This window comes from Streptomyces sp. Ag109_O5-1, from assembly GCF_003814875.1.
Classification (GTDB): domain Bacteria; phylum Actinomycetota; class Actinomycetes; order Streptomycetales; family Streptomycetaceae; genus Streptomyces; species Streptomyces sasae.
Map to the genome: position 1 here is coordinate 9,752,603 of NZ_RKQF01000001.1, position 55,626 is coordinate 9,808,228.

Sequence of the window (55,626 nt, forward strand, 5' to 3'; positions counted from 1 at the left end):
GGTCTTCTTCGGCCGCTTCATCGCCCTCCTCCGCATCTTCGCGGGCCCGCTGGCGGGCGTCCTGCACATGCCGTACTGGAAGTTCCTGACGGCGAACCTGCTGGGCGGCATCTGCTGGGCCGGCGGCACGACGGCGGTCGTCTACTACGTCGGGATCGTCGCCGAGGACTGGCTGAAGAGGTTCTCGTACGTGGGCTTGGCGGCGGCCGTACTGGTGGGCCTGGCATCGATGCTGATCGTGCAGCGCAGGGCGAAGAAGGTCCAGGTCACGGAGAAGGAAGCGGAACCGGTAAACGCCGGGGAGTAAATGTCTTTAGGGGCGCGGGGCGTAGTCGACGTGCGGCTCCGCCGCGTGGGCGCGACGAGCCCCCACGCACCCGCACCCGCCTCACGACCTACTCATGCACCCCGCGATGCGCCTTGGCCAACTCCGCATACAAGGTCCCGTTGAGGGTGACCCCCTGCCTTTCCTCCTCCGACAACACCCGCCGCACCTTGGCCGGCACCCCCGCCACCAACGACCCCGGCGGCACCTCCATCCCCTGCGGCACCAACGCCTGCGCGGCCACCAACGACCCCGCCCCGATCACCGCCCCGTTCAGCACGGTCGCCCCCATCCCGATGAGGCAGTCGTCCCCGACGGTCGCCCCGTGCACGACCGCGTTGTGCCCGATCGACACCCGCTCCCCGACACTCACCGGAAACCCCGGATCCGCATGGAGCGTGGCATTGTCCTGCACATTCGCCTGAGCCCCCACGGTGATCTTCTCGACGTCCCCCCGGACCACCGCGCCGTACCAGACACTGGCCCCGGCCTTCAGCGTCACGTCCCCGATCACCGAGGCCGTAGGGGCCACGAACACATCGCTCTCGATGCTCGGCTCCCGCCCCCCGATCCCCACGATCAGCGCCTTCTGGGTCATCACCGTCTCCCGTCGTCATCGATGTCCAGGGCAACCTAGCCCACCCCCTGGGGCGAAGATCACAGCAGCCCGCCCTCTTGCCGGCGGCCCCCGCTGAGTACCGTGACCCCGTGCCCAAGCCCAAGAACACGTTCTCATCCTGGCGCCGCCATCTCGGCCAACGCGCTGTCCACGCGGCCTGGGCCTGGGCGCAGCGCACCGGTTCCGTCAGCGCCGAGCACCCCGGCCGCTTCCGTTTCGGCGCGCTCGGCGAAGCCACCCGCCTCGCCTTCCCGCTCGGCACGGTCTTCGGTGAGCCGTGGATCCACCTCGGCTCGTACTGCATCGTCGCCGAACAGGTCACCCTCACCGCGGGCCTGATGCCCGACCTCGACCTCGGCCCGGACCCGATCCTGCGCATCGGCGACGGCGTGGTCCTCGGCCGCGGCAGCCATGTGATCGCCGACACGACGGTCACCATCGGCAGCGACTGCTACTTCGGTCCGTACGTCTACGTCACCTCCACCAACCACTCCTACGACGACCCGCACGAGCCCATCGGCAAGCAGTGGCCCCGTATGGAGCCCGTGGAGATCGGTCCGGGCTGCTGGATCGGCACCGGCGCGGTGATCCTGCCGGGCGCGCGGATCGGCCGGAACGTGGTGGTGGCGGCCGGCGCGGTGGTGCGGGGTACGGTGCCCGACCACGCCGTGGTGGCGGGCGCCCCGGCCCGGGTCGTACGACGCTGGACCCCCGAGACCGGCTGGCAGCCGCCGCTGCGCACACCTGCTCCGGTGCCGATCCCGGAGGGCATGACACCGGAGCAGTTGCGGGCGCTCGCGGAGCTGGACGACGAGGACGTGGCGAGGCTCGCCGAACTGGAGACGGAGGGCTGAGCCGCCCGCCGAGCCGACCGGCCCTGGTTCAGCCGGTGGCCAGCAGCAGCGTCCCCACCAGCGCCAGCCCCGCCCCCGCCGCCTGGACGGCCCGCAGGCGTTCGCTGAGGAAGCCGCGGGCCGCGAGCGCGGTGACCACCGGGTAGAGCGAGGCGAGCACCGCGGCGACGGTGACCGGGCCGTGCTGGGCGGCGACCGAGTAGGTGCCGTTCGCCGCGACGTCCGCGAGACCGACGAAGCCCAGCGCCGGGAGGGTGGACCAGGCGAAGCCGCCCTCGGGCAGCGCGGGCGAGCCCCTCCGCACGGACAGCCACAGGGCCGCGCCGCCCCCGGCGACGTTCGTCAGCCGCTGCACGAACAGGGCCAGGAACAGGCCGGTGACGTTGGTGGACGCCTCCGTGATCAGCGCGAACACCGTGCCGAAGCCGCCCGCCGCGACCAGGGTGAGCAGGATCGCCCGGCGCTGGACGGGCGCGCCGCGCAGCTGCGGGCCGCCCGCCAGGACGACGCCGGTGACGGCGACCGCGATGCCCGCGACCTGGACCAGGCCCGGACGCTCGCCGAGGAACAGCCCGACGCCGACCGGGACGGCGACGCTCAGTGTGGCCAACGGGGAGACGACGCCCATCGGGCCCAGGGCGAGCGCCTTGTAGAAGGAGAAGAGCGCGACCGGCCCGACCAGGCCCGCCGCGAACGCGAACCAGAGCCGGGGCCCGGCCTCGCTCCAGCCGCCCGTGGCGACCACGATCACACCGAGCACCGCCGCCGCGATGCCCTGTGAGACGACGATCACCGTGAGCGCCGGGGCGCGTCGAGTGAGCAGCCCGCCGCCGAAGTCGGCCAGTCCCCACAGGAGACTGGTGGTCAGGGCGAAGAATGCTGTCACGGCCCGCCTCGCAGTACAGTTCGGTGAACGATCAGGTACACCCCACCGTAGTTCATTCAGTTGAACTCTGTCATTCAGGATACTGGACCGCGATGATCTCGACGATGGACGGAACGTGTCGGACCTCGACCTGCTGACCCAGTCCCTGGCCCGCAACGTCAAGCACTGGCGCTCGGTGCGCGGCTTCACCCTCGACGTGCTCGCGGCCCGTGCCGCGGTCAGCCGCGGCATGCTCATCCAGATCGAGCAGGCCCGCACCAACCCGAGCATCGGCACGGTCGTCAAGATCGGTGACGCCCTCGGTGTGAGCATCACCACGCTGCTCGACTACGAACAGGGCCCGAAGGTCCGGCTCGTCCCCGCCGACAAGGCCGTGCGGCTGTGGCACACCGAGGGCGGCAGCTACAACCGCCTGCTCGCCGGCACCGAGGCGCCCGGACCGCTGGAGATGTGGGACTGGCATCTGATGCCGGGCGAGAGCAGCCCGTCGGAGCCGCACCCCGCCGGCACTGTGGAGATCGTCCATGTCACCGCCGGTGAACTGACCCTCACGGTCGACGGGGCCGAGTACCGCGTGCCGACGGGCGCGAGCGCCTCCTTCGAGGCGAACACGCCCCATGTGTACGGCAATACGGGGGACGTGCCGATGGACATGGTGATGACGGTCTCCGTCCCTCCGGTGCCCTGAGACCCGGCGGGCGGGCTGTTAGCGTGCGGGCATGCGTGCACCCATCGGAGACTTCGACACCGCCACCCCCGCCCCCGACTGTCTCGACGAGCTGACCGCCCCGGTCGCCGACGCCGTACGCCACTGGAGCGGTGCCGTACCCGCGGACCAGATCCTCTACGTCGAGACCGACCCGCAGTGGGCGGACACCGCCGTCTTCGTCGAGCACTACGGACGCGAACTGCTGGAGCAGTCGGCCAACTGCGTGGTCGTGGCGGGCAAGCGCGGCGGCGAGACGACGCTGGCGGCCTGCCTGGTCCCGTCCACCACCAAGGTCGACGTCAACGGCGTCGTGCGACGCCAACTCGGCGCCCGCAAGGCGTCGTTCGCCTCGATGGACACCGCGATCGGCGAGACCGGCATGGAGTACGGCGGCATCACCCCGATCGGACTCCCGTGCGACTGGCCCCTGTTGGTGGACTCGGCCGTCGCCGGCCTGCCCTGGGTCCTGGTCGGCAGCGGTCGCCGCCGCGGCAAACTCCTGGTCCCCGGCAAGGCGTTCGCCCAGATGCCGGGCGCGGTGGTGCTCGACGGGCTGGGCGTCTAGGACGGGGCGTGGGCGTGGTGTGCCAGTGCCAGGTGGGGGTCCGCCTCGCCCGGCGCAGGTGCCGGGTCCGCGTGCACCAGCGCCGCCGTCAGCCGCGGTACGGCGTGCAGCAGCGCGTGCTCGGCCCCGACCGCGATCGCGTGCGCCTGCCGTACGGTCGCCTCGCCGTCCACGACGACCGCGACCTCGGCGCGCAGCCGGTGCCCGATCCACCGCAACCGCAGCTCACCCACCTCGCGCACCCCCGGCACCGCGCGCAGCGCCCGCTCGGCCCGGTCCACCAGTTCCGGGTCCACGGCGTCCATCACGCGCCGGAACACCTCGCGCGCCGCGTCCCGCAGCACCAGCGCGATCGCGGCGGTGATCGTCAACCCCACGATCGGGTCGGCGAGTTGCCAGCCGAGCGCCGAACCGCCGGCCCCCAGCAGCACGGCCAGTGAGGTGAATCCGTCGGTGCGGGCGTGCAGCCCGTCGGCCACCAGCGCGGCCGAGCCGATGTCCCGGCCCACCCGGATCCGGTACCGGGCCACCCACTCGTTCCCGGCGAAGCCGGCCAGCGCGGCCACCGCGACCGCCGGGACATGGGTGACGGGCCGCGGATCCAGCAGCCGGTCCACCGCTGTCCACGCGGCGAACGCGGCCGACGCCGTGATCGTCAGTACGATCGCGATCCCCGCGAGATCCTCGGCCCGCCCGTAGCCGTAGGTGAAGCGGCGGTTCGCGGCGCGGCGCCCCAGCACGAAGGCGATGCCCAGCGGTACGGCGGTCAGCGCGTCGGCGGCGTTGTGCACCGTGTCGCCGAGCAGCGCGACGGAGCCGGACAGGATCACGACGACCGCCTGGACGAGCGCCGTCACGCCGAGCACGGCCAGCGAGACCCACAGCGCCCGCATGCCCCGCGCCGAGGACTCCAGGGCGGAGTCGAGCTTGTCGGCGGTCTCGTGGGAGTGCGGTGTGAGGAGGTGGGGGAGGCGGTGGCGGAGCCCACCGGCCGGGGAGCGGGTGTGGGAGTGACCATGGTCATGGCCGTGCGGGTGCTCGCCGTGCCGGCCGTCGGCGTGCGCGTGCTCGCCGCGCCGGTCGTCCGCGCGTGCGTGCTCATGACGGTGGTCGTCCGCGTGTGCGTGTTCATGGTGGTGGTGCCGGTCGCTCATGCGGCTCCCCTCTCCGGTGCGCGGGACGTGGACATGCGGCGCCCACGACGCCATTATGTGCGTATGAGCGCACGCATGCACCTATCAACTGCGCATCATGCGCATCCGCGCACCCCCGGCGAGGAACAGTTCGCGCTCGCGGCCGAACTCCTCGCCCTGCTCGGCGACCGCACGCGGCTCACCCTGCTGCACGCCCTGACGGCGGGGGAGGCCGATGTCACCACGCTCACCGAGGCGTGCGGCGCGGCGCGGCCCGCCGTCAGCCAGCACCTGGCCCGGCTGCGGCTCGCGGGTCTGGTGGGCACGCGCAAGGAGGGGCGCCGGGTGGTGTACTCGCTGCGCCACGGCCATCTGCGCCGACTGGTCGGCGAGGCGCTGAAGGTGGCCGACCACCGGCTCGCCGAGACCGCGGCCGACGGCGCTACCGCAGCAGAGAGCTGAGTCGCTCCAGCAGCGCGAGCGCCTCGTCCGGATCGGTGGTCGCCGCAGCGAGCGCCGGGCCCAGCGGGGCCTCCTGCGCCACCTTCATGCGGTCGGACGGCTCGGCGGACGGGCTCAGCAGCGTACGGCGGCCGTCGCGCGGGTCGGGTTCGGTCGTGACCGCCCCGGCGCTGCGCAGCCGGGCCACGCAGTTGGAGACCTGGCTCTGTGCCAGACCGGTGCGCCTGGCGATCTCCGTGACCGTGGTCCGGGGGTGGTCGCGCAGGTCGGCGGCCACGATGAGCACCGTGCCCGTACTGGTGGGGTGCTCGCCGATGCCGTCGGTGGGGACGGCGGACTCCGCGAGCTTCTGGAGGCGGTGGCCCAGCAGGTACTCCACCGAGGCGATGCGGCATGTGCCGGCACAGCTGGCCGGAGCGGCCTCCGGGGTCAACAACACGGTCCGGCAACTGGGTTCGGTCCTCGGTTCGGCCGCCGCCACCGCTCTGATGGCCGCGGGGGCCACCCCGCTGGCCGGCATCCACCTGGCCATGGCCCTCGCGGTCGTCCTGCTCACCCTCGCCGGTACCGCGCTGTTCGCGACCCGTGCGGGAAACCCGGCGGCCGTCCCAGCACAGCGCTCAGAACGCTGCGGCCGAACCGAGGTACTGCTCGGCGAAGGCCGTCGCCGCCGCGCGTGACGTGAACAGCCTGCGCATCCGGGCCAGCGTGGTGCCCGCGAGGAACGGATCACCGGAAGAGGTGCCGTGGTAGATGCCGGACAGGAACTGCGAGAACTCCTGGTAGTCCCAGACCCTGCGCAGACAGGCGTGCGAGTAGCCGTCCAGTCCGGAGTCGTCGCCCTCGACGACATGCGCGGTGAGCGCGTCGCCCAGCAGGAAGGCGTCGTGCAGCGCGAGGTTCATGCCCTTGGCGGCGATCGGCGCGGTCAGGTGACCGGCGTCGCCGGCCAGCAAGAGACGGCCGAACATCATCGGTTCGACGACGTAGTTGTGCATGTCCAGCACGCGCTTCTCGATCAGCCGCCCCTCGTTGAGCGGTGGCGCGCCGGCCGCGCCGAGGCGTTCGTGCAGCTCCGTCCAGACCCGGTCGTGAGTCCAGTTCTCCGGATCGTCGCCGGGCGGGCACTGGAGGTAGTAGCGGGTGACCTCGGGACTGCGGGCCATGTGCCCGGCGAACCCGTTCGGATGGACGCCGAACAGCACACAGTCCGAGGACGGCGGCGCCTCGGCGAGCAGCGCCAGCCACCCTACGCCGTAGTCCTGCCGCCCGATCCGCACCCGCCCGGCCGGAATCGCGTCCCGGCTCACCCCGCGTGCGCCGTCGCAGCCCGCGACGAACTCGCAGCGCAGGACGTGCCGCCGACCGCTCTCCGGGTCGGCGTACGACACGGCGGGCCGGTCGGTCTCCAGGTCGTGCAGCGTGACGTCGCGCACCCCGAACCTGATGTCCCCGCCGCGGACGTCGGCGTACTCCCGCACCAGGTCCGTCACCAGCAACGGCTGCGGGTAGACGTAATGGTGATGACCCGTCAGGTCGCCGTAGTCGAAGCGGAAGCGCTCGCCGGAGAAGCGGAACTCGCACTCGGAGTGCAACTGCGCCCGGTTGAGCAGGTTGTCGGCCAGCCCGCGTTGTCGCAGACCGCGTACCACCCATTCCTCGATGACCCCGGCCCGCGGCCGCGTTTCTATGAACTGTCTGCTCTCGGTCTCCAGGACCACACAGTCGATGCCGGCGGCCCGCAGGACGTTCCCGACGGTCAGGCCGGCGGGCCCGGCGCCCACGACGACGACCGTACGGCGTTCCTCGGGCCCGGAGTTGGAGTGGGGAGAGGGGTGAGTCACCCCCGCATTATGACGGTGTCCCGTCAGCCGAGACCGGCCGCCGGGGTCGGCGGCCGGCTTCGGGTGGTTCTGGAGGGCGACCCGCGTCAAGCGGGTACCCGCATCAGGAGTGGATCTTTATCGGGGTGGTGCACAGGCTCTTGGCGGCGATGTCGCCGACGACCTCGCTCAGGCAGATCCGCATCTTGGTCCCGTTGGCGTACTTCTTGTCGAACTTCGAGGGGAAGTAGACGCCGTAGTCGTCCGTGTTCGACGACGCCTTCTTGCTGGAGGCCAGCTTTCCGTTGATGTACAAGGTCACCTTGGGGCGACCCCAGATTCCCATGTAGTGCCCGTGGAGCGACTTCACCTTCAATCCGGAGCCCTGCACGTCGAGGCAGACCGTGTTCGACTCCTCGGTCGTCAGCTGGTGAGTCGCGCATTCCTGAGCCGAGGCGAACGCGGTGCCGGTGCCGGTGACCACGACGATCGTGGAGGTCAGTGGCACCAGCAGGGCGAGCGTTGCCGCCCGCAAGATCTTGTTGCGCATGTGAGCTGTTTCTCCCGTTGGTCATCGCAGAGTTGTTCGTCTGTTTTCCAGACCTTCCGCGATGGATGCCGTAGGGATTGATCACCGGTTGCGATCGAGCGATTACCGGTACTTGATCAAATCTGCGTGATCTTTGACATCGATTTGCATCGATTCGACCAACCGGCCACCTTCGATGGTGTGTTCGACGGCCGCTGTCCGTGCCTCTACGTGCCTGTGCCGCCTGCCACGGCTTGCGGGCCATGGCAGGCGGCACGGGTGGGTCGAGTGGACCGGACGTCAGTGCGCCGGGGCGTCGGTGACCGTCACCTCGTCGATGCTGCGTTCGATGTCCTCCGCCGTGGACGACGTCGCCTTCGCCCAGTAGTAGATGACCACCGAGAAGGCGGCGATGATCAGGATGTCCCACCACAGGCCGATGTGGCCCTGGCCGCCGAAGCCGCCCTGCCAGGAGATCACGCCCATGCCCAGCAGATAGACGGGCAGCCACTGGGCGGCCTTGAAGTCCAGCCGGGGTGCGTCCGGCAGGTTCTTGCTGTGGGCGTAGAAGGCGTAGCTGCCGAGCAGCAGGTAACCCAGCACGATCGCCAGGCCGAGCCGCCACAGGGTGCCCCATCCGGCCCAGTAGATGATCAGGTTGGCCACCACGAACGCCACCGGGGAGATCACCTTGCCGGCGGGCAGCCGGTACGGGCGCTCCAGGCCCGGCAGTTTGTCCGCGAAGACGCCGTACGCCAGCGGGGCGCCCGCGTACATCAGCACGCTCGCGGAGGTGATGAAGCCGACCAGCTGGTGCCAGCTCGGGAACGGCAGGAAGCAGATCACACCGGTCACGAAGGACATGACGAGCCCGAACCACGGCACACCCCGCGCGTCGGTCTTCGTGAAGATCTTCGGGGCGTAACCGTTCTTCGCCAGGCCGTAGGAGACCCGGGAGGTGGCGGTGGTGTAGATCAGGCCGGTGCCGCCGGGGGAGATGATCGCGTCCAGGTAGAGGACCCAGGCCAGCCAGCCGAGGCCCGCCAGGGTGGCGAGGCCGGCCCACGGACCGCTGTCGCCCTTGTACGCGAGGTGGGCCCAGCCGTGCGCGAAGGAGCTGTGCGGCAGCGCAGCGATGAACACGACCTGGAGCGCGACGTAGATGACGGCGCCGATTGCGACCGAGCCGAGCGTGGCGCGCGGCAGGTCCTTCTTCGGGTTGCGGCTCTCGCCCGCCAGCTGGATGGCCTGCTCGAAGCCGAGCAGCGCGAAGATGATGCCGCTGGTGCTGATCGCGGCGAGCACGCCCTTGGCGCCGAACGGCGCGAAGCCCTCCGAGTGGAAGTTGGCGGGGTGGAAGTTGCCGGCGGCGATGACGAAGATCGCGCCCAGCGGCACGGCGATCTTCCACCAGGTCGCGGCGCTGTTGGTGTGGGCGAGCGCCCGGACGCCGAAGAAGTTCACTCCGACGAAGACCGCCATCAGCACGATCGCCACCAGCAGGCCGCTGGTCGTCAGGGTCTTGTCGGCGTGCTGGAAGTGCTGTGCCCAGGACCAGTGACCGGCGTAGCCGATCATCGCCTCGACCTCGATCGGCGCCACGGTCGCCGCCTGGAGCCAGGAGAACCAGCCGAAGGACATGCCGGCCAGGCCGCCGAACGCGTAGTGGGGGTAACGGGCCGTGCCGCCGGCCACCGGGAACATGCCGCCGAGCTCGGCGTGCACCAGGGCCAGCAGTACGATCGCGACCGCGCCGATCACCCACGAGATGATCGCCGAGGGACCGGCCTGTATCACCGCGTCGTGCGCGCCGTACAGCCATCCGGAGCCGATGATCGAGCCCACAGAGGCCCACATCAGGCCGATCAGGCCGACGTCCCGCCTCAGGCCGCCGGAAGGCCTGGTGTCCTCCGGTGCGGCGTTCTCGACACTCACCATGTCAAGTGGCCTCTCATTTTCTGAACGCAGATTTAACGAGCAAGAGGGCACAACTTAAGGGCGGGTTCCGGAAGGACAGAAGACCCTTGCCAAAGATTTGACCCTCGATCTTGCCTGTCTTGGCCAAAGCTTTTGCGCAGGTGAGCAAGGGTCACGGAATGTCCGTATTCAGTTGTGATATGTGAGAAGAGGGTGAGACAGGCAAGCTCAGATCAAGCTCAAATCCGGGCTCAGATCCGGCTCAGTCGCGGAATTTCGATGGCCGGGCAGCGGTCCATGACCATGTCCGGACCCGCGGCCCGCACCCGCTCGTACGCGGCCTCGTCGATCACCCCGAGCTGGAACCACACCGCCTTCGCACCCTTCGCCAGCGCCTCGTCCGCGACCGGCCCGGCCAGGTCGCTGTTGACGAAGACGTCCACCACGTCGACGTCGAAGGGGATGTCCGCCAGTGACGCGTAGCCCTGCTCGCCGTGCACCGTCTCCGCCTTGGGGTGGACCGGCACGATCCGCTTGCCGAACCGCTGCAGTACCTGTGCCACTCCGTACGCCGCCCGCTCCCGGTTGGCGGACAGGCCCACCACCGCCCAGGTGTCGCCCGTCTCGGTCAGGATCCTGCGGATCGTCGCTTCGTCGCCGTACACCGTCGGCCTCCTCGGTTCAGGGGGAATACTCGCCGTCGGCAACAGCGTCCGCCGGATCCAGATTCCCCGGCCCGGGCCGGGCGTGGCGCAGTACAGGCGGCACAGTCCGCGCGGCAGGGGTTGTCCCATGTCCCGCATGTCCCGCCACGGTGACCTGAATCGTCGCAAGGTGCCTGCGTACGCCCCTCCGCACGCCTACGCTCAGGCCGTGCTGCGCATTCTCGACGCCAAGACCGGTGAGACCGTCCCCGCCGCCCCCGCCCGCCGTGCTCTGACCCGGGTCGAGGCACATGCCTCCGGGTACGACCTGACGGCGCTGCGGGTCCTGCTCACCACCGACCTGCTCCTGCGCGCCCTGGAGATCGGCGGCACCCCCGTCCTGCCCCTGCTCACCGCCGACCGCCACCAGGCCGAGCTGCACGCCGCCGCCACCACCCTGGGGATCCGCCCCTTCGAGGACGGCCGGGACCTGTCGTCGGGACTGGGTGAGGCCCAGGTCGTCCACGTCGCGGCGGAGGGCGTCACCGTGCCCGGCGCAGGAGCGTCCGGCGCAGGTGTGTCCGTCGCCGTCGCCTCCGCGAGTGGCCCGGACGCCGACGTACTCAACCAGCTCGCCGACCCCGCCGTGCTCCGGCTCGCCCTTCTCGACGCCCCGCGCGGCACGGCCGTCCACCTCGGTGCCGGTGCCCTCGACGAGGCCGGGCGGCGGCTCGGCCGGCTGCGGCAGTCGGTGGCCCACTGGGCGCGCAGCCCCTCGCGGCCGGTGCCGGAGAAAGTAAGGGGACGCCTGCGGGACGCCTGGGAGGACGACCTCGACGTCCCCGGGGTGCTCGCCGTCCTGCGCTGGATGGAGAACCAGCCCGAGATCCCGGACGGCGCCCGCTTCGAGACCTGCGCCTATGCCGACCGGCTGCTCGCCCTCGACCTCACCCGCGACCTGGGCAGGTTCGCGTGATCGCCCGGGCGGGTGCGGGCCCGCTGCGCCGCCTGGTCGTCCTGCGGCACGCCAAGTCCGCCTGGCCCGAGGGGGTCTCCGACCCGCTGCGTCCGCTCGCGGCCCGCGGCCGCCGCGACGGCCCCGCGGCGGGCCGCGCCCTCGCCGAGTCCGACTGCCTGCCCGACCTCGCGATCTGCTCCACCGCCGTACGCGCCCGGCAGACCTGGGAACTCGCCTCCGGGCAGTGGGGCACGCCACCCCCGGTCCGCTACGACCGGCGGATGTACGCGGCCGGCGTCCCCGAACTCCTGGAGGTCGTGCGCGAGGTCCCGGACGAGGTGGAGACCCTGCTGTTGGTCGGGCACAACCCGGGACTGGAGGAACTGGTCCTCGAACTCGCCGGCGACGGCCTGGACGACACGCTGGAGCAGGTGCGCATGAAGTTCCCGACGTCCGCGATCGCCGTACTGGCCTGGCACGGCACCGAGTGGGCGGCGCTGGGGCCGGGGACGGCCCTGCTGACGGAGGTGACGGTGGCGCGGGGGAGGAAGGAGTAGCCGCGCCTCGACGACCCCGGACCTGCGCATAGGGTGGGCGGATGCAGGACGAGTACCGCACAGTCGCCCACGCGGGCACGCACGAGACCGAGGTCAACCGCTCCCGCTTCCTGTGTGCCCTCGCCCCGGCGGCCACCGAACAGGAGGCCCAGGACTTCGTCGGGGCGATCCGCAAGGAGCACGCCGACGCCACCCACAACTGCTGGGCGTACGTCATCGGCGCCGACGCCTCCACCCAGAAGGCCAGCGACGACGGCGAACCGGGCGGCACCGCCGGCGTCCCCATGCTCCAGATGCTGCTGCGCCGCGACATGCGCTACGTCGTCGCCGTCGTCACCCGCTACTACGGAGGCGTCAAGCTCGGCGCGGGCGGACTCATCCGCGCGTACGGCGGCGCGGTCGGCGAGGCCCTCGACGTCCTCGGCACGATCACCCGCCGCCGCTTCCGGCTCGCCACGGTGACCGTCGACCACCAGCGCGCCGGCAAGGTCCAGAACGACCTGCGGGGCACCGGCCGCGAGGTCCGCGACGTCCGCTACGGCGAGGCGGTCACCATCGAGATCGGGCTGCCGGACGCCGACGTGGACACCTTCCGTTCCTGGCTGGCCGACACGACGGCGGGCACGGCGACCCTCGAACTGGGCGGCGAGGCCTACGGCGACGCGTGACGCCCCGCGCGACGACACGGAACCGCGAGACCCGGGCCTTGACGGGGCACGGGGACGCGGCGGGACCGCGGGGTCCGGGGATCAGCGCATGACCGGGGCCTGGCGGAGTTCGCTGACGAGCTGTGGGGTGAGGAGCACGCCGGCGCGGTCCGCGAGGACGGCCATCTCGTAGACGAGCTTCATGCAGCGGGAGCCGTGCGTCTGGGCGGCGTTCTGCGTGAGGGACACGATGCCGGAGATCACGCGGGCAGGTGGTCGGCGAGGTCGCGGGCCATCCCGTCCGAGGCGGCGATGAGCAGACCGTCGGACGAGACGGCGATCGCGCGGGTGACACCGTCCGTGGTGCGGACGAACTCCGGGACGAGCCGGCCGAGGTTCTGGTGTGCGGAGGTCACAGGGGGGGCCTATCGGGTCTCGGCGCGTGCGACGCCCGCACGGAAGCCGAGCGCGTTGCGTATGGACCGCGCCGAGCCTCGCGGGACCAAGGACCGCATCGGTGGCTTCCTCCCCGTTTGCCTCACCGGACTGTGACTATCTTCATGAATCAATCACATGTTTCATGTATATGTCCGTACATTTCAGGTGACTCGGCGTGTCGGTCAACCGACGATCCCGGTAAGGGGAATAGCCACTTCGAGTGTTGAAACGGAACAGATCAGGACAATCGGCTGCTTCGCGCGCAAGGGGAAGGGGATGCCCAATCCGTGCGGCGGATACCCCCCGCTGTTGCGAGCCTCCGGTCGGGGGTGGTTGCGTGCGCGTTGCGCGTGCGACTTACTCTTACAACTTGTAGGAGTCGCCGGGGAGGGTGTCAGCGCGTCCCGGTCAGGTCCCCTCATGGGGCACCCGGCGGGCGGTCTCGCGGCGATTGCGGGGCCGTGTCCTGGGCTGAGGAGTGGCGAGAATGAGCGAACACCGGCGCCGATCGTCGGGGAGGGCCGTACCGTCCGGCTCTGACGGCACGCCGGGCGGCGGCCGGGCCGCGGCGCGGAGGGCTGCCCAGGCCCAGGCCCAGTCCCCGGGCGGGCGTGCCCGCCGTGCCGGGGGCGCCCGACGTGCGAATGCTGGACGCTCCGGTCGTGGCCGACTGATCGACTACCCGCGGGCGGACAGACGCGGCCTCCGGCGGTGGCTGCCTTCGTGGAAGCTGGTGTCCGGCACCTTCCTGCTGTTCGTCGGCTGCCTGCTGGGCCTGTTCGGCTATGCCTACGCCACGACGACGATCCCCGGCGCGAACCCCAGTACGCAGGCGCAGAGCAACACCTACTACTGGTCGGACGGCTCGGTGATGGCCACCCAGGGGTCGACCAACCGGCAGAACGTCGATCTCGCCCAGGTCCCGAAGCTGGTGCAGTGGGACTTCCTCGCCGCGGAGAACGCCACCTTCTACACCGACCCGGGCGTCGACACGCAGGGCATGCTCCGTGCCGTCTACCACATGGCCACGGGCGGTGAGGTGCAGTCGGGGTCCACCATCACCCAGCAGTTCGTGAAGAACACCTACCTCAGCCAGGACCAGTCGGTCACCCGCAAGCTGAGGGAGATCATGATCTCCCTGAAGATCGGGGACCAGCTGTCCAAGCAGCAGATCCTCCAGGGCTACCTCAACAGCTGCTACTACGGCCGGGACGCGTACGGCATCGAGGCCGCGGCCCGCACCTACTACCACGTGCACGCCTTCCAGTTGAGCGTCAGCCAGGGCGCCTTCATCGCCGCCACGGTCAACGAGCCGAGCCTGCTGATGCATGCCGACACCGACCCTCAGGCCAAGGCCCAGGCCGAGGCGCGCTGGAAGTACGTGCTGGACCGCATGGTCAAGATCAACAAGATCACCGCCGCCCAGGAACAGCGGTACCTCGCCGCCGGGTTCCCCACGCCCAAGTCCTACGCGCCCTCCGCGGGGATGGCCGGGCAGACCGGTTACCTGGTGCAGGTCGCGACGAAGTACGTGGAGGCCCACGCCTCCCTCACGGACCAGCAGTTGGGGCGCGGCGGCTACCAGATCTACACGACCTTCGACAAGAAGAAGGTCAGCGCGCTGTCGGCGTCCGTCGCGGCGATGGAGCGCAAGCACCTCGACCCGCAGCACCGCTCGGCCGACAAGGACGTCCAGGTCGGCGCGGCGTCGATCGACCCGTCCACCGGCGCGATCGTGGCGCTGTACGGCGGGGCCGGCTGGAACAAGGGTCACTGGACGGACAACGCGGACGCGGCCGGCGTGCCGGTCGGCTCCACCTTCAAGCCCATCGACCTGGCCGCCGCTCTCGACCACGGCGCCGTCCTCTCTCCCGGGCAGCCGGCCGCACCGATCACCCCGGACTCGAAGTTCGACGGCGACGACGGCATCACCATAAAGAACCAGCAGGGCCAGGAGCTGCCGGACTCCAGCGACCCCACGGGGCTCCTGCACCAGCGCAACGACGTGACCACGAAGTGGGGTTACATCACGCTGCGCAAGGCGATGGAGCAGTCGGTCAACACCCCCTACGTCCAGCTCGGCGAGTACGTCGGCTACGACAACGTGGAGGGCGAGGCCCTGAAGGCGGGGCTCCTGCGCACAAGCCTGCAGTACGACACCCCGGGCTTCTACATCGGTACCTCCACACCGTCGGCGATCCGGATGGCGGACGCGTACGCCACCTTCGACGACAGCGGGGTCCAGCACGAGCCGTACTCGGTGACCAAGGTCGACGCCGACGGCCGACAGCTGACCGGCTTCGACAAGCCCAAGGGCACCCAGGCGATGCCCTCCTCGACCGCCGACACCGTCACCGACGTCCTGCGGGACGTGGTCAAGAACGGCACCGGAACCAACGCCCAGGCGCTGGGCCGCCCGGCGGCCGGAAAGACCGGTACGACCGACGACTACAAGTCCGCCTGGTTCATCGGCTACACCCCGCAACTGACCACGGCCGTGAGCATGTTCAAGGAGAACCCGAAGAACGCCGGCCTCCAGTCGATGCAGGGTGTCGGCGGCTACGCCAAGGTCTTCGGTGCCGACATGCCCACCGAGGTGTGGACCGGCTACATGACCGCCGCCCTCCAGGGACAGCCCGTCCAGCAGTTCCCGCCCGCGCCCCAGCTGGGCCAGGGCACGGACGAATACGGCGCACCCTCGCCCACACCCTCCGCCACCGTGACCCAGAGCACGCCCACGGCCACCCCGACCGCACCGTCCACCCCGAATCCCACCACCGGAACCTGCCACCGGCACCGGCACCGGGGGCAGTGCGTCAGCCCGAGTCCGACCGACACCACCGGCACCACCACCGGCACCACCGGCGGCGGGCTGCTCGGCGGTACGACCGGCGGCACGACCGGTGGTGGCACCTCACCCTCACCGACGACCGGCTCGCCGACTCCGGCCGGCGTCCGCGGAGGGCCTTGATCCGCGTCATGACGGCCGGTCGGGTGCCAGGACTGCAGAAGGCGGTCGGTGGAAGACGGACGGGTAGCCTGTCCGCAAAGACGGCGAAGGAAGGCGGACGGCGAGGTGGCGGGCCGAGGAGACGAGGAAGCCCAGGAGGCCCACGAGGCATCCGGCAGGCGGGCGCGCGGCGCACTCGAGAGCGACGTGCTCGCCGCGCTCTGGGCCGCGGACGGTCCGCAGACCGCGCGTGAGGTCAGGGAGCGGCTGCCGGGCGACCTCGCCTACACGACCGTGCTGACGATTCTGTCCCGGCTGCACGACAAGGGCATGCTCGTCCGGCACCGCGAGGGCCGCGGCTACGCCTACGAACCGGCCCGCGACGAGGCGTCGCACACCGCGCAGCGCATGCACTCCCTGCTGGAGGGCGGTTCCGACCGCGAGGCGGTGCTGGCCCGTTTCGTCTCGGAACTGTCCGCGCAGGACGAGCACCTGCTGCACCAGTTGCTCTCCGGGCACGGCGACGCACCCTCCGAGGTCAAGCGCTCGGACAGGAAGCGGTGAGCCGGTGCTGGTCAGCGTCTACATCCCGTTCCTCGTCACCGCGACACTCGCGGTGCTCGCACCGCCCGCGGCACGTCGGCTGCCCCCGCGCCCGGCCGCCTGGGCGTTGGCCTGTGCCGCGCTGGTGACGGCGGCCGGATGGGCGGGGTCGCTCGCTCTGCTGGCCTTCACCGGCCTGGCGCAGATTCCGCAGATCGCGGCGGAGGGCCGCTGGTCCGTGGCCGCCCTGCGCTCCGAGGATCCGGTCTATTTCGTGGTCGCGGCCGGCAGCACGCTGGCGCTGGCGGCAGGCCTCGTCGCGCTGGGCGTGGCCGCCGTCCGGCAGGGGCGCCACCTGGTCCGGGCCTGGCGGGAGTGCGCCGAGCTGCCCGGGCGGACGGAGCTGGCCGTGCTGGACGACGACGCCCCGCTGGCCTTCGCGCTGCCCGGGGCGCCGGGCCGGATCGTCGTCTCCCGGGGGATGCTGCGCTGCCTCGGCGCCGACGAGCGCGAGGCCCTGCTCGCCCACGAGCGGGCACATCTGCGCGGCCGTCACCATGTCTTCCAGAGCGTGTGGCGGCTCACGGCCGCTCTGAACCCGTTGCTGAGGCCGGTGGCTGTGGCCGGCAACTTCGTCCTGGAGCGCTGGGCCGACGAGGAGGCCGCGGAACGGGTCGGTGACCGCACGGTCGTCGCCCACGCCGTCGGGCGAGCGGCCCTGGCGTCCGCCGGTGCGCCCCGTTCAGCCGCACTGGCCGTGACCGGCGGGGCGGTGCCCCAGCGGGTACGGGCTCTGCTGGCCCCGCCGCCCGCCCGCCGGAGCCTGCCCCTGCTGGCCGGGGGCCTGCTGCTGGTGGTCTGCTGCGCGAGCCTGGCCAATGCGGCGTCCGACAGCGACCGGATGCTGGACAGTGCGCAGTGGGCGCTGTGCACGACACGGACCGGTACCGCCGCCCCTGCGCCGACCGGCCAAGACCAAGGCCAAGGCCAAGACCAAGGCCGTGACCATGGGCCGGACGGTTGTCGCGGCGGCCACGATCGACCGGAACTGCGGAGAGCAGCGCTTCTGACCGGTCGGAGCCCCGGCCCCTGAAGGGGCAGGACGAGTGGCCGCTTCCTCGCCGGTGTCAGCGGGCGGACCGCGCGGTCACGGCGGGTTCGGCCGTCAGCAACGGGCGCAGCGCCCCATGGCTCAGGGTGCCGACCAGCGGGGTGGCCCAGCGGCGTGCGGCGAGGCTGACCAGGAGGGCGACGGGCAGGGCGAGGACCGCGGAGCCGAGTACGTCGTGCGGGTAGTGGGCGCCGACGTACACCCGGCTGAAGCCCTCCACCACGGCGAACACGGCGGCGATGGCGCTCAGGCGGCGGTCCAGCAGGAACAGCGCGGCCACCGAGGCTGCGGCCACCGTGCTGTGCCCGCTGGGGAAGGCGTAGTCCGAGGGCGCGGGGCAGGCGTCGACGACATAGGCGTGGGGCATCGACCGGCAGGGCCGTACCTCGGCCACGATCCTCTTGACGACCTCGGCGGCGGCGAAGGCGGTCAGGACGGCCACCGGTGCGGTCAGCGCCAGGGTCATCGCCCGGGTGCCGCGGCGCCGGGCGTGCCACCAGCCCGTGATCATGAGGATCGCGAAGACGCCCAGCCCGAAGTTGGTCCACACCTCCATCGGGGTGTTGAGCCACGGGGTGGCGCGTGCGAAGTCGGTGACCGAGCTGAACAGCGAGCCGTCGATGCCGGACCCGTCGAATGCCAGCTGCGCGGTGGCGGCCGCGGTCATGGCGAGGTGTCCTTCCCGTATGAGTACGCCGACGGAGGGGGCATGAAGGCAGGTGGCGCGAGCCCGCGCAACCGGTCGCACCCGCCCGCGTGGTGGCGCGTTGGAAACAGTGCAGTGACGTGAAGATGACTGCCCGGTAAATCTACTACATCTTGTAGAGTCGTAGCCGTCGGTGCCCCGTGAGTCGGATTACAGGCGGATATTCCCGGCAATCCGGTACCGGAGACGGGTGATGAACCGAGTTCTGTGGTGGAGCAGGGCCCCACAGGGGTTAGCGTGGTGGGCGCCGACCGTCAGCTTGTGCTGGTCGGTGCTGGCTCTTGAGGTGACGGAGGGGGAAACATGCAGGTCGGAGCTTCTTTGTGAGATTGCTGCACACATCCGACTGGCATCTGGGCCGGGCGTTCCACCGAGTGAACATGCTCGGGGCCCAGGCCGACTTCATCGGTCACCTGGTGACGACCGTGCGCGAGCACGCCGTCGATGCCGTGGTCGTCTCGGGAGACGTGTACGACCGCGCGGTGCCGTCCCTCGCCGCGGTCGAGCTCTTCGACGACGCCCTGCACCGGCTCGCCGGCCTCGGCGTGCCCACGGTGATGATCTCCGGCAACCACGACTCGGCCCGCCGCCTCGGCGTCGGCGCCGGTCTCATCGACCGCGCGGGCATCCACCTGCGCACCGAACCGGCGGCCGTCGGCACGCCCGTCGTCCTCGCCGACGCCTTCGGCGACGTCGCCTTCTACGGCCTGCCGTATCTCGAACCCGCCCTGGTGAAGGATGAGTTCGGGGTCGAGAAGGCCGGGCACGAGGCGGTGCTGGCCGCCGCCATGGACCGGGTCCGCGCCGACCTCGCCGCCCGCGCGCCCCGCACCCGCTCCGTCGTCCTCGCGCACGCCTTCGTCACCGGCGGCGAGGCCAGCGACAGCGAGCGGGACATCACCGTCGGCGGAGTCGCCGCCGTCCCGGCCGGTGTCTTCGACGGCGTGGACTACGCGGCCCTGGGCCATCTGCACGGCTGCCAGACCATCACCGAGCGCGTCCGCTACTCCGGCTCCCCGTTGGCGTACTCCTTCTCCGAGACCGACCACCGCAAGAGCATGTGGCTCGTCGACCTGGCCGCCGACGGCACCGTCACCGCCGAGCGCCTCGCCTGCCCGGTCCCGCGCCCGCTGGCCCGCATCCGCGGCACCCTGGACGACCTGCTCGCCGACCCCGCCCTGACCCGGCACGAGGACGCCTGGATCGAGGCCACCCTCACCGACCCGGTCCGCCCCGCCGACCCCATGGCTCGCCTCACCGACCGCTTCCCGCACACCCTCAGCCTGGTCTTCGCCCCCGACCGGGCCCCGGACGACCCCGACGTCTCCTACGCCCGCCGCCTCGCCGGCCGCACCGACCGGCAGATCGCCGAGGACTTCGTCGCCCATGTCCGCGGCGCGGGACCCGACGAACGCGAGCTGACCGTGCTGGGCGAGGCGTTCGACGCGGTGCGCGCCGACGACGCGGTGCGGGAGGTGGCGCGGTGATCGGCGTACCGGCCGGCGACCGGCGCACGGGCGGGGCGACGTGGTACCCGCGACGGACCGCGGAGGCCGCCCGGTGAGGCTCCACCGGCTCGACATCACCGCCTTCGGCCCCTTCGGCGGCACCCAGAGCGTCGACTTCGACGACCTCTCCGCCGCCGGGCTCTTCCTGCTGCACGGCCCGACCGGCGCCGGGAAGACCTCCGTCCTGGACGCCGTCTGCTACGCGCTCTACGGCACCGTCCCCGGCGCCCGCCAGAGCGGCCAGGGCCTCACCCTGCGCAGCGACCACGCCGACCCGGCCACCCGCACCGAGGTCCGCCTCGAACTCACCGTCGCCGGACGCCGGCTGGAGATCACCCGGCAGCCGCCCTGGGAGCGCCCCAAGAAACGCGGCTCCGGTACGACTCTGGACAAGGCCCAGACCTGGCTGCGCGAGTACGACGCCACGGCCGGCGCCTGGCAGGACCTCAGCCGCTCCCACCAGGAGATCGGCGAGGAGGTCACCCAACTGCTCGGCATGAGCCGCGAGCAGTTCTGCCAGGTCGTGCTGTTGCCCCAGGGCGACTTCGCCCGCTTCCTGCGCGCCGACGCCGGTGCGCGCGGTCAGCTGCTCGGCCGCCTCTTCGACACGCGGCGTTTCGCCGACGTCGAGAAGCGCCTCGCCGAGCGCCGGAAGGCGACCGAGGCCCGGGTCCGCGACGGCGACTCCGCGCTGCTGGCCGACGCGCACCGCATGCAGCAGGAGGCCGGCGACGCGATGGAGCTGCCGGAGCTGGAGCCGGGTGAGCCCGGTCTGGCCGAGGCCGTCCTCGCCGCCGCGGCCGTCGCCCGCAGCACCGTGCGCGAGCACCTCACCGTCGCCCACTGCCGCCTCACCGCCGCCGAGTCTGCCCAGTTCGCCGCCGACCGCGCGCTGACCGAAGTGCGCGAACTGGCCCGGTTGCAGGGCCGGTTCTTCGAGGCACGGCAGCGGGCGGTACGGCTGGAGGAGCGGGCCGGGGCGCACCATGAGGCGCAGGCGCGGATGGAGCGGGCACGGAAGGCGGAGGCGGTGGCGCCGGCGCTGGAGCTGCGGGAGGCCGCCGAGGCCGGGCACCGCAGGGCGGCCGCCGCCGAGGCACGGGCGCGTGCGCTGCTGCCGGAGACGTTCGCGGGAGCCGGTGCGGCCGGGCTCGCGACCGCCGCCCGCCGGGCCGCCGAGGAACTGGGCGGGCTGGAGTCCGCGCGCCGGGCCGAGCGACGGCTCACCGAGGTCGTCGAGGAACGTGGGCGGCTCGACCGGCAGGAGCGGGACGACGAGGACGTCCTGCGCGAGGCCGAGGGCTGGCTCGCCGACTGGGACGCCAGGCGTGCGGAGCTGCAGTCCCGTATCGACTCCGCTCAGCAGGCCGCGACCCGCGCCGAGCAACTCGCCGTGCAGCGCGACCCCGCGCGCCGGCGGCTGGAGGCGGCGCGGCTGCGGGACGAGCTGGGCCGTGACACCGACGAGGCCCAGCGTGCGGCCCTCGCCTCCGCACAGCGGGCCGCCGACGCCCGGACGCACTGGCTGGACCTCAAGGAACAGCGGCTGACCGGCATCGCCGCCGAGCTGGCCGCGCACCTCGTCGACGGTGAGCCCTGTGCGGTCTGTGGAGCCACCGAACACCCGGTACCTGCGCGGAAGTTCGCCGGTCATGTCGACGCCGACGCCGAGCGCCGAGCGGAGGCCGCCTACCAGCGCGCCGACGAGCAGCGTGCCGAGGGCGAGCGGCGCCTCGGCGTCGTACGAGAGGCGCTCGCCGCCGCCTCCGCTGAGGCGGGTGACACGCCCACCGCCCGACTGGCCTCGGAGACGAGCGAGTTGGAACAGGAGTACGCACGGGCCCGGCGTGCCGCCTCGGCCCTGCACCCGGCGCACGAGGAGCTGCGGCTGGCCGAGCAGGAGCGCGAACGGCGGCTGGCGGACCGGCAGCAGGCCGAGATCCGGGCCGCCTCACGGCTGACCCGGCGCGACACGCTCGACACCGAACAGACCGCCCTGGAAGAGGAGTTGGCGAAGGCCCGGGGGAGTGCCGGGAGCGTGGCCGCGCGGGCAGCGCAGCTGGAGCGGCAGGTGGCACAGCTCACCGACGCCGCCGACGCCGCACGCGTCGCCGAGGACACCGCCCAGCATCTGAAGGACGCCGACGCCCGGCTGGCCGACGCCGCCTACCGCGCGGGCTTCGACACCCCGCAGGCCGCGGCCGCCGCCCTCCTCGACGACACCGCCCACCGTGAACTCCAACGACGCCTGGACGAAAGGCAGTCCGAGGAGGCCGCGGTGCGCTCGGTGCTGGCGGAGGCCGACACCGCGGCCGCTGCCCAGCAGCCGCCCGCCGATCTCGACGCGGCGGAGCGCACCGCCACGGCTGCGGCCCAGCGCCTGCGCGACGCCGCCTCCGCCCGTGACCGGGCCGCCCGCTGCTGTGGCGAACTCGACCGGCTGTCCACCCGTGCGACTGCCGGAGTACGCCAACTCGCCCCGCTGCGCGAGGAGTACGACCGGGTGGCCCGGCTCGCCTTCCTCACCGCGGGCACCTCCGCCGAGAACGAGCGCAAGATGCGCCTGGAGTCGTACGTCCTGGCGGCCCGTCTGGAACAGGTCGCCGCCGCCGCGACCGTACGACTGCAGCGCATGTCGTCCGGCCGTTACACCCTCGTCCACTCCGACGACCGCACCGGACGCGGCCGCAGCGGCCTCGGGCTGCATGTCGTCGACGCCTGGACCGGACGCGAACGCGACACCGCCACCCTGTCCGGCGGCGAGACCTTCTTCGCCTCCCTCGCGCTCGCCCTCGGCCTCGCGGACGTCGTCACCGACGAGGCCGGCGGGGTCCGGCTCGACACCCTCTTCATCGACGAGGGCTTCGGCAGCCTCGACGACCAGACCCTGGACGAGGTCCTCGACGTCCTCGACTCGTTGCGCGAACGCGACCGCAGCGTCGGCATCGTCAGCCATGTCGCCGACCTGCGCCGCCGGATCCACGCCCAACTGGAGGTGGTGAAGGGCAGATCGGGCTCGGCGCTGCGGCAGCGCGGGGTCTGAGCGGGGCCCGGCGGAGCGCTCAGGTGCCGATGGCGCGGCGGGGGAGGGGCGAGGAGTAGACGACACTCGTCGTCACCGAGCCGAGTGTGCCGATCTTGCCGGAGATCTCCTCCAGATGGCGCATCGAGCGGGCGGTGACCTTGATGACGAAGCAGTCGTCGCCCGTGACATGGTGCGCCTCCAGGATCTCCGGGGTGGCGGCGACCAGGTCGTGGAACGGCTTGTAGTTGCCGTTCGGGTAGCGCAGGCGGACGAAGGCGAGGATCGGCAGGCCGAGCCGCTCCGGGTCGACCACCGCCGCGTACCCCTGGATCACGCCGGCCTCCTCCAGCCTGCGCACCCGCTCGGTCACCGCGCTCGGGGACATCGCGACGGCACGCGCCAGCTCGGCGAAGCTGGCCCGGCCCTCGCGCTGGAGGACGTCGAGGATGTGCCAGTCGGTGGCATCCGGGGAAAACGCGGTCATGAGGGATGAATAACAGGGAATCCCCGGCGGGACAAGGTCCAGGCCGGGGATCACACCTTCAGGGCGGCCGGTCACCGGCCGTAGATTTCCGGTCATGGAGATCCGCCGCACCGGCGGCCGAAGTGAAGGGCCCGATATGGTCGACATGAGTGCCACCACCGTCAACCCCGTGCTGCGGGTCGCCCCGGCCGCCCCCGCCGAGGCCGCCGCCCACTTCCGGGCGAGCCTCGCCTTCCACGCCGACGTCTCCGACGTGGCCGCCGCCCTCGCCGCCGGCGGCGACCCCGGCTTCGCCGTCCTCGACTCCCGCTCCACCGAGTCCTGGGGCCAGGGGCACATCCCCGGTGCCGTCCATCTGCCCACCGCGCTCATCCCGGAGCAGGCGGCCCAGCTCCTCGACAGGGACAGGCCCGTGGTCACGTACTGCTGGGGTCCCGGTTGCAACGGCGGCACCCGCGCCGCCCTCGCGCTCGCCGAACTCGGCTATCAGGTCAAGGAGATGCTCGGCGGATTCGAGTACTGGGTGCGCGAGGGCTTCGAGTTCGAGGCCTGGCAGGGCCGTGAGCGTCGGGCCGCGGACCCGCTGACCGCCCCCGTCGCGGGCGACTGCGGTTGCTGATTCCCGAAGGCGAAGCTGTGCCGTCGCTGTACGTGTAGGTTCACCCCATGACTCGTTATGCGGATCCGGGCGCGGTGGAGTGGGTGGAGTCGGGCGGCGGCCCGCTGGTGGCGGTTCCGGAGACGGTCCTGCCGTTCTGGGCCGGCGCCGACAGCGAGGAGCTGGCCACCGACTACGACCGCGCCTGCGAGGTCGACGGCTACGTCGGACTGCTCCCGGTCGGGGACAGCGCCGCCCTGGTCTTCGGCGACGAACCCGCCTCGACGTCCTTCCTGCCGGACCACGGCACGTTCGTACGCTGGTCCGCCGCCAACTCCGAGGACGAGCTCCTGGCCCAGGTCCCCGCCGCCCTGGACAGCGCCGTGTGGGAGAACGAGATCCGCTGGCGGGTACCGGGTCCCGTGGTCCTGTTCGACTCCGCCTGGCCGGGCGGCGAGGCGGAGGGCGGGGACCATCTGCGGGTCCCGCTGGAGCCCGGCACCTACGCGGTGCGCGCCGCCTACACCAGACCCGGCCCTGAAACCTGGCTGGGACTGGTGCAGTTGCGCAGGCTCACGTCCTGAATCGGCATCTCCGGATGTGCTGACAGACCGTCACTTCACGCCGTCGAGCGCGATGTTGAGATGGCGCGGGCCGCGCAGCACCGCGTTCTCGCGGTACGGGGGCGGGTCCTCGACCAGCCGCGGGTTGTCGAGTCGGCGTGCCAGCTGGGCCAGCGCGATCTGCGCCTCCAGGCGGGCCAGCGGGGCACCGAAGCAGCTGTGGATGCCGCTGCCGAAGCCGAGGTGCTGGATGTCCTGGCGGTCCGGGTCGAAGCGGTCGGGGTCGGTGAACCGGTGCGGGTCGCGGTTGCCCGCGCCCAGGACGAGCCAGATCCGCGACCCCTTCGGAATGGTCACCCCGTGCACCTCGATGTCGGTGATGCAGGTGCGCTGCGGCAGAAGCTGCACCGGCGGCTCGTAGCGCAGCAGTTCCTCCACGATCCGCACCGACAGCCCCGGGTCGTGGCGCAGCCGCTCCAGGACCTCCGGGTGCCGCAGCAGCGTGAGCATGCCGTTGGTGATGAGGTTGACGGTCGTCTCATGACCGGCGATGAGCAGCAGCACCGCCGTGCTGAGCACCTCCATGTTCGTCATCGAGCCGTCCGAGCCCCTGCTGTGCACCAGGTCCGAGAGCATGTCGTCACGGGGTTCCTTGGCCCGCTGCTCCACCAGCCCGTTCAGGTACATGCCGAGCTGCAGCCGGGCCTCCTGCGCGGTGCGCTGGGAGTCGGCGGCCGTACGCGTGTCGGGGTCAAGGCCCGCCACGATCGGGTCGACCCAGGCCCGGAAGCGCGGCTCGTCCTCGCGCGGCACACCGAGCAGCCGGCAGATCGCGGTGACCGGGAAGGGGTACGCGACCTGGTCGACCAGGTCGATCTCCCGCGCGTCCCCGAGACCGTCGATCAATCCGGTGACGATCTCCTCCAGTTGGGGCCGCATGTCGTCGATCCGGCGTGGCCGGTGCGGCGGCCCGAAGGAGCTGTTGGCGATCCTGCGCAGCCGGTCGTGCTCCGGCGGGTCGAGCCGGATGAAGCTCGGCGGCAGCCCCGTCGCCTCCGGTCCGGACAGCTCGTCGTCCGCGCCGAAGGCCACGTTGGACTCGTCGGAACTGATGCGCGGATCATGGAGCAGGGCCTCGATGTCGTGGTAGGCGCTGATGAGGTAGGGGCCGTCCTCCTCCTCGTGCAGCACCGGCGTCTTGCGGAGTTCCTCGTACAGCGGGTACGGGTTGGCGCGGTTGGCGAAGTCGGTGATCTGGCGCAACATCGAGGTCTGCGTCATGACAGGTCCTTGGCAAGCGTCGGGGCCGGGCGGAGGTCGGCGGCGGTCAGTGGCGGGAGGGGTGGAAGACCAGCTGCTGGTCGGTCGGCGAGTAGCCGCTGAGGGTGACCATGGGCCCGTGCGTCGGCAGCGCCGGATCCGGGAAGTCGGCGTCGACCGGCGCCCGACCCTCGGGACGGCGGTCCACCGTCGCGAACTCCACCGGGAACGGTGTGGCCTTCTCGATCTGCCGCTGGTAGAACTCCAGCCACCGCGTGTTGTCGAAGCTCACCGCGGCGATCGTCCGGCCCTGGAAGCCGTACACCCCGACGAACCGGCGCTCGGCCAGCGAACCCTGCGTGATCATGATCTGCTCGCCCATCGGCGGCACCCCGACCGACTTGATGTTCACCCCGAACTGCGAGGACCAGAACGCCGGAACCCACAGGTGCGGCCTGCGTTCGGCGCTCGGGCTGATCATGTTGTGCGCGGCGATCTCGGCCTGGGCGACCGCGTTTCCCCAGTGCTCCAGGGACAGGAACTGGTAGCCGAACAGCGCGTGCGGGGACCGGGCGACATCGCCGGCGACGAAGATGTCGTCGGTCACGATGCCCCGGAAGTCGAAGGCACGGCAGCCCGCGTCACAGGCGATGCCCCGCGGGCCCGCGCCCAGCCCGGACCCGGCCAGCCAGTCGGTGTTGCGGACCGCGCCGAGCCCCACGACCACCACGTCCGCCTCGACGATGCTCTCGTCGGACAGATGGACCGCCCGTACCCGGCCGGCCGGATCGCCCTCCAGTGCGGTGACCATGACCCCGGTGCGCAGGTCCACCCCGTTCTCGCGGTGCATCTCGGCGGCGACCGCGCCGATCACCCCGCCCAGGGCGCCCACCAGCGGCGCGCCCGCGCGTTCCGCCACGGTGATGGGGATGCCCTGTTCCCGGCAGGCCGAGGCGATCTCCGAACCGGTGAACCCGGCGCCGATCACGAACACCCGTCGCGGACCGGCCTTCATCCGGCGCAGCAGCCTGGCCCCGTCGTCCCGGGTGCGCAGCGTGAAGACCCCGTCCAGCCGGGCCTCGTCCTCCTTCGGCCAGGGCCGGGCGCGCACTCCGGTGGTGATCAGCAGCCGGTCGTACTCGACCTCGTCGCCGTCCGCCAGCCGCACCCGCTTGGCCTCCACGTCGAGACCGGTCGCCGCGACACCGAGGCGCCACTTCGCGTCGATCTCCAGGCGGTGCGGCAACTCGGTGTGGTTCGGGGCCGCCCTGCCGAGCAGCACCCCCTTCGACAGCGGCGGCCGGTCGTACGGTTCGTACGGCTCGTCGCCGATCATGGTGAGCTCCCCGGCGAAGCCCTCGGCCCGCAGCGTCTCGGCACCGCGCAGACCGGCCAGCGAGGCTCCCACGACCACGATCCGGCCCTCGCGCCTGAGCCATTCGAGATAGTCAGTGGGCGGCATCGGAGGCCCCTCCCGCCACCCCGTCCAGGCCGTCGGCCGTGATCGCCTGCACCGGGCAGGCGGCTACGGCGCGCGCCAGCCGCTCCCGCTGCTCCTCCTCGGCCCGTGGGCTGTAGACGAGCGACTCCTCGCCGTGCATGGCGAAGACGTCCGGAGCGAGGAACGCGCACTGCGCGTATCCCTGACATCTGTTCAGATCGACGACAAGGCGCATCATGGCTTCGCCCTTCCGGTGGCCAGGTCCCGTGCGTACCGCCGGTCCGGCACTTCGGTCGCGGACGGCGGGAACACCCCGGACGCCAGCATGGAAGCCGGCGCCCGCCACTGCGCGCCGAGAACTTCCGATCGGGTGAGCCCTCAGGCCACCGGGGCCGCGGCGGCGCGGCGGAAACTCACCACGACGATGTGCACGCTGAGCAGCAGCGACCAGGCCGGGAACACCAGCTCGGCCCAGGGCACGGAGGGCGACACGAACAGCAGCACCAGCGCGACGAGCAGGCCCAGCACCGTGAGCCAGCGGGGCATGATGCCCAGGCGGTGTCCGATGACCGACGTGGAGGAGGCGAAGACGGCGGCCATCCGCATCGCGTACCCGATCAACAGGGTGTACGCCAGGTGCTGACCGAAGTCCCAGGTGGGCCGGGAGGGCGAGGTACCCGCGGGATGCGCGGTGTCGAGCACGGCCGCGGCCGCCGCGGCGCCGCCGAACATCATGGCGGTGAAGATCAGGCCGCTGCCGAGGAACACGGTGGCGAGGAACCGGTCCTCGCCCTCACCGACATGGGCGCGCACCGCACCGGCGAACCACAGGAAGCAGATACCGGCGAACGGCACCAGCGCGAGGGCCGCACGGACGGCGCTGCGCCGGGTGGGATCCACTGCCTGGTCGGAGACCGCGTCGGCCCCCTGCGGGATGCCCAACCGGATCAGCACCATGGCGGCGGCGAGCAGCAGAGCGAAGACGATCCCGGCCACACCGGCGGCGCGTGGGGTCTGCAAGGGCTCCCGTGGGGGCGCGGGGGTCTGCATACGCGGCTCGCTTCCTGTGTCCGGTGCCCCCCGCCACCAGCAAGCCGCCACCACCCGACCACCGCCACCGGAACACCCCCGAACGGCAGAACGGCTGCGAGGGCGGCCGTAAATGTGTCGCCGACCGGGCGCGTCCGGCCTAGCATGATCCGCCATGCCGCCGTCCCCCGAAGAGCTCCGCCGTGACCCGCTGCCCCTGCGCGGTCGTACCGCTCTCGTCACCGGCGCGAGCCGGCGGGCCGGTATCGGTCATGCCGTCGCCCGGCGGCTCGCCGCGTACGGGGCGAGCGTCCACCTGCACCACCACGTCCCGCACGACTCCGCGATGCCCTGGGGCGCCGACCGGATCGAGGATGTCGTGGCGTCCGTGCGCGAGGCACTCGCCGATCCGGACGCGCGTGTTGTCGCCACCCCCGGTGACCTGGCCGAGCCGGCCGAGCCCGCCCGGCTCGTCGACACCGTCGTCGATGAGTTCGGCGGCCTCGACATCCTCGTCGCCAACCACGCCCTCAGCGGCTCCGACGGCACCCTCGACTCGATCGACGCGGCCATGCTGGACGCCCACTGGGCGGTGGACACCCGCTCGGTGCTGCTGCTCGTCCAGGCGTACGCCCGGCAGGCGAGGCCCGGCGGCCGCGTCGTGATGATGACCTCAGGCCAGGACCTCGGCGGCGGGATGCCCGACGAACTCGCCTACGCCCTCCAGAAGGGCGCCCTCGCCTCGATCACCCGGTCCCTCGCGACCACCCTCGCCGAGCAGGGGGTCACGGTGAACACCGTCAACCCCGGCCCCGTGGACACCGGTTACGCGACCGGCGAGGTCCACGCGGCCGTGGCCGCACGGTTCCCCGCCGGGCACTGGGGGCGGCCCGACGACCCGGCGCGGCTCATCGCGTGGCTGGCCACGGACGAGGCGCGCTGGGTCACCGGGCAGGTCGTCGACTCGGAAGGCGGCTTCCGGCGCTGACGTACCGTCGGACCGTCAGAGCTGCGACAGCTCGTCCACCAGGTCGTCCAGGCCGAGCGAACCCTGGGAGAGGGCCGCCATGTGCCAGGCCTTGAGGTCGAAGCCGTCGCCGTGCCGTTCGCGGGCCCTCTCCCGGCCCAGCCGCCAGGCGCGTTCGCCCAGCTTGTAGCCGATGGCCTGGCCGGGGATGGTCAGATAGCGGGTCAGCTCGCTCTCCACCAGGTCCGCCGAGCCGCTGCTGTGCCGGCCGAAGAACTCCTGCGCCAGCTCCACCGTCCACCGCTCACCCGGGTGGAAGGGGGAGTCGTCCGGGATCTCCAGCTCCAGGTGCATGCCGATGTCGATGACGACCCGGACGGCGCGCATCATCTGCAGGTCCAGATGACCGAGCCGCTGCTCGGGGTTGGTGAAATAGCCCAGTTCGTCCATCAGCCGCTCCGCGTACAGCGCCCAGCCCTCGGCGTTGGCGCTGACCTCGCCCACCGTGGCCTGGTAGCGGGACAGGTTCTGGGCCACGTGCGTCCACTGCGCGAGCTGGAGATGATGGCCGGGCACACCCTCGTGGTACCAGGTGGAGACCAGGTTGTACACCGGGAACCGGGTCCGCCCCAGCGTCGGCAGCCAGGTGCGGCCGGGGCGGGAGAAGTCCTCCGAGGGGGACGTGTAGTAGGGGGCCGCCGCACTGCCGGGCGGGGCGATGTGGCTCTCCACCCTCCGTACCCGTTCGGCGAGATCGAAGTGCGTGCCGTCCAGGTCCGCGATCGCCCGCTCCATCAGGCCCTGCAGCCACTCGCGGACCTCTTCGACGCCCTCGATGTGCCGGCCGTGTGTGTCGAGGTGCGCCAGCGCCACCCACGGGGTCTCGGCACCGGGCAGGATCTTCTCGGCCTCCGCGCGCATCTCGCCGAGGATGCGGTGGAACTCCGACCAGCCGTATGCGTACGCCTCGTTCAGGTCGAGGTCACTGCCGTTGAAGTACCGGGCCAGGCGGGCGTACCGCTCGCGGCCCACCGTGTTGGGGGCGCCCTCGACGGCCGGCGCGTACACGTCCCGCAGCCAGTTCCGCAGTTCCACCAGCGCGGCCGTCGCCGTCCGCGCCGATTCGGCCAGCTCCGGGCGCAGCTTCTCCGGTCCGGCCGCCGTGAACTCCTCGAACCAGCCGCGGCCCGTTCCGTCCACGTCGATCCACTCCGTGAGCTGACCGATGCACGTGGCCGTCGGGCGCGGGCCCGCGTGCAGCTTCCGCTCCAGGCCCAGCGCCAGCGACTCGCGGTAGCCGGCGAGCGAGGCCGGCACCGCCCGCAGCCGCTCGGCGATCGCCGCCCAGTCCTCGTCCGTCTGGGTCGGCGTCACGGTGAACGCCTCGCGCACCCAGTGCGGCGGCGTGTACATGTTGCCGACCGCGCGCAGGCCCTCCTCGGCCTCGTGCACGGCGAGTTGGGCGGTCAGCCGCTCGCGCAGCAGCCGTCCGCAGCGCCGTTCCTCGGCACGGTCCGCACCGGGCCGGCGCTCGGCCGCGTCCAGCTTGGCGAGCGTGGCACGCGCCAGCTCCGCCAGGGCCTCCTGACCCGCGGGTGAGAAGTCGGGGAGCCTGCTCGAACTCTCCTTGACGCCGAGGAACGTACCGATCACCGGATCGAGGGCGATGAGGTCGTCGACGTACGCGTCGGCGACCTGCCGGGGCAGCGGGTTCGTGGTGTCAGACATGCGGTCAATCCTCGTGCGACGCCGTGTTCGCGTCACCCGCACGAGCCCGGATTTTGCCGTGTGCGTGACCGGACCCGCCCGGCCGACCGGTACCGGGCGGGTCGTCAACTCCCAGGGAAAAGAATGACTCTGACGTGCGGTCAGAGCCGTGACAGTTCGTCCACCAGGTCGTCCAGGCCGAGCGAACCCTGGGAGAGGGCCGCCATGTGCCAGGCCTTGAGGTCGAAGGCGTCGCCCTGCCGCTCGCGGGCCTTCTCCCGGCCCAGCAGCCAGGCCCGTTCCCCCAGTTTGTAGCCGATGGCCTGCCCCGGCATGGACAGATAGCGGGTCAGTTCGCTCTCCACGAAGTCCGCAGGGCGGCTGCTGTGCGCGCCGAAGAACTCCTGCGCCAGGGCCGGCGTCCAGCGCTCCCCGGGGTGGAAGGGGGAGTCGTCCGGGATCGTCAGCTCCAGGTGCATACCGATGTCGATGATGACCCGGGCGGCCCGCATCATCTGCGCGTCCAGGTAGCCCAGGCGGCGCTCCGGGTCGGTGAGGAAGCCCAGTTCGTCCATCAGCCGCTCCGCGTACAGCGCCCAGCCCTCGGCGTTGGCGCTGACCATGCCCACGCTCGCCTGGTAGCGGGAGAGGTTCTCGGCGATGTGCTTCCACTGCGCCAGCTGGAGGTGATGGCCGGGCACGCCCTCGTGGTACCAGGTCGAGACCAGGTCGTACACCGGGAACCGGGTCTGGCCCATGGTCGGCAGCCAGGTGCAGCCCGGCCGGGAGAAATCGTCCGACGGGGGCGTGTAGTACGGCGCCGCCGCGCTGCCGGGCGGTGCGATCCGGGACTCGACCCGGCGCACTCGCTCGGCCAGGTCGAAGTGGATGCCGTCCAGCTTCTCGATGGCCTCGTCCATCACGGACTGCAGCCAGCGCTGCACCTCGTCGACGCCCTCGATGTGGGTGCCGTGCTCGTCCAGGTGCGCCAGCGCCACCCACGGGGTCTCGGCGCCCGGCAGGATCTTCTCGGCCTCGGTCTTCATCTCGCCGAGCAGCCGGTGGTACTCGGACCAGCCGTACGCGTACGCCTCGTCCAGATCCAGGTCGGTGCCGTTGAAGTAGCGGACCCAGCGGGCGTACCGCTCGCGGCCCACCACGTCCGGCGCGCCCTCGACCGCCGGCGCGTACATGTCCCGCATCCAGTCCCGCAGCGCCACGACCGCCTGCGTGGCCGCGCGCGCCGCCTCGTCCAGTTCGGCGCGCAGGGCCTCGGGTCCGGTCGCGGCGAACTGCTCGAACCAGCCCCGGCCGTCGCCCGTGTCGGACCACTCGCCGAGCTGTCCGACGAAGGTGACGGTGGCCCGCGGACCCGCGTACAGCTTGCGCTCCAGGCCGAGTTCGAGGGACTGCCGGTAGCCCTCCAGCGCGGCCGGAACCGCGCGCAGCCGCTCGGCGACCGCCGTCCACTCCTCCTCGGTGGCGGTGGGCGTCACGGTGAACACCTGGCGCACGGCGTGGGCGACCGAGCTCAGGTTGCTGACGGAACGCAGACTCTCGTCCGCCTCGTGCACGGCGAGGGAGGCGGTGAGCCGCTCACGCAGCAGGCGTGCGCAGCGACGCTCGATGTCACTGTCCGCACCGGGCTGCCGCTCGGCCTCGGCGAGCCTGGCGAGCGTGTCGCGCTGGAGCCGCGCGACCGCTTCGTCACCCGCAGGCGAGGTGTCGGGCAGCCGGCTCGAACTCTCTTTGACGCCGAGGAACGTACCGGTGATCGGATCGAGGGCGATGAGTTCGTCGACGAAGGTGTCGGCGACCTGACGGGGCAGCGGGCTGTTGGTCTGTGACATGCGGTCCATCCTCGTACGAGGGGCCGCCGCGCGTCACTGGGATTGAGCCGACGGCGTAGGCGGCAGCAGCGGTCCGCAGTCCCACTGCTGGAAGATCAACCGGGTCTCCACCCGGGCCACTTCCCGCCGGGACGTGAACTCGTCCAGGACCAGCCGCTGCAGGTCCGTCATGTCGGCCACGGCCACATGCACGAGGTAGTCGTCGGGACCGGTCAGATGGAACACCGTCCGCGACTCCGGCAGCGCCCGGATCCGCTCCACGAACGGCCCCACCAGCTCCCGCCGGTGCGGTCTGACCTGCACCGACAACAGCGACTCAAGACCGCGCCCGAGCTTGGCCGGATCGAGTTCCAGCCGGTGCCCGAGGATCACCCCGGACCGCCGCAGCCGGGCCACCCGGTCCAGACACGTCGACGGCGCCACACCCACCTGGGCGGCGAGATCGCGGTAGGTGGTCCGGGCGTCGTTCTGCAGCAGCCGCAGCAGATGGAGATCCACCGGATCCAGTACGACAGATTCGGCCATGCATCGAACGTAACACGGCATTCACGCCGAACACCCCGCTCAGTGTTCACCCTGCGCCCATGGACTCAGTCAGCATCCGTGACCACGTCTCCGACGCCCCGCGCGCCCTGGCCACCGAGGCCGTGCACGCCGGCCGCGACGATCTCGCCCGCCAGGGCCTGCACGCCCCGCCGATCGACCTGTCCACCACCTACCCGTCGTACGACAGCCGCGCCGAGGCCGCCCGTATCGACGCCTTCGCCACCGACGGCGCGGACCCGACGGGACCCCCGGTCTACGGACGGCTCGGCAACCCGACGGTCGCCCGCTTCGAGACCGCCCTGGCCCGCCTCGAAGGCACCGAGTCCGCCGTCGCCTTCGCCAGCGGCATGGCCGCCCTGTCCGCCGTCCTCCTCGCCCGTGCCTCGACGGGGCTGCGCCATGTCGTCGCCGTACGGCCCCTGTACGGCTGCAGCGACCACCTCCTCACCGCCGGTCTCCTCGGTACCGAGGTCACCTGGACCGACCCGGCCGGCATCACCGACGCGCTGCGCCCCGACACCGGCCTGGTGCTGGTCGAGTCCCCGGCCAACCCGACCCTGGCCGAACTCGACCTGCGCGCCGTCGCCCACGCCTGCGGAACGGTCCCGCTGCTCGCCGACAACACCTTCGCCACCCCCGTGCTCCAGCGCCCCGCCGAACACGGCGCCCGGCTGGTGCTGCACAGCGCCACCAAGTACCTCGGCGGCCACGGCGATGTGCTGGCCGGGGTGGTCGCCTGCGACGAGGAACTCGCCGGGCAGCTCAGGAAGATACGTTTCGCGACCGGCGGTGTCCTGCACCCGCTGGCCGGCTACCTGCTGCTGCGCGGCCTGGCCACGCTCCCGGTCAGGGTCCGCGCCGCCTCCGCCACCGCCGCCGAACTCGCCCGCCGCCTCACCGCCGACCCGCGCGTCGCCCGCGTCCGCTACCCGCGCCTGGGCGGCGCGATGATCGCCTTCGAGGTGTACGGCGACCCGCACGAGGTCGTCTCCCGGGTACGGCTGATCACCCCGGCCGTCAGCCTCGGCAGCGTCGACACCCTCATCCAGCACCCGGCGTCGATCAGCCACCGCATCGTCGACGCCCACGACCGCCGGGGTTCCGGGGTGAGCGACAGACTGCTGCGCCTGTCGGTGGGCCTGGAGGACACGGACGATCTGTGGGCCGACCTGGACCGGGCACTGGGGCCGCACTAGCGCCCCGTCAGGGGCGCTGGGGGTACCCCTGGCCGAAGGCTGGGGGAGGAACTGCGCGACCAGCCACGACACATCCGCAGCTGTCGCGCAGTCCTCAGCTCCTACGGCGCTTCGGTCCTCCCCGACTCACCCGCACCGGAAAGCCACCCCATGGCAGGCACGGCATCCCCCGGCTCCGCCGGAACCGCCGCAAGCCGCGCCGTGATGACCAGCGTCCCCTCCTCGATCTGATAGTCGAGGGGCAACCCCAGTCCCCGCATCGCCGCCACCATGCCCGTGTTGGACGCCTGCGTCACCGCGTACACGCTCTCGCAGCCCGCCTCGACGGCCATCCTCACCAGCCGGCCCAGCAGCTCCGCGCCGATGCCGCGCCGCTGCCACTCGTCCTCGACGAGCAGCGCGACCTCCGTCTCATCCCCGTCCCACAGCAGATGGCCGAGGCCGACGATCCGGCCCGACGCGGTCTGCACCGCCAGCGTCCGGCCGAAGCGCGGGCTGAGCAGGTGGTTCAGATAGCGGTCCGCGTCGGTGACCGGACCGTGGTAGCGCAGTCCCAGGGTCCGCGCCGAGCACCGCTCGTGCATCGCCTTCGCCGCCTCCAGGTCACCGGTGTCGGCCCGGCGCACGGTGATCGCGTTGCCCTCGGGCAGCGTGAGCACGTCCTGGCTGCGCGGGATGCGCGGCCCGAGCCGGGTGTCCAGCTCCACCAGCGCCCGCGCCCGCGCGAACTCGGTCGGGGTGAACGGCAGATACGGCCGCTCCACGGTGATCACTCCGCCTTCCGGTGCGCGCAGCCGCATCACGGTGTCCTCCAGTGCCCCTTCGACGGGGACCGCCTCGGGGCTCCGGGCCCCGCCGACCGGATGGGCGGGGAGCGAGCGGATCGTGCACCTCCCCAACAACTGCCGGAGGGCCAGCGGAAGTTCCGCCGCGTCCAAAGCGGTTCGGGTGGCGAGGCCCAGGACCCGGGTCGGCGCGTCCACCAGATCGTGCGCGTCGGCCCGCTCGATCCAGGTGTCCGTGCCCCCGGCCAGGGCCACCGCCCGGGTGATCTCGCCGGCCGTCAGCTCACCCGGGGCCCGCAGCAGGAACTCGTCCACCGTGCCGTCGCCCAGCGGATGCGTCTGCAGGCTCAGGATGTCCACCCGGTGCCCGGCGAGCGCGGTGCACAGGGCCGCCAGCGAACCGGGCTCGTCCCGCACGGTCGTCCGCAACCGCCACAGCGTGGCGGTCGTGCCTTCGGGTGCCGGGGCGTCCGCACCGGGCCCGGCCTGCCCCGTCCGTGCGACGGTCGGCCGGGCGCCGGTATCGGTATCCGTCACCGGAGGTGCATGACCTGGGCGCCTCGCCCACCAGACGTGGAACCCGGCCGTGGCGGCCAGCACCAGCGCCGAGATCACCAGCAGGGCCGGACCGTCGGGCCCGTGTCCGATCAGGTTGGCCACCGCGTCCGCCACCGCGACGGCAGTGAACAGGGCGGCGAGTTCGACGACGTCCCGTCGCCAGTGGTGCACGGGGCGTCCGTGCCGTGCGCGTGTCACATCAGACATGTCTCGATTCATGCATCCACTGTGAAGGAAGGGTGTTGCGTGATCACGAACGCTCTGTGACCGATGGGTAAAGCGTGCTTATGTTGTTTTTGCGCCATTTTTGATGTGGCTGGTGCCTGCGGATTGACCGATTCCGACGCCCGTCAGGCGGCCGCCTCCTCGGCCAGTGCGGCCAGCAGCCGCCGCGCCTGGACCACCAGCCGGGACGAGCCGCGCCGGGCCGCCGCCTGGGCGAGATGGGGCATATCGCCGCGGGCCCCCGACCGTTCGGCGCACTCGGCGGCGATCGAGAGCAGCTCCCCGAGCCCACGGACCGAACCCGAGCTACCGGTGCCCGCCGTCGCCAGGTCGGCGAGCAGTACGGGCAGGGTGTGCCGGAGCATCTCCCATATCGTGGTGTTCGCCCCGGTGGCCACCGCCGTCCGTGCCGACTCGGCCAGCCGCGACGGCTTCACCGCACCGCGCTGGACCAGCTGGCCCAGGTCGGCGCCCAGCCGCGCCGCGTCGAGCTGTCCGCGCGCGGCCAGCACCAGCAGCGCGTCCACCGCGGCCAGCCGGTCCTCCGGATGCCGGGCACCCAGGCCGTACGCCACGCACAGCTGCGTGGCCTCGCCCGCCACTCCGCCGGACTCGGCGAGCAGCGGGAGGGCGGCGGCCATGCCCCGCTGGTCGTCCAGGGCGGCCTCGGAGAGGTCGTGCACCAGCCGCACGGCGACCAGTTCGCGCGACTCCGGGAGCGTGGCCAGCCAGTGCTGATGGTCCTCCTGGCCCCAGTGGTAGCAGTACCGGACGGCGTCGGACACCGAGAACGGCCGGCCGAGTCGCCGGAACGCCTCGGGGAAGTCCGCCCGGAGGTCCAGGACCTCGCCGGACTCGATCAGGACGCGCGGACCCGATGTCCGACGGTCGGACGTGGGCAGGGCGGGTTCCCCGGCGGCCAGCCAGCGGGCCAGCCGCTCGCCTTCCGGCGTGCCGAGTTCGCTCGCGCGCCCGGCTGCGGCCAGGGCCGCGGTGCGGTCCTCGCGCCGGACCCGCAACAGTGCCTGTGCGAAGTCGACGTCACCCACCCGGGCGTCGAGACGACGGTAGGCCTCGAGCCGGTCGACGAGATCTCCCGGCTCCAGGAGTCCGGTGCTCCACGACGGCGTGGCCAGCAGCAGCGGCTGCGGATCCGTACGTATCCGGTAGGCGAGTTCACGGAACCGGACGTCGATGACCCGGGAGAACCCGTGGCGCGCGCAATCATGGTCGGCCGGACCGCGCTGCAGCGCGGCGAACAGGGCGGCCGTGCTCACCTCCCCGGACAGCGTGGCCAGGATCAGGTCGAGGCCGTTCGAGGTGTTGAGAAGGCCACGCCGGTTATGGTCGAAGTGCTCCTCGGCGTACCGTCGGCCGCTCGAGTCGGGCTGCCACCAGCGGGTGGCCGCCACCGGCTCGAGCGCCTCCCGCAGCGCGTCCTGGTCGCGGTGGGCGTGCCGGGCCAGACCGTCCAGCGCCCGCTCGAACGCGGCCACGTCCCCGTCGGACGCCAGCAGGGCCGAGACCTCCTCGGCGAGCTCCACGGCCGAGTCCGGCGCCGGTGCGAGCCGGAACGGCTCCGGAGCAGGTGGCAGCACCTCCTCGTACACCTCGGGAGCCGAGGCGGGTGCGATCCCCAGGGCAGCGGCGGCACGGACGCGCAGGGCGGGGCTCAACTGCTCGGCCGCGTCCGCGATGTCGGCCTGGGCCGCCGAGTCCTCGGTGAGCCGCTTCACATGCCGCTCCACCAGCTTCAGCGCCCGCTCCTGCACCTGGGTGTCCTCGTGCCCGAACGCCTGGGCCACGGCCGGCAGCAGCTGTGCCGTCGAGGCGGCCTCGCGGGTGAGCACCTTGCCGAGCAGCACCAGCTGGGCACGCACGAGCTTCTTCTCGGCGCGGAACAGCAGCCCCTCGGAGGCCTCCGCCAGTTGCCGCGCGGTGAGTTCGCCGTCGAGTGCGAGGGCGGCCAGCACCGACTGGGCGTGGGCGGCCACGGGGGAGACGGCGTCCCGGGCCAAGGCCGTCCAGTCGGCGACGCGCTCGAGCTCCTCGCCCCGGGTGAGGGCGAGCTGGACCAGCAGCGGCAGGAAGACCCGGTGGTCGGTCGGTCCGCCACCGCGCAGCAGACGGGCGACACAGCCGTCCACGATCACCTTGCGGTCCAGGGTGCCCGTGCGGGCGAGCTCGGCGAGGGCGCTCTGCCACGAACCGGGCCCGTCGCCGAACAGCCACCGGACCTCACCGAGGTCGGAGAGCTCGAACAGGCCGTTCACCAGCGGCGTCAGATCCGGTTCCGCGCGCAGCCGGTCGACGAGCGGGACGCGCCCCCAGCCGTGGCCGATGTGCCTGACCCAGCCGACCACATAGGCGTCCGTCACCGGCACCTCACACCCCGAGCGGCGCACCAGCCCCGCCATCAGCTCGAACGACACGTCCGCGGAGACCGGCCGCGCGGCCAGCCGCCGGGCCACGTCGGCCTGCCAGCCGGTGCCCCGGTCCGCCAGCGCCTTCAACAGCGTCTCCGCCGGTGCCTGCCGCCAGCGCATGTCGGCTCCGGCGATCCAGGTCGCGGCGGCCGCGGCCCCCGAGTGGCACATCGCCCCGGCCACCTGGAGCGCCGGATAGCTGCGCTGGGCGGGGGTCTCCCACGGAGCGGCCCGCAGCTCCTTGCGCAGGTCCTGCAACTCGGGCAGCAGCGCCCGCCGTTCGGCATCCGTCAACTTCTTCACCAGCAGGGCCGTCTCCCCGGCGCGTCCCGCCCGTACCGCCTCCAGCACCGCACTCATCGTGCACCCCCGCCGATCTCCGCCATGTCCTGTCCCGCGTCCTGCCCGGCGTCCTGTCCCGCCGAGGCGCCCCGCCTCGCCATCCGCACCGCCAGCGCGTGCTTGCACGGCCCGCGCCCGCCCCGGTACTTCGCCCACCACAGACAACTGCAGCTCAACACCCCCGCCGCGTTCCGTACCCGGTGCACATGACCGTCCTCGGCCGTCACCGTGCCCAGATCGCCGTCCAGGGCCACCGCGCCCGCGGCCACCAGCGTCCGGGCCGAACGCAGCCTGGGGTTGTGCCGCTCCACGCGCCCGGCGTCGTAGGGCAGTTCGCGGTGGAAGTAGGCGGCCTCCGCCGGGTCGTAGCCGACGCGTCCCGAGGTGCCGAGGCGGACCAGGGCCGCGCGGACCCGCTCCGGGGTGAGGCCCGCGGAGGCCGCCAGGTCGGCGACATCCACGCGCGGCTCCCAGGCCAGCAGCACCGCGATCAGCTCCGCGTCCTCGGCGGCCTCGTCGGTGGCGAGGGCGTCCAGCACGCCGCCCTCACCGGAGAACCCGCGGGCCGCGTCGGGCGACAGGGTCAGCGTGAGCCGCATGCCCGGCAGCACGACCTCCCAGGCGGCGGCCGTACCGGAGACGGCGAGGGCGCCCTGCGGGCCGTAGACCCGCAACGCCGTCGCATGGCGCAGCACCCGCTGCAGCGCGGCCAGCCGCTCAGGCCCTGGCAGGCACACCGCGCCCGGCACCGGACGGGTCGTCGGCCGCAGCCCCCGGCCCGCCGGCACCACCCAGCGCGGTCCCGCCGAGCCCCGGCGGGCCGTGCCGGCGCGCGGGAGCGAGCGCAGGAACCGCACCGCCTCGTCCGCCGGGAGCTCGGCCCGCAGATCGAACCCCGCCGCTATGACCTGGGCCTCCGCGAAGCCGCGCAGCCACCGGTCCGGGAGCGGGACCTTCTTCTCCACCACCGGGCCGTCCAGCGTGGTGACCGCCAGCTCCTCGGGCCCGACCCGCAGATGGAGCGGATCGTCCGTGCCGATCCGGGAAAGTGCCTCGCGCAGCGGGTTGTTGACGTCCACGTTCGTCGTGCCGTGGCCCACCTCGCCGCCGTCCAGACCCGGGCCGAGGACGTCCAGCCGGGCGTACACCCCGCCGCAGCCGGAGAAGGACTCGAAGCGCAGCCGGTCGCCGTTGCCCGTCACCACCGGGTCCAGCGAGGCGCGCAGCTGCGGCTGGTAGTACCGCGCGGCCGCCACGTCGGCCACCGCGAGCAGCCCGGCCGCGGCCACCTGAGGCGAGGTCAGAAAGCCCGCGAAGAACCGCGGATGGTCCTCGACCCCGGTGGGTGTCGCACCCTGGGAGGTCTCGAGCCCGAGGTGGCGTCCGTCGGAGGCGGAGCGCAGCACGGAGGGTTGGCGATAGGCCACGGCCTGTGAAGATCGCGTCATGGGAAAAACCGTAGAGGCGATCACTGACAGTCGGGCCTGACCTGCGAAAACGCCATGTGGGAGGGTGAGTTCGGCGGTGCGGGAGGACCCGTGCCGACAGATGCGAGAAGGCCGCGCACCGGGGGATGACGCCGATACGCGGCCCTGGGAAGAGCGTACGGGAGTTACTGGCCGACCCGGCCCGGCTGCAGGGTCCGGGTGAACAGCACGGTGCCGTCGTACTCGCGCAGACGCACCGTCAGTTCACCGCTGTCGCCGTCGATGTCGACCTCGCCGAAGAACTGGTAGCCCTCCGCGGGTGACACGTTCGAGGCGGTCGGCGCCTTGACGAACACCCGGTCGGGTCCGAACGTGCCGTCCAGCGCGTTGGCCGGGAAGGCGCCGGCGTTCAGCGGGCCGGAGACGAACTCCCAGAACGGCGCGAAGTCCTTGAACGCGGCCCGCGACGGGTCGTAGTGCTGGGCGGAGGTGTGGTGGACGTCGGCCGTCAGCCACACCGTGCCGGTGATCCTGCGGTGCTTGATGTACCGCAGCAGCTCGGCGATCTGCAGCTCACGGCCGAGCGGCGCGCCCGGGTCGCCCTGGGCGACGGCCTCGAAGTTAGCCTTGCCCTCGACCGGGTCGGGTACGACGAGCCCGAGCGGCATGTCCGCGGCGATGACCTTCCACACCGCGCGCGACCGGGACAGCTCGCGCTTGAGCCACTCCAGCTGCTCGGCGCCGAGGATGCCCTGCGGGTCGGTCGTCTGGTCGTCGGGCGAGTTGGCGTCGCGGTAGGTCCGCATGTCCAGGACGAACACGTCGAGGAGCGGGCCGTGGTGGTGGACGCGGTAGATCCGGCCGTCGGGACGGCCGCTGATCGTGGAGATCGGGAAGTACTCGGAGAACGCCTGCCGCGAGCGCAGCGCCATGTCGTCCAGCTTGGTACCGGCCGGGTAGGCGGTGCCGGTGCCGATGACCTCGCCCGGGTACCAGTTGTTGCGGACCTCGTGGTCGTCCCACTGGATGACGTTCGGGACCTGGGCGTTGAACCGGCGCAGCGCCTGGTCCAGCAGGTTGTAGCGGAAGTTGCCGCGGAAGTCGTCCAGGGTGACGGCGACATGCGACTTCTCCACGCTGGTGACGTTGCGGTACACGCTGCCGTCGGGCAGCGCCTGGGTCGCCGAGATCACGCCGTCGGCGTAGATGTTGTCACCACTGCAGAGGAAGAAGTCGGGGTCCAGCTTCGCCATCGCGTCGAAGATGCGGTAGCCGCCGATGGACTCGTTGATGCCCCAGCCCTGTCCGGCCAGGTCGCCCGACCACACGAACTTCACGCCCTGGCGGCGGCGAGCGGAGGCCGTCCGGAAGGTGCCGCTGACCGGTTCGCCGGTGCGGCGCGGGTCGTCGGGGTCGGCGAGCAGTACGCGGTAGTGGATCTGCTCGCCGGACGGCAGCCCGTGCAGCCGGGTGGTGCCGGTGAAGTCGCTGCCGGCGCCGAGCAGCGGGCCGTGCCACCTGCGGGCGTTGCGGAACGACTCGGTGGCCGAGGTCTCCACGATCATCCGGGCCGGCCGGTCCGAACGGACCCACACCAGGCCGGAGCCGGCGGTCACGTCGCCCGCCTGTACGCCCCAGTCCGCGCGGGGACGCCCGGACAGTGCGAACGCCGGCGCCGAACCGAGCGCCGTGGGCAGGGTCAGGGCCGCCGACGCGGCGAGGGAGCCGCGCAGCACGCTGCGGCGACCGGGGAGCGAAAGGGACATGGAAGGGCCTCCAGGACGGGATTCGGCCGATGTGCACAGCCACAACTACTGGGGCGCCGCAGCGCACACGGAAACCGCGGGTGAACAACGGACGGGCGCCGGAGGCGGGGCCGGCCGGGGCGCCGTCATCCTTGGAGAGCCTCCGCCATGAGCCGCACCCCCTCCCGGATCCGCGCCGGAGACAGCTGCGCGTACCCCAGCACCAGCCGTACGACGGAACCGTCGCCCCGCGCGTGCGTGCACTCGCCAAGGGGACGCACCGCGACCCCGGCCGCCGCCACCCGCTCCGCGAACCGGCTCTCCGGCCCGTAGGACTCGGGCAGTTCGGCGATCGCGTGCAGCCCCGCCGCGATCCCCGACACGCGCGCGTGCGGGAAGTGTTCGGCGAGCGCGGCGACCAGGACGTCCCGCCGTTCCCGGTAGGCCCGCTGGCAGCGGCGCAGTTGGCGGTCGTAGTCGCCGCGCTCCAGGAACCGTGCGAACGCCGCCTGGTCCAGAGCGGGGTGCCCCAGGTCCATGGTTCGTTTGCGGTCCACGACGTCGTCCGCCAGGGACTCCGGCACCAGCAGCCAGCCCAGCCGCAGTCCCGGCGCGAGGGATTTGCTGACCGACCCCATGTACGCCACACGCTCAGGATCGAGGCCCTGGAGCGCGCCGACCGGGGCGCGGTCGTAGCGGAAGTCCCCGTCGTAGTCGTCCTCCAGCAGCAGACCGTCCACCGAACGGGCCCAGTCCAGGAGCCGGGTGCGGCGCTCGGCGGAGTAGGCGATCCCGGTCGGGTACTGGTGGGCGGGCGTCGTCACCACCGCACGTACGCCCGCATCGAACAGGGGGCGCAGCGCCAGGCCCTCGTCGTCCAGCGGCAGCGGCACGGTGCCCATCCCGGCCGCCGCGTACAGGCCGTCGTGCTGCGGGCTGCCGGGGTCCTCCACACCGATCTCGCGCATCCCGCGCCCGTGCAGCACGAAGCCGAGGAGCGTCGCCGCCTGCGCCACTCCGGAGACGACCACGATCCGCTCCGGATCGGCGACCGCACCCCGGCGCCGGGCCAGCAGTTCGGCGAGGGCCGAGCGCAGCCGGGGCAGTCCGCGCGGGTCGGGGTAGCCGAGGTCGCGATGCGGCAGCTCCGCCAGCACCTCGCGCTGCGCGGCGGCCCAGGCGGCGCGCGGGAACAGGGCCAGATCCGGTGACCCCGGCACGAAGTCCACCCGGACACCGCGTGGGCGCGGCGCGAGGTCACGCGCGCGTGGCGATGCCGCCCGTACGGCACCGCCCACCCAGGTGCCCGCACCCCGGCCGCTGCGCAGGTAGCCCTCCGCCGCCAGCTGCTCGTACGCCTCCGTGACCAGTCCGCGCGACACCCCGAGGTCCTTGGCCAGCTCACGGCTCGACGGCAGCCGGGTGCCGGGCGCGAGCCGTCCCGCGCGGATCGCCTCGCGCAGGGCCGCCTGGAGGAAACGGCCACGCGCGCGTGCCGGTGCCGAGGCGGCCGGCAGCAACAGCTCCCACGCGGCGGAACCGGGCAGGGCGCCCGGATTGGTCCCCGATGACGTCATGGAAGTGGACCTTAATCCGGGCCGCCGGTGTTCCTAGCGTCGTCCTCGTGAACGCGACCATCACGCGCGGCGCCCGACTGACCGCGCTCGCCTACGTCCTCGTCGGCGGCTCCTTCACCGCGAACAGCGTGCTGGGCCACTACCCCTACGCGGGAGGACAGTTCGTCCGCTACGGGCTCGCCTGCGCGCTGCTCGTACCGTTCGCCGGGCCGGGCGCGGCCGAGCGGCTGCGCGGGCTCGGAGCGCGGGCCTGGCTGCGGCTGGCCCTGCTCGCCGCGGTCGGGATGGTCGGCTTCAACCTGGCGATCCTCGCGGCCGAGCGCACCGCGGAACCGGCCGTCCCGGGTGTCTTCGTGGGCTGTGCACCGGTGGTGGTCGCGGTTCTGGTCCCGCTGCTCGACGGGCGCCAGCCCCAAGGCGGGGTGTTCTACGGGGCGTTGCTGGTGGCCGTCGGCGCCTTCGCAGTCCAGGGCTGGGGGCGGACGGACCCGAGCGGGATCGCCTTCTCGGTGTGCGCGTTGGCCGGTGAGGTGGGGTTCGCGGTGCTCGCGGGACCGGTGCTGCGGGTGCTCGGGCCACGGCTGCTGACCGCCACGGTGTGCGCCCTCGCCGCGGTCGAGGCGGCGGTGGCCGGGGTCGCGCTCGACGGCGGGGCGTGGCTGCGCAGGCCCGATGCCGTGGAGACGGCCGCGCTGCTGTGGCAGGCGGGAGTCGTCACCGTCGTCGGTTTCGTGTGCTGGTACATGGGCGTCCAGCGGATCGGCACGGAGCGCGCGACGCTCTTCACCGGACTCGTCCCGCTCACGGCCGTCGGCACCGCCCCGCTCGTGGGAACGGGCTCCTACGGGCTCGCCCAGGCCGCCGGTGGCGCCCTGGTCGGCGCCGGTGTCGCGGTGGGCTCCGGGGCCCTGCCCGGTCTCGGCCGCAAGCGCCGCCGGCAGACGACCGACGGCATCCTGCCCCGCCTCGCCGACCGCCGCTCGGTGCCCGCTCGAGCTCAGGGCCCCGCTACAGCGCGCGCGGCCGACCACGGCACGTGGGATGCCGGTGGTCCGCGTCGTGCCGGTGGCGGCCGATCGACGGTTGTCCGCGCTCTGCGTCGTGCCGTTGGCAGCCGATCGTCGGTCGTCCGCGCTCTGCGTGGCGTCGTCGGCCGCCGCTTGTCGGTTGTCCGGGCTCTGCGTCGCGCCGTCGGCCGCCGCTTGTCGGTTGTCCGGGCTCTGCGTCGCGCCGTCGGCCGCCGGTCGGTGGGTGTCCGCGCCGTGTCGCTTCCCGGCCGTCCGTCAGCGGCTGCCGTCGAGGATGACCCGGGCGACCAGCGCCGGATCGTCGTTCATCGGGCAGTGCCCGCAGCCGGGCAGCCGGACCAGGCGGGCCTTGGGGATGATCTGCTTGGCCCGGACGCCCTGGCGGCGCACCAGCAGCATGTCCCGAGTGCCCCAGCCGACGGTGACCGGGATGCCGGGGACGTCGTCGGTGAACTGGACGGCGGAGCCCGACCGCAGGGTGTCGGCGAACCCGGTGGCGCGCGCGAGCGCGAGCGTCTCGGCGACCACGGCCTCGGGTGAACGGCGTGCCGGGCGGGCGTAGATGGTGCTGGTCAGGGCCGCCCGTCCGGCGGCCGTCCGGGACAGCCGCTCGACCATCGGAAGCGGCAGCCGCTCCGCGATCCGCCGCATGGCGATGAGCACACCGAACGCGTAGCGCCGCTCCGCCTGCGACCAGAACCCGGCGGGGGAGAGGGCGGTGACGGACCGTACGAGCTTCTCGCGGCCCAGTTCCAGGGCGAGCAGACCGCCCAGCGAGTTGCCCGCCACATGCGGCCGGTCCAGTTCCAGGGCCTCGAACAGGGCACCGAGTACGGAGTTGGTCGTCGTCAGGTCGTAGGCGAGGCCCGCGGGAAGACTGGGGGAGGCGCCGAAACCGGGCAGGTCCACGGCGATCACGTCCCGCTCGGTGGCGAGGATGTCCACCACCGGGTCCCAGGCCTGCCGGTGATGCCCTATGCCGTGGATCAGGACGAGCGGCTCGCCACGGCCCACGCGCGCGTACGAGACGGTCACGTCCTGCTGGCCGTGCGGGGTCGGGACCTTGAAGGAGACGGTGGCGGACATCGGGGGCTCCTCGGCTGGGACTTCGGCGGACGCCGTAGACAGCTTGTCAGCAATTACTACTGGCGGGTAGTCCCCGATGGGGCGTGTCGTGCATCCGCGGCGGGACCGGCTCAACGGGCCCTGCGCAGCTCCAGGTTGAAATCCGGGTGCCCGAAGCGCTGCATGAGGGTGAGCCACAGCGGCAGCCACATCTCCACCGCGCGCGACCCCTCGATCCCGCCCAGGTCCAGCACCCGCTCGGGCGGCCAGCCGAACTCCCCGAGCATCGCGGTCACCTGCGCCTTGGCCTCGGCGTCCGCGCCGCACACGAACAGGACGTGCTCGCCGGGCACCCGCGCCGGATCCACCATCACCTGGCAGTTGACGGTGTTCAGTGTCTTCACCACGCGCGCGTGCGGGAACGCCCGCTGGAGCTGCTCGCCGACGCTGTCCGACTCCACGGGGTCCAACCGCACCCGGCCGTCCTCGAACGACAGCGGATTGGAGACGTCCACGACGACCTTGCCGGCGAGATGCTCCGCGCCCGCCGCCTCCAGCGCCGCCAGTGCCACCCGGCCGCCCACCGCGTTCACGACCACCTCGGCGGCCGCCGCGGCCTCCGCGAACGTACCGACGCCCCCGCCCGTCTCGCGGGCCCACTCCAGTGCGGCCGGACTGTCCCCGGTGCGCGAACCCAGGGCCACCTCGTGCCCCAGCGCGACCAGCTTGCCGCCCAGTGTGCGGCCCACCTCGCCCGTGCCCAGTACCGCGTACCGCATCGGCCACCTCCCCGTGCCCGGACCGCCGGCCACCGGCGGTCCGCGGATCATTCTGGGCCGCGCGCTCGGTGGACGGACCGATTCCGCCCGGACAGGGGTGGAACGCGTCGTACGCGGGCGCCTGGACGGAGGTGGAACGCGTCGTACGGGGCGCCCGGACGGGGGTGGGACGCGTCGTACGGGGCGCCCGGACGGGGTGGAACGCGTCGTACGCCGCCGCCTGGACACGCGGGAACGTGTCGGATGGGATGGGGCCGTGACCGCCGACACCCTGACCGATGTCTTCGAGGAACACCGTCCCGTGCTCATGGGAGTCGCCTACCGCATGCTCGGCCGCGTGGCCGACGCGGAGGACGTGGTCCAGGACGCCTGGCTGCGCTGGTCCCGCGCCGACCGGGGTGACGTGCGCGAACCGCGCGGCTACCTCGTGCGCATCACCACGCGGCTCGCCGTCGACCGGTTCCGCCAGATCCAGGCGCGCGGCGAGACCTATGTCGGCCCCTGGCTGCCGGAGCCGTACGTCACCGACTTCGCCGCCACCGCCCCCGACACCGCCGAGCGCGCCGAACTGGCCGACTCCGTCTCCCTTGCCGTCCTCGTCGTCCTGGAGTCGCTGTCACCCCTGGAGCGCGCCGTCTTCGTGCTGCGCGAGGCCTTCGGATACCCGCACGCCGAGATCGCGGCCATGCTCGACCGGGGTGAGGCCGCGGTGCGGCAGCTCGCCGGGCGGGCCCGTCGGCACGTGGACGAGCGCAGGCCGCGCTACGAGGTCGACCCGGCCCAGCGAAGGGACCTGACCGAACGCTTCCTCGTCGCCGCGGCCGAGGGCGACCTGGAGGGGCTGATGTCCCTGCTCGCCCCGGACGTGCGCCTCGTCAGCGACGGCGGCGGCAAGGCGACCGCGGCGCTGCGCGTCATCGTCACCCCCGCCAAGGTCGGCCGGTTCCTCCTCGGCGTCGCCCGCAAGGAAGGCGCCGGGCTGTCCTTCCGGTTCCTGGAGATCAATGGCGGACTCGCCGTGCTCCTCCTGGCGGAGGGCGAGCCGGACAGCGTCCTCCAGCTGGATGTCGCCGACGGCCTGGTGCGGACCGTCCACATCATTCGCAACCCCGACAAACTGCGGTCCCTCGCGGACCTCTGATCCCCATTTCCGGGTGGCTCCCGTCGGGCGACGGGAGGTTTGCCGCCATGTCACGAAAACGACCTCGCGCGAACGCCTCGTGAACGCTGTATGGCACCGCTTTCTATGCGTAGGCCAAGGGATCGAGGATTGGTCTTGACCAAGGGTGTGCGCCGCCCTATGGTCGCAGATAAGTACAACAACCTTTAATAAATAAGGGCGCTAAAACGCCCGCCGGACCACGGCGATTGCGGAGGACAGGGTGGGGACCACGCAGCTGGAATCGGTGCCGGAACCGAAGTACTGGCATCTCAAGACCGTGCTCAGTGAGGCACTCGACTCGGAGTTCTCGGTCGGCGAGATCCTGCCCAACGAGCGCGACCTCGCCGCCCGCTTCGGCGTGGCCCGTGCCACCCTCCGTCAGGCCCTCGAACAGCTCGAACTGGAAGGCCGCCTGCAGCGCCGCCGTGGCGTCGGTACGACGGTCGCGCCGCCGCGCATGGGCGTGGCCGTGGGCACCGACCAGGACGCCTGGCCGGGCGCCCCCGACGACGCCTGGCAGTCCGTGGACTGCGCCCTCGCGGCGCCGCCCGCCGCCGTCGCGACTGCCCTGGAGACCGGCGCGGACGAGCCCGTGCACATCGTGCGCCGCTCCCGCGTCTCCCACGGCCAGCCCGTCGCCGCCGAGCTGCTCTACATCCCGGCGTCCTCGGTCCCGGACCTGACGGCGATCGACGCGCCGTCCGGGGCGGCACGCGCGCGTGCGGTGCTGCGCGAGCTGCAGCGCCTGGAGCTGGAGGGCCAGGACCGCGCGGTGGAGCTCGGCTCGGCCCGCGCGGACGACGCCAAGGAACTCGACCGGCTCCCCGGTGCCCCGGTCCTCGTCGTCACCACCCGATTCCTCGCCGAAGGCCGCACCGCCGCGCTGTCCGTCGCCACCTACCGGGCGGACACCTGCCGGCTGACCTTCGGCGACACCGGAGGCGTCGAGATCCACCACGGCCCCGAGCGCCAGGCCTCGTAGTCACCGTCTCGTAGCCGCTGCCTCGCAGCCAGTGCCTCGTAGCCACCGCCCGGGAGTCACCGTCCCGGACGGCCCGCGCCCCGGAACTCCTCCGGGGCGCGACGCGTTTTCGCGGACAGCGTCTCAGCGCCGTGCGGTGACCGTCCCGTCCACCGCGAACAGCTGCTCCTCCACATGGTCCAGGGCGAGTCGCAGCGCCCCCGTCGGCACCGCCGCCTCGCCGAGGAGGGAGAGGGTCACTTTCGGCGGACGCAGACAGTAGCGGGCGAGTTCGCGGCGCAGCGGCTCCAGGACGCCGTCGAGGCCTGCCGCCCAGCCGCCGATCACCACCAGCTCCGGGTCCAGCGCCAGGACGAGCGCGGCCACATCGTGCACCAGCCGCTGGATGAACCGGTCGACGGCGGCCCGCGCTCGCGCGTCCCCCTTCCGGGCGAGCGCGAACACCTCGGCGACCGCCTGCTCGTCCAGCGGATGCAGCGGCTCGTCGGTGGTGGACAGCAGCGTCTCCGGGGTCACCTCCCGGCCCAGCAGATGCAGCGCGCCGATCTCCCCGGCCGCCCCGCCGTACCCCCGGTGCAGCCGCCCGCCGATCAGCGAACCGGCCCCCGGGCTCAGCCCGGCCATCACCATCACCACGTCGTCGGACTCGGTGGCGGCGCCCTTCCAGTGCTCGGCCACCGCCGCCGCGTTGGCGTCGTTCTCCACCAGCACCGGGCACTTGAAGGACCGGCTCAGCCGCTCGCCGAGGCGCAGCCCCGTCCACTGGGGCAGCGCGGTGCCCAGCCGCACCGTGCCGTCCGCCTCGACGATGCCCGGCGTACCGACCCCGACGGCCCGCAGCGAACTGCGCGGCACCCCGGCCCGGCGCAGCAGTTCGGCGACCGCGGCACGCAGCCGCTCCAGCCGCTCGTCCGCGTCGGCCGTCTCGTCCACGTCCTTGGCCTGTGCCCCCAGCACCCGCCCGTCCAGGTCGGCCAGGAGCGCGGCGACCCGGTGCGCGCCTATCTCCAGGCCCAGCAGATGTCCGGCCTCGGCCCGGAACCGGAACCGTCGCGCGGGCCGCCCCTGCCGTCGGGTGGCGCCTTCCTCGGCAGCCTTCTCGACGACCAGACCGCCTTCGATGAGCCCTTCGACGACCCCCTCGACGGTCGGCCTGGACAGCCCGGTCACCCGGGTGATCTCGGTGAGCGTCGCGCAGTCCGTGGCACGCAGCGCGTGCAGCACCACCGCGGAATTGATCCTTCGCAGCAGAGACGGATCACCGCCGGTCAGCCCCGCCAACGTCCGTCCTCCCAGCTCGCCCTGCGTGTTGGCCGGATCGTACTTCGGTACCGACGGCCCCGGCGAGTGTCCGGAGCCCCCGACCTGACGGAGATCCGCGCTCAGCGGGGCGCGACGAAGCCCGACTCGTACGCCGCGATCACCGCCTGGGTACGGTCCCGTGCCCCGAGCTTCGCCAGCACGGCCCCCACATGGGACTTCACGGTCTCGGTGCCGACGACCAGCTTCCCGGCGATCTCGGCGTTGGACAGCCCCTGTGCCATGAGCCGCAGCACCTCGGCCTCCCGCTCGGTCAGCCGCGCCCCCGCCAGCGCGTCCCGCCCGCCGCGCTCCCCGTACCGGGCCGCGAGCTGCCGTACCGACGCGGGGAACAGCAGCGACTCACCCTCGGCGACCAGCCGTACGGCGTGCACGATCTCGGCCGGGCGGGCCCGCTTCAGCAGAAACCCGTCGGCACCCGCGCGCAGCGCCTCGTACACGTACTCGTCGTCCTCGAACGTCGTCACCACGAGGATCTTGGGCGGCTTTGCCACCGTGCGCAGCACCGCGCGCGTGGCCGCGATCCCGTCCAGCAGCGGCATCCGTACGTCCATCGCGACCACGTCCGGCCGCAGCTGCCGCACCAGCGGGATCACCGCCGCACCGTCCGCCGCCTCCCCGACCACCTCGATGTCGGGCTGCGCCTCCAACACGGCACGCAGACCCGCGCGTACGAGCGGTTCGTCATCGACGAGGAGCACGGTCACCGGCATCCGGCCAGCGTAGATCAGCCCATCGGCAGCTCGGCGTGCACCTGCCAGTCGCCCTCGTCAGGACCGGTCCGCGCGCGGCCCCCGAGCAGGGCCGCGCGCTCGCGTATCCCGCGCAGTCCGCTGCCCCGTCCGGGCCCGGGTACCGCCGCGGTGAGCGGATTGCGGACCTCCAGCACCAGGACCCCGTCGGCCACGGCCACCCGGATCCGCACCGGCACGTTCCCCGCATGCCGCAGCACATTGGTGAGCGCCTCCTGGAGGATCCGGTAGCCCTCCCGGGAGACCGGGCCCGGCAGCGTCTCCAGCGCACCGGTGACCTCCGCGTCGACCTTCGCGCCCGAGGCCCGCGCCGACTCCAGGAGCCGGTCGGCGTCGGCCAGCGTGGGCCGCCCGCTCACCGGCTGCCGCGACTCACGCAGCACGCCCAGCACCCGTTCCAGATCCTCCAGTGCGCTGCGGCCGGTCTCCTCGATGGCGGCGAGCGCCCGGTCGGTGAAGTCCGGATCCCCCGCCGCCCGGGCCGCCCCGGCCTGTACGACCGCCACCGTCAGGGCGTGCCCGATCGAGTCGTGCAACTCGCGCGCGATGCGCGTGCGTTCCAGCAGTTGCTCGGTGCGCTCCTCCAAGGCCGCGAGCCGCTCCGCCGCGGACGGACCGAGCAGCCACCGGGCCAGCGCGGTGATCAGCTCCCCGAACCCGACGACGGCCCCGTACAAGGCGATCAGCGGGAGCGGCACCAGCAGGGCGTACGCCCAGTGCGGACGCAGGGTGTCGAGGAGCGGAATGCCGCCGGACTCCTGCCCCGCCGCGAGCCGGGCGAGGTCGAACGCGATGGCCGGCAGCCACACCGAAGCCAACGCGCCCGCAGAGCCGAGGACCATCCGCGCCTCCAGCCACAGCACGGTGCGGCCCCGGTCCCGCCAGGTCGCCGACGGCGTCTCCGAGATCTCCGAGTGCTCCTCACCAGGCGTGAGCAGCAGCCGGGCCTGCACACCCTCGCCCCGGCGCACGGCGGGGATCAGCCCGACCGGAATCAGCACCAGCGCGGGCACCCAGGGCGTCGAGGGGTCGACGAAGAGCCACAGGCCGACGACGAGCAGCGGCACCCACAGATGCAGCAGGCGGGTGTACGTCGTCCCCCGCAGCAGCGGGCGCAGAAATCGGGCCATGCGCACAGCCTGACAGGCCCCGCCGACAACACGCCTCCCCCGAGCGGGGGAGAGCATCTCCACCGGCGGGGGAGGATCACAACCCCCTTGACCAGCCACGCTGTTGGCCATGACCAGTATCGACGTGCACGACCTCACCAAGGAGTACGGCGGCCGCCGGGCCGTGGACCACCTCACCTTCACCGTCCGCCCCGGCCGGGTCACCGGCTTCCTCGGACCCAACGGCGCAGGCAAGTCCACCACCCTGCGCCTCGTCCTCGGCCTCGACCACCCCACATCCGGAACCGCCACGGTCGGCGGCCGGCCCTACTCCGAACTCCATGAGCCCCTGCGCCGGGTGGGTGCCCTCCTCGACGCCGACGCCGCGCACGGCTCCCGCACCGGACGCGACCACCTGCTCGCCCTCGCCGCGAGCAACCGCATCCCGGTCCGCCGGGTCGACGAGGTGCTGCAGGAGACGGGACTCGCCCCCGCCGCCCGCCGCCGGGTCAGGACGTACTCCCTGGGCATGCGCCAGCGGCTCGGGATCGCCGCCGCCCTGCTCGGCGATCCCGAGGTGGTCCTGCTGGACGAGCCCTCCAACGGCCTCGACCCCGAAGGCATCGTCTGGATCCGCCGGTTGCTGCGCCGGCTGGCGGCACAGGGGCGCACAGTGCTGGTCTCCAGCCACCTGATGAACGAGACGGCGTCCTTCGCGGACCACCTCGTCGTCCTCGGCCGCGGCCGGCTCCTGGCCGACACCCCGGTCCGGGACTTCATCCACGCGCGCGTGCGGCCCGGGACGAGGATCCGCACCAGCGACGACGAACGCCTCGGCGGACTGCTCGCCCGGCACGGATACGCGGCGGACCGCGGCGCGGACGGCACCTGGACCGTGCGGCACGCGCGCGTGGAGGACCTCGGCCGCCTGTTGGCCGACGCTGCCGTACCCGTTCTCGAACTCGCCCAGGAGGAGGCCACCTTGGAGCAGGCCTACCTCGATCTGACGTCGGCAGAAGCCGAGTTCACCGCACACCACCACCAGGAGGCCTGACCATGCCCTTCCGGCCCGTACTGCACGCCGAGTGGATCAAGATCCGTACGCTCCGCTCGCTCCTGGGCACTCTGTCCGCGGTCCTGCTCGCCACCGTCGCGTTCTCCGGGCTCGCGGCGACCGGGTCCGACCGCACCGACCCGCTCTTCTCCGTGTTCCTCGGCGTGTCCTTCGGGCAGATCGCGGCGGTCGCCTTCGGTGCGACGGCCGTCTCGTCCGATTTCCGGGGCGGTGCGCTGCGGCTGGCCCTGTCCGCGGTGCCGGACCGGCGCCGGTGGTTCGCGGCGAAGGCCATGGCGATTGCGCTTCCGGTGTTCGCCGTCGGGCTTGTCACCGGGCTGGTCACCCTCGTGCTGGGCAGGCTCCTGCTCGGGGCGGACGGGCCGACCTGGGCGCAAGGAATGCGCGGGGCACTGGGCTGCGGGGTCTATCTGACCCTGATGGCCCTGCTCGCGGCGGGACTCGCGGCCGTGCTGCGCAGCGGTACCGCGACGCTGGGCGTCCTGATCCCGTTCCTGCTGACCGTGTCGTTCGTGATCGGCGACATGTCCGGTTCCGTGGCGGACGTTCTGCCGGACAGGGCCGGGCAGGTGGTGCTCCACACGTCGTGGGACGGCCCGTTGGGACCGTGGAGCGGGCTTGCGGTGACCGCGGTGTGGGCGGCGGCCGCACTGCTCGCCGGCGCCCGGAGCCTGCGCCGGCGGGACGCCTGACAACCGGCCAATTGTCAGTGGTACCCGCTTTACTGGATCACATGGACATCGCGAAGCACCTCGCCGTGATCGACGAGCTGTGCGCCCGGGAGTTCCCGACGGGGCACGGCAGGGTCGACGTCGGCACGGGCGGACCGGGTTATTTCATAGCCGAGTTAGCGACGAGCGGCGACTTCTACGAGGCCGACCTGGACGTGTTGGAGGAGACGGAGGCGCAGTTCGACGCCGACCGGGACGCGTTGGGAGAGCGGCTCGGCGAGCGCTGCGCGCCGGTCGGCCCGATCAGCCTGTTCAGCGCCTTCCAGCGGAGCGAGGAGGGAGAGGCGATATCCGAGCCGTGGCGCACGCTCGCCTCCCATGTGCCCGACCTGCATCTGTGGAAGTCGACGCAGACCGGCCGCTGGATCGCCCTCGGCGTCTCCCAGTGGGACAGGGATCTGCCCTTTCAACTCCTCGCCGTGGTCACCGACGTGGACCTGCCGTGACCGGCCGGCCCTCCGCCGCCTCCCGCAACCGCCCGAACTCCTCCGCCATCGTCGCCGCAGTCCAGTGCGCGTTCAGTCCGCTGGGGTTCGGCAGCACCCACACCCGCGTGTCCCCGATGGTCCGCTCCTGCGGCCCCACCTGGGCCCTGCGGTCGTCGAAGGCGGCCCGGTAGGCCGTGACGCCCACCACCGCCAGCCACCTGGGCCGCACCCGCTCCACCTTCGCCGTCAGCAGCCGCCCGCCCTCGGTGTACTCCGCGGCCGCCAGCTCGTCGGCCCGCGCGGTCGCCCGTGCCACCACGTTCGTGATGCCGAGCCCGTACGACAGCAACTCGCCCTGTTCCGCGGGCTTCAGCAGCCTGGGGGTGAAGCCGGACAGTTGCAGCACCGGCCAGAAGCGGTTGCCCGGCCGGGCAAAATGGTGGCCCGTCGCCGCCGTCATCAGACCGGGGTTGATCCCGCAGAACAGGACGTGCAGGCCGTCCGCGATCACGTCCGGTACGAGACGGTCGCGGGCGGCCTGCAGGTCCGCCGCCGTGAACCGGGTCAGAGGATCGCTCCGGGCGTGTAGCCGGCGGCCTCCGGGTGCTGCTTCGCGATCTCCTCGATCCGGCCGACGACGACACCGACCTGGGCGGCCGCCGCGCCGGTGAAGGACAGCTTGTCGGCCATCAGGGCGGCCAGCTGCTCGCGGTCGAGCGGCAGCCGCTCGTCGGCGGCCAGCTTGTCGAGCAGGTCGTTGCGCTCGGCGCCCTGCTCGCGCATCGCGAGCGCGGTGGCGACGGCGTTCTCCTTGATCGCCTCGTGCGCGACCTCGCGGCCGACGCCCGCCCGCACCGCGCCCATCAGCACCTTGGTGGTGGCGAGGAAGGGGAGGTAGCGGTCCAGTTCGCGGGCGATGACGGCGGGGAACGCACCGAACTCGTCGAGGACCGTCAGGAACGTCTCCAGGAGACCGTCGAGCGCGAAGAACGCGTCGGGCAGGGCCACCCGGCGTACCACCGAGCAGGACACGTCGCCCTCGTTCCACTGGTCGCCCGCCAGCTCGCCGGTCATCGAGGCGTAGCCGCGCAGAATGACCATCAGGCCGTTGACGCGCTCGCAGGACCGCGTGTTCATCTTGTGCGGCATCGCCGAGGAGCCGACCTGGCCCGGCTTGAAGCCCTCCGTGACCAGCTCGTGCCCGGCCATCAGCCGGATCGTCTTGGCCAGCGAGGACGGCGCGGCCGCCAGCTGCACCAGCGCGGTCACCACTTCGTAGTCCAGCGAGCGCGGGTAGACCTGGCCGACCGAGGTGAACGCCTGCGAGAAACCGAGGTGCCCGGCGATCCGGTCCTCCAGCTCGGCGAGCTTCGCCGCGTCCCCGCCCAGCAGGTCCAGCATGTCCTGGGCGGTACCGACCGGGCCCTTGATGCCGCGCAGCGGGTAGCGGCCGAGCAGCTCCTCCACGCGGCCGTGGGCCACGAGCAGCTCGTCGGCGGCGGTCGCGAAGCGCTTGCCGAGGGTGGTGGCCTGCGCGGCCACGTTGTGCGAGCGGCCGGC

54 protein-coding genes and 1 pseudogene (2 of these 55 only partly in view) are annotated in these 55,626 nt (G+C 72.4%); 24 read left to right on the plus strand and 31 right to left on the minus strand.

Annotated elements, in window-relative coordinates:
- Positions 1-307, plus strand: partial view of a DedA family protein gene (locus tag EDD90_RS44440; RefSeq protein ID WP_123982274.1) — the end only. The gene continues 338 nt to the left of window position 1, outside the view; only the last 307 of its 645 coding nucleotides appear in the window; its start codon lies off the left edge, out of view; it ends in the stop codon at positions 305-307.
- 88 nt (positions 308-395) lie between these two features.
- On the opposite strand, the gene EDD90_RS44445 is transcribed toward EDD90_RS44440, so the two are convergent.
- Positions 396-923, minus strand: coding sequence for a gamma carbonic anhydrase family protein (locus tag EDD90_RS44445; protein WP_123978731.1), 528 nt, complete (start codon positions 921-923; stop codon positions 396-398).
- 110 nt (positions 924-1,033) lie between these two features.
- Here EDD90_RS44445 and EDD90_RS44450 point away from each other — a divergent pair, with 110 nt between their 5' ends.
- On the plus strand, positions 1,034-1,798 hold the full coding sequence (locus EDD90_RS44450; protein ID WP_123978732.1) for an acyltransferase: 765 nt from the start codon (positions 1,034-1,036) through the stop codon (positions 1,796-1,798).
- Between the two features lie 28 nt (positions 1,799-1,826).
- On the opposite strand, the gene EDD90_RS44455 is transcribed toward EDD90_RS44450, so the two are convergent.
- Positions 1,827-2,684 (minus strand): DMT family transporter, encoded by an 858-nt coding sequence (locus EDD90_RS44455; protein WP_123978733.1) that lies wholly within the window; start codon positions 2,682-2,684, stop codon positions 1,827-1,829.
- 115 nt (positions 2,685-2,799) lie between these two features.
- Here EDD90_RS44455 and EDD90_RS44460 point away from each other — a divergent pair, with 115 nt between their 5' ends.
- Entirely contained in the window at positions 2,800-3,372 is a 573-nt protein-coding gene (locus EDD90_RS44460; RefSeq protein WP_123978734.1) for a helix-turn-helix domain-containing protein, read from the plus strand.
- Between the two features lie 31 nt (positions 3,373-3,403).
- The gene (locus tag EDD90_RS44465) at positions 3,404-3,958 is read left to right on the plus strand and encodes a YbaK/EbsC family protein (RefSeq protein ID WP_123978735.1); all 555 of its coding nucleotides are present in this window, start codon (positions 3,404-3,406) and stop codon (positions 3,956-3,958) included.
- Here the strand turns inward: EDD90_RS44465 and EDD90_RS44470 are convergent.
- Positions 3,955-5,112: a cation diffusion facilitator family transporter gene (locus EDD90_RS44470; RefSeq protein ID WP_123978736.1), complete on the minus strand. Its 1,158-nt coding sequence runs from the start codon at positions 5,110-5,112 to the stop codon at positions 3,955-3,957. The two genes, EDD90_RS44465 and EDD90_RS44470, sit on opposite strands and share 4 nt — an antisense overlap.
- Positions 5,113-5,175: 63 nt before the next feature.
- Here EDD90_RS44470 and EDD90_RS44475 point away from each other — a divergent pair, with 63 nt between their 5' ends.
- A complete protein-coding gene (locus EDD90_RS44475) occupies positions 5,176-5,553 on the plus strand; it encodes a metalloregulator ArsR/SmtB family transcription factor (protein WP_260328492.1) in 378 nt (125 codons plus the stop codon).
- Here the strand turns inward: EDD90_RS44475 and EDD90_RS44480 are convergent.
- Entirely contained in the window at positions 5,534-5,932 is a 399-nt protein-coding gene (locus tag EDD90_RS44480; RefSeq protein WP_260328493.1) for a helix-turn-helix domain-containing protein, read from the minus strand. The two genes, EDD90_RS44475 and EDD90_RS44480, sit on opposite strands and share 20 nt — an antisense overlap.
- 7 nt (positions 5,933-5,939) lie before the next feature.
- Between EDD90_RS44480 and EDD90_RS57905 the strand changes: the two genes are divergently transcribed.
- Positions 5,940-6,233, plus strand: coding sequence for a hypothetical protein (locus tag EDD90_RS57905; RefSeq protein WP_260328494.1), 294 nt, complete (start codon positions 5,940-5,942; stop codon positions 6,231-6,233).
- On the opposite strand, the gene EDD90_RS44485 is transcribed toward EDD90_RS57905, so the two are convergent.
- From EDD90_RS44485 to EDD90_RS44500, 4 genes are all read right to left on the minus strand, one after another.
- Positions 6,174-7,397 (minus strand): 4-hydroxybenzoate 3-monooxygenase, encoded by a 1,224-nt coding sequence (locus EDD90_RS44485; protein WP_123978737.1) that lies wholly within the window; start codon positions 7,395-7,397, stop codon positions 6,174-6,176. The two genes, EDD90_RS57905 and EDD90_RS44485, sit on opposite strands and share 60 nt — an antisense overlap.
- Before the next feature lie 103 nt (positions 7,398-7,500).
- Complete coding sequence (locus EDD90_RS44490) at positions 7,501-7,926, minus strand: hypothetical protein (protein ID WP_123978738.1); 426 nt, start codon at positions 7,924-7,926, stop codon at positions 7,501-7,503.
- 279 nt (positions 7,927-8,205) lie between these two features.
- The gene (locus tag EDD90_RS44495) at positions 8,206-9,843 is read right to left on the minus strand and encodes an APC family permease (RefSeq protein WP_123978739.1); all 1,638 of its coding nucleotides are present in this window, start codon (positions 9,841-9,843) and stop codon (positions 8,206-8,208) included.
- Positions 9,844-10,073: 230 nt separating this feature from the next.
- Positions 10,074-10,487 carry a CoA-binding protein gene (locus EDD90_RS44500; protein WP_123978740.1) on the minus strand — a complete coding sequence of 138 codons (414 nt, stop codon included), beginning with the start codon at positions 10,485-10,487 and terminating at the stop codon, positions 10,074-10,076.
- A gap of 208 nt (positions 10,488-10,695) precedes the next feature.
- Here EDD90_RS44500 and EDD90_RS44505 point away from each other — a divergent pair, with 208 nt between their 5' ends.
- From EDD90_RS44505 to EDD90_RS44515, 3 genes are read left to right on the plus strand one after another with little or no spacing between them, the layout of a single operon-like run.
- The gene (locus tag EDD90_RS44505; RefSeq protein ID WP_123982280.1) at positions 10,696-11,442 is read left to right on the plus strand and encodes a hypothetical protein; all 747 of its coding nucleotides are present in this window, start codon (positions 10,696-10,698) and stop codon (positions 11,440-11,442) included.
- Positions 11,439-11,981, plus strand: a complete 543-nt coding sequence (locus tag EDD90_RS44510) for a histidine phosphatase family protein (protein ID WP_123978741.1) — start codon at positions 11,439-11,441, stop codon at positions 11,979-11,981. The genes EDD90_RS44505 and EDD90_RS44510 overlap by 4 nt, the downstream gene beginning before the upstream one ends.
- Before the next feature lie 41 nt (positions 11,982-12,022).
- Entirely contained in the window at positions 12,023-12,649 is a 627-nt protein-coding gene (locus EDD90_RS44515) for a YigZ family protein (protein WP_123978742.1), read from the plus strand.
- An 81-nt stretch (positions 12,650-12,730) separates the two neighbouring features.
- Here the strand turns inward: EDD90_RS44515 and EDD90_RS58705 are convergent, their stop codons facing one another.
- Positions 12,731-12,892 (minus strand): hypothetical protein, encoded by a 162-nt coding sequence (locus EDD90_RS58705; RefSeq protein ID WP_311737251.1) that lies wholly within the window; start codon positions 12,890-12,892, stop codon positions 12,731-12,733.
- Entirely contained in the window at positions 12,889-13,044 is a 156-nt protein-coding gene (locus EDD90_RS58710; RefSeq protein WP_311737252.1) for a roadblock/LC7 domain-containing protein, read from the minus strand. The genes EDD90_RS58705 and EDD90_RS58710 overlap by 4 nt, the downstream gene beginning before the upstream one ends.
- A gap of 755 nt (positions 13,045-13,799) precedes the next feature.
- Here EDD90_RS58710 and EDD90_RS44525 point away from each other — a divergent pair.
- The 3 genes from EDD90_RS44525 to EDD90_RS44535 all read left to right on the plus strand — a co-directional run bounded on the left by EDD90_RS44525 (position 13,800) and on the right by EDD90_RS44535 (position 17,652).
- On the plus strand, positions 13,800-16,037 hold the full coding sequence (locus tag EDD90_RS44525) for a transglycosylase domain-containing protein (RefSeq protein WP_260328495.1): 2,238 nt from the start codon (positions 13,800-13,802) through the stop codon (positions 16,035-16,037).
- Positions 16,038-16,142: 105 nt separating this feature from the next.
- Positions 16,143-16,580, plus strand: coding sequence for a BlaI/MecI/CopY family transcriptional regulator (locus EDD90_RS44530; RefSeq protein WP_123978743.1), 438 nt, complete (start codon positions 16,143-16,145; stop codon positions 16,578-16,580).
- A 4-nt stretch (positions 16,581-16,584) separates the two neighbouring features.
- Entirely contained in the window at positions 16,585-17,652 is a 1,068-nt protein-coding gene (locus EDD90_RS44535) for a M56 family metallopeptidase (RefSeq protein WP_123978744.1), read from the plus strand.
- A gap of 34 nt (positions 17,653-17,686) precedes the next feature.
- Here the strand turns inward: EDD90_RS44535 and EDD90_RS44540 are convergent, their stop codons facing one another.
- Entirely contained in the window at positions 17,687-18,337 is a 651-nt protein-coding gene (locus tag EDD90_RS44540; protein WP_123978745.1) for a phosphatase PAP2 family protein, read from the minus strand.
- A 362-nt stretch (positions 18,338-18,699) separates the two neighbouring features.
- On the opposite strand from EDD90_RS44540, the gene EDD90_RS44545 reads away from it, so the two are divergent.
- Both EDD90_RS44545 and EDD90_RS44550 read left to right on the plus strand, forming a co-directional pair.
- A complete protein-coding gene (locus tag EDD90_RS44545; protein WP_123978746.1) occupies positions 18,700-19,863 on the plus strand; it encodes an exonuclease SbcCD subunit D in 1,164 nt (387 codons plus the stop codon).
- 73 nt (positions 19,864-19,936) lie between these two features.
- Positions 19,937-22,927, plus strand: a complete 2,991-nt coding sequence (locus tag EDD90_RS44550) for an AAA family ATPase (protein ID WP_123978747.1) — start codon at positions 19,937-19,939, stop codon at positions 22,925-22,927.
- A 19-nt stretch (positions 22,928-22,946) separates the two neighbouring features.
- On the opposite strand, the gene EDD90_RS44555 is transcribed toward EDD90_RS44550, so the two are convergent.
- A complete protein-coding gene (locus EDD90_RS44555; protein ID WP_123978748.1) occupies positions 22,947-23,393 on the minus strand; it encodes an Lrp/AsnC family transcriptional regulator in 447 nt (148 codons plus the stop codon).
- Between the two features lie 145 nt (positions 23,394-23,538).
- Here EDD90_RS44555 and EDD90_RS44560 point away from each other — a divergent pair, with 145 nt between their 5' ends.
- On the plus strand, positions 23,539-24,012 hold the full coding sequence (locus tag EDD90_RS44560; protein WP_123978749.1) for a rhodanese-like domain-containing protein: 474 nt from the start codon (positions 23,539-23,541) through the stop codon (positions 24,010-24,012).
- 47 nt (positions 24,013-24,059) lie between these two features.
- A complete protein-coding gene (locus tag EDD90_RS44565; protein WP_123978750.1) occupies positions 24,060-24,575 on the plus strand; it encodes an immunity 21 family protein in 516 nt (171 codons plus the stop codon).
- Between the two features lie 30 nt (positions 24,576-24,605).
- Here the strand turns inward: EDD90_RS44565 and EDD90_RS44570 are convergent, their stop codons facing one another.
- The 4 genes from EDD90_RS44570 to EDD90_RS44585 form a co-directional block, all read right to left on the minus strand.
- A complete protein-coding gene (locus EDD90_RS44570; RefSeq protein ID WP_123978751.1) occupies positions 24,606-25,835 on the minus strand; it encodes a cytochrome P450 in 1,230 nt (409 codons plus the stop codon).
- Positions 25,836-25,881: 46 nt separating this feature from the next.
- Complete coding sequence (locus tag EDD90_RS44575; RefSeq protein WP_123978752.1) at positions 25,882-27,276, minus strand: NAD(P)/FAD-dependent oxidoreductase; 1,395 nt, start codon at positions 27,274-27,276, stop codon at positions 25,882-25,884.
- A complete protein-coding gene (locus tag EDD90_RS44580; RefSeq protein ID WP_123982284.1) occupies positions 27,263-27,490 on the minus strand; it encodes a ferredoxin in 228 nt (75 codons plus the stop codon). The genes EDD90_RS44575 and EDD90_RS44580 overlap by 14 nt, the downstream gene beginning before the upstream one ends.
- Before the next feature lie 143 nt (positions 27,491-27,633).
- Positions 27,634-28,305, minus strand: coding sequence for a hypothetical protein (locus tag EDD90_RS44585; RefSeq protein ID WP_123978753.1), 672 nt, complete (start codon positions 28,303-28,305; stop codon positions 27,634-27,636).
- Between the two features lie 154 nt (positions 28,306-28,459).
- Here EDD90_RS44585 and EDD90_RS44590 point away from each other — a divergent pair, with 154 nt between their 5' ends.
- Entirely contained in the window at positions 28,460-29,272 is an 813-nt protein-coding gene (locus EDD90_RS44590) for an SDR family oxidoreductase (RefSeq protein ID WP_123978754.1), read from the plus strand.
- Between the two features lie 15 nt (positions 29,273-29,287).
- Here EDD90_RS44590 and EDD90_RS44595 read toward each other — a convergent pair whose 3' ends face one another.
- The 3 genes from EDD90_RS44595 to EDD90_RS44605 form a co-directional block, all read right to left on the minus strand.
- The gene (locus EDD90_RS44595; RefSeq protein ID WP_123978755.1) at positions 29,288-30,979 is read right to left on the minus strand and encodes a DUF885 domain-containing protein; all 1,692 of its coding nucleotides are present in this window, start codon (positions 30,977-30,979) and stop codon (positions 29,288-29,290) included.
- 140 nt (positions 30,980-31,119) lie between these two features.
- Complete coding sequence (locus EDD90_RS44600) at positions 31,120-32,808, minus strand: DUF885 domain-containing protein (RefSeq protein ID WP_123978756.1); 1,689 nt, start codon at positions 32,806-32,808, stop codon at positions 31,120-31,122.
- 33 nt (positions 32,809-32,841) lie between these two features.
- The gene (locus tag EDD90_RS44605) at positions 32,842-33,333 is read right to left on the minus strand and encodes an Lrp/AsnC family transcriptional regulator (protein WP_123978757.1); all 492 of its coding nucleotides are present in this window, start codon (positions 33,331-33,333) and stop codon (positions 32,842-32,844) included.
- A gap of 59 nt (positions 33,334-33,392) precedes the next feature.
- On the opposite strand from EDD90_RS44605, the gene EDD90_RS44610 reads away from it, so the two are divergent.
- Positions 33,393-34,550, plus strand: coding sequence for a PLP-dependent aspartate aminotransferase family protein (locus EDD90_RS44610; RefSeq protein ID WP_123978758.1), 1,158 nt, complete (start codon positions 33,393-33,395; stop codon positions 34,548-34,550).
- A gap of 101 nt (positions 34,551-34,651) precedes the next feature.
- On the opposite strand, the gene EDD90_RS44615 is transcribed toward EDD90_RS44610, so the two are convergent.
- From EDD90_RS44615 to EDD90_RS44635, 5 genes are all read right to left on the minus strand, one after another.
- A complete protein-coding gene (locus EDD90_RS44615) occupies positions 34,652-36,100 on the minus strand; it encodes a GNAT family N-acetyltransferase (protein ID WP_185149444.1) in 1,449 nt (482 codons plus the stop codon).
- A gap of 143 nt (positions 36,101-36,243) precedes the next feature.
- The gene (locus tag EDD90_RS44620) at positions 36,244-38,904 is read right to left on the minus strand and encodes a DUF6493 family protein (protein WP_123978759.1); all 2,661 of its coding nucleotides are present in this window, start codon (positions 38,902-38,904) and stop codon (positions 36,244-36,246) included.
- On the minus strand, positions 38,901-40,334 hold the full coding sequence (locus tag EDD90_RS44625) for an SWIM zinc finger domain-containing protein (RefSeq protein WP_123978760.1): 1,434 nt from the start codon (positions 40,332-40,334) through the stop codon (positions 38,901-38,903). Before EDD90_RS44625 ends, EDD90_RS44620 begins: the two co-directional genes overlap by 4 nt.
- A gap of 164 nt (positions 40,335-40,498) precedes the next feature.
- Entirely contained in the window at positions 40,499-42,079 is a 1,581-nt protein-coding gene (locus EDD90_RS44630) for an alkaline phosphatase (protein WP_123978761.1), read from the minus strand.
- A gap of 125 nt (positions 42,080-42,204) precedes the next feature.
- A complete protein-coding gene (locus EDD90_RS44635) occupies positions 42,205-43,635 on the minus strand; it encodes a PLP-dependent aminotransferase family protein (RefSeq protein ID WP_123978762.1) in 1,431 nt (476 codons plus the stop codon).
- 47 nt (positions 43,636-43,682) lie between these two features.
- Between EDD90_RS44635 and EDD90_RS44640 the strand changes: the two are divergent.
- A pseudogene (locus EDD90_RS44640) lies at positions 43,683-44,546 on the plus strand (EamA family transporter); the annotation flags it as partial.
- A gap of 372 nt (positions 44,547-44,918) precedes the next feature.
- Here the strand turns inward: EDD90_RS44640 and EDD90_RS44645 are convergent.
- Both EDD90_RS44645 and EDD90_RS44650 read right to left on the minus strand, forming a co-directional pair.
- Positions 44,919-45,749, minus strand: coding sequence for an alpha/beta fold hydrolase (locus tag EDD90_RS44645; protein WP_123978763.1), 831 nt, complete (start codon positions 45,747-45,749; stop codon positions 44,919-44,921).
- Positions 45,750-45,859: 110 nt separating this feature from the next.
- Positions 45,860-46,507 (minus strand): NADPH-dependent F420 reductase, encoded by a 648-nt coding sequence (locus EDD90_RS44650; protein WP_123978764.1) that lies wholly within the window; start codon positions 46,505-46,507, stop codon positions 45,860-45,862.
- 256 nt (positions 46,508-46,763) lie between these two features.
- On the opposite strand from EDD90_RS44650, the gene EDD90_RS44655 reads away from it, so the two are divergent.
- Together EDD90_RS44655 and EDD90_RS44660 are read left to right on the plus strand one after the other, a co-directional pair.
- Positions 46,764-47,648 carry an RNA polymerase sigma-70 factor gene (locus EDD90_RS44655; protein WP_123978765.1) on the plus strand — a complete coding sequence of 295 codons (885 nt, stop codon included), beginning with the start codon at positions 46,764-46,766 and terminating at the stop codon, positions 47,646-47,648.
- 241 nt (positions 47,649-47,889) lie between these two features.
- Positions 47,890-48,651, plus strand: coding sequence for a GntR family transcriptional regulator (locus EDD90_RS44660; RefSeq protein WP_123978766.1), 762 nt, complete (start codon positions 47,890-47,892; stop codon positions 48,649-48,651).
- Between the two features lie 123 nt (positions 48,652-48,774).
- On the opposite strand, the gene EDD90_RS44665 is transcribed toward EDD90_RS44660, so the two are convergent.
- From EDD90_RS44665 to EDD90_RS44675, 3 genes are all read right to left on the minus strand, one after another.
- Positions 48,775-49,932, minus strand: a complete 1,158-nt coding sequence (locus EDD90_RS44665; RefSeq protein WP_123978767.1) for an ROK family transcriptional regulator — start codon at positions 49,930-49,932, stop codon at positions 48,775-48,777.
- Between the two features lie 101 nt (positions 49,933-50,033).
- The gene (locus tag EDD90_RS44670; protein WP_123978768.1) at positions 50,034-50,684 is read right to left on the minus strand and encodes a response regulator transcription factor; all 651 of its coding nucleotides are present in this window, start codon (positions 50,682-50,684) and stop codon (positions 50,034-50,036) included.
- Between the two features lie 14 nt (positions 50,685-50,698).
- Entirely contained in the window at positions 50,699-51,853 is a 1,155-nt protein-coding gene (locus tag EDD90_RS44675; RefSeq protein WP_123978769.1) for a sensor histidine kinase, read from the minus strand.
- A 109-nt stretch (positions 51,854-51,962) separates the two neighbouring features.
- Between EDD90_RS44675 and EDD90_RS44680 the strand changes: the two genes are divergently transcribed.
- The 3 genes from EDD90_RS44680 to EDD90_RS44690 are packed head-to-tail and all read left to right on the plus strand — an operon-like array spanning position 51,963 to position 54,084.
- On the plus strand, positions 51,963-52,886 hold the full coding sequence (locus EDD90_RS44680) for an ABC transporter ATP-binding protein (protein ID WP_123978770.1): 924 nt from the start codon (positions 51,963-51,965) through the stop codon (positions 52,884-52,886).
- 2 nt (positions 52,887-52,888) lie between these two features.
- Positions 52,889-53,599, plus strand: a complete 711-nt coding sequence (locus EDD90_RS44685) for an ABC transporter permease (protein ID WP_123978771.1) — start codon at positions 52,889-52,891, stop codon at positions 53,597-53,599.
- A 41-nt stretch (positions 53,600-53,640) separates the two neighbouring features.
- Positions 53,641-54,084 (plus strand): hypothetical protein, encoded by a 444-nt coding sequence (locus EDD90_RS44690; protein ID WP_123978772.1) that lies wholly within the window; start codon positions 53,641-53,643, stop codon positions 54,082-54,084.
- Here EDD90_RS44690 and mug read toward each other — a convergent pair.
- Both mug and purB read right to left on the minus strand, forming a co-directional pair.
- Positions 54,062-54,634 carry a G/U mismatch-specific DNA glycosylase gene (gene mug / locus EDD90_RS44695; RefSeq protein ID WP_123982288.1) on the minus strand — a complete coding sequence of 191 codons (573 nt, stop codon included), beginning with the start codon at positions 54,632-54,634 and terminating at the stop codon, positions 54,062-54,064. The genes EDD90_RS44690 and mug overlap by 23 nt on opposite strands.
- Positions 54,631-55,626: the 3' portion of an adenylosuccinate lyase gene (gene purB, locus EDD90_RS44700; RefSeq protein ID WP_123978773.1), read on the minus strand. It continues 450 nt past the right edge of the window; 996 of the gene's 1,446 nt are visible here — the last part of the coding sequence; the start codon falls outside the window, past its right edge — the gene reads right to left on this strand; the stop codon is at positions 54,631-54,633. Before purB ends, mug begins: the two co-directional genes overlap by 4 nt.

Excerpts from the sequence above, each read along its gene's own strand:
- EDD90_RS44445 (WP_123978731.1), bottom strand. The coding sequence starts at position 923 with ATGACCCAGAAGGCGCTGATCGTGGGGATCGGGGGGCGGGAGCCGAGC.
- EDD90_RS44515 (WP_123978742.1), top strand. The coding sequence starts at position 12,023 with ATGCAGGACGAGTACCGCACAGTCGCCCACGCGGGCACGCACGAGACC.
- EDD90_RS57905 (WP_260328494.1), top strand. The coding sequence starts at position 5,940 with ATGCGGCATGTGCCGGCACAGCTGGCCGGAGCGGCCTCCGGGGTCAAC.
- EDD90_RS44565 (WP_123978750.1), top strand. The coding sequence starts at position 24,060 with ATGACTCGTTATGCGGATCCGGGCGCGGTGGAGTGGGTGGAGTCGGGC.
- EDD90_RS44590 (WP_123978754.1), top strand. The coding sequence starts at position 28,460 with ATGCCGCCGTCCCCCGAAGAGCTCCGCCGTGACCCGCTGCCCCTGCGC.
- EDD90_RS44670 (WP_123978768.1), bottom strand. The coding sequence starts at position 50,684 with ATGCCGGTGACCGTGCTCCTCGTCGATGACGAACCGCTCGTACGCGCG.
- EDD90_RS44560 (WP_123978749.1), top strand. The coding sequence starts at position 23,539 with ATGAGTGCCACCACCGTCAACCCCGTGCTGCGGGTCGCCCCGGCCGCC.
- EDD90_RS44650 (WP_123978764.1), bottom strand. The coding sequence starts at position 46,507 with ATGCGGTACGCGGTACTGGGCACGGGCGAGGTGGGCCGCACACTGGGC.
- EDD90_RS44540 (WP_123978745.1), bottom strand. The coding sequence starts at position 18,337 with ATGACCGCGGCCGCCACCGCGCAGCTGGCATTCGACGGGTCCGGCATC.
- EDD90_RS44625 (WP_123978760.1), bottom strand. The coding sequence starts at position 40,334 with ATGACGCGATCTTCACAGGCCGTGGCCTATCGCCAACCCTCCGTGCTG.
- EDD90_RS44490 (WP_123978738.1), bottom strand. The coding sequence starts at position 7,926 with ATGCGCAACAAGATCTTGCGGGCGGCAACGCTCGCCCTGCTGGTGCCA.
- EDD90_RS44595 (WP_123978755.1), bottom strand. The coding sequence starts at position 30,979 with ATGTCTGACACCACGAACCCGCTGCCCCGGCAGGTCGCCGACGCGTAC.
- EDD90_RS44555 (WP_123978748.1), bottom strand. The coding sequence starts at position 23,393 with ATGACCGCGTTTTCCCCGGATGCCACCGACTGGCACATCCTCGACGTC.
- EDD90_RS44605 (WP_123978757.1), bottom strand. The coding sequence starts at position 33,333 with ATGGCCGAATCTGTCGTACTGGATCCGGTGGATCTCCATCTGCTGCGG.
- EDD90_RS44475 (WP_260328492.1), top strand. The coding sequence starts at position 5,176 with ATGAGCGCACGCATGCACCTATCAACTGCGCATCATGCGCATCCGCGC.
- EDD90_RS44680 (WP_123978770.1), top strand. The coding sequence starts at position 51,963 with ATGACCAGTATCGACGTGCACGACCTCACCAAGGAGTACGGCGGCCGC.
- EDD90_RS44495 (WP_123978739.1), bottom strand. The coding sequence starts at position 9,843 with ATGGTGAGTGTCGAGAACGCCGCACCGGAGGACACCAGGCCTTCCGGC.
- EDD90_RS44690 (WP_123978772.1), top strand. The coding sequence starts at position 53,641 with ATGGACATCGCGAAGCACCTCGCCGTGATCGACGAGCTGTGCGCCCGG.
- EDD90_RS44615 (WP_185149444.1), bottom strand. The coding sequence starts at position 36,100 with ATGTCTGATGTGACACGCGCACGGCACGGACGCCCCGTGCACCACTGG.
- EDD90_RS44575 (WP_123978752.1), bottom strand. The coding sequence starts at position 27,276 with ATGCCGCCCACTGACTATCTCGAATGGCTCAGGCGCGAGGGCCGGATC.
- EDD90_RS44570 (WP_123978751.1), bottom strand. The coding sequence starts at position 25,835 with ATGACGCAGACCTCGATGTTGCGCCAGATCACCGACTTCGCCAACCGC.
- EDD90_RS44465 (WP_123978735.1), top strand. The coding sequence starts at position 3,404 with ATGCGTGCACCCATCGGAGACTTCGACACCGCCACCCCCGCCCCCGAC.
- EDD90_RS44645 (WP_123978763.1), bottom strand. The coding sequence starts at position 45,749 with ATGTCCGCCACCGTCTCCTTCAAGGTCCCGACCCCGCACGGCCAGCAG.
- EDD90_RS44675 (WP_123978769.1), bottom strand. The coding sequence starts at position 51,853 with ATGGCCCGATTTCTGCGCCCGCTGCTGCGGGGGACGACGTACACCCGC.
- EDD90_RS44620 (WP_123978759.1), bottom strand. The coding sequence starts at position 38,904 with ATGAGTGCGGTGCTGGAGGCGGTACGGGCGGGACGCGCCGGGGAGACG.
- EDD90_RS44600 (WP_123978756.1), bottom strand. The coding sequence starts at position 32,808 with ATGTCACAGACCAACAGCCCGCTGCCCCGTCAGGTCGCCGACACCTTC.
- EDD90_RS44610 (WP_123978758.1), top strand. The coding sequence starts at position 33,393 with ATGGACTCAGTCAGCATCCGTGACCACGTCTCCGACGCCCCGCGCGCC.
- EDD90_RS44585 (WP_123978753.1), bottom strand. The coding sequence starts at position 28,305 with ATGCAGACCCCCGCGCCCCCACGGGAGCCCTTGCAGACCCCACGCGCC.
- EDD90_RS44635 (WP_123978762.1), bottom strand. The coding sequence starts at position 43,635 with ATGACGTCATCGGGGACCAATCCGGGCGCCCTGCCCGGTTCCGCCGCG.
- EDD90_RS44630 (WP_123978761.1), bottom strand. The coding sequence starts at position 42,079 with ATGTCCCTTTCGCTCCCCGGTCGCCGCAGCGTGCTGCGCGGCTCCCTC.
- EDD90_RS44470 (WP_123978736.1), bottom strand. The coding sequence starts at position 5,112 with ATGAGCGACCGGCACCACCACCATGAACACGCACACGCGGACGACCAC.
- EDD90_RS44685 (WP_123978771.1), top strand. The coding sequence starts at position 52,889 with ATGCCCTTCCGGCCCGTACTGCACGCCGAGTGGATCAAGATCCGTACG.
- EDD90_RS44580 (WP_123982284.1), bottom strand. The coding sequence starts at position 27,490 with ATGCGCCTTGTCGTCGATCTGAACAGATGTCAGGGATACGCGCAGTGC.